At 73.4% G+C, this 48,947-nt stretch carries 40 protein-coding genes and 1 pseudogene; 27 read left to right on the forward strand and 14 right to left on the reverse strand.

The annotated features are described in order from the left end of the window. Positions 1 to 78: 78 nt before the first annotated feature. Both IO40_RS0130370 and IO40_RS0130375 read right to left on the reverse strand, forming a co-directional pair. A complete protein-coding gene (locus tag IO40_RS0130370) occupies positions 79 to 705 on the reverse strand; it encodes a permease prefix domain 1-containing protein (protein WP_016469731.1) in 627 nt (208 codons plus the stop codon). Next, positions 702 to 1,040, reverse strand: a complete 339-nt coding sequence (locus IO40_RS0130375) for a PadR family transcriptional regulator (RefSeq protein ID WP_016469732.1) — start codon at positions 1,038 to 1,040, stop codon at positions 702 to 704. The genes IO40_RS0130370 and IO40_RS0130375 overlap by 4 nt, the downstream gene beginning before the upstream one ends. A gap of 79 nt (positions 1,041 to 1,119) precedes the next feature. Here IO40_RS0130375 and IO40_RS0130380 point away from each other — a divergent pair, with 79 nt between their 5' ends. Together IO40_RS0130380 and IO40_RS0130385 are read left to right on the forward strand one after the other, a co-directional pair. After that, positions 1,120 to 1,698 (forward strand): PT domain-containing protein, encoded by a 579-nt coding sequence (locus IO40_RS0130380; protein WP_016469733.1) that lies wholly within the window; start codon positions 1,120 to 1,122, stop codon positions 1,696 to 1,698. Positions 1,699 to 1,763: 65 nt separating this feature from the next. After that, positions 1,764 to 2,870: a tyrosine-protein phosphatase gene (locus IO40_RS0130385; protein WP_016469734.1), complete on the forward strand. Its 1,107-nt coding sequence runs from the start codon at positions 1,764 to 1,766 to the stop codon at positions 2,868 to 2,870. 22 nt (positions 2,871 to 2,892) lie between these two features. Here the strand turns inward: IO40_RS0130385 and IO40_RS0130390 are convergent, their stop codons facing one another. The 4 genes from IO40_RS0130390 to IO40_RS0130405 form a co-directional block, all read right to left on the reverse strand. Beyond that, positions 2,893 to 3,891 carry an alpha/beta hydrolase gene (locus IO40_RS0130390; protein WP_164439886.1) on the reverse strand — a complete coding sequence of 333 codons (999 nt, stop codon included), beginning with the start codon at positions 3,889 to 3,891 and terminating at the stop codon, positions 2,893 to 2,895. A gap of 251 nt (positions 3,892 to 4,142) precedes the next feature. Then, positions 4,143 to 4,931: a glucose 1-dehydrogenase gene (locus tag IO40_RS0130395; protein ID WP_031176538.1), complete on the reverse strand. Its 789-nt coding sequence runs from the start codon at positions 4,929 to 4,931 to the stop codon at positions 4,143 to 4,145. Between the two features lie 16 nt (positions 4,932 to 4,947). Beyond that, complete coding sequence (locus IO40_RS0130400) at positions 4,948 to 6,069, reverse strand: LLM class flavin-dependent oxidoreductase (protein ID WP_031176539.1); 1,122 nt, start codon at positions 6,067 to 6,069, stop codon at positions 4,948 to 4,950. A gap of 120 nt (positions 6,070 to 6,189) precedes the next feature. Then, on the reverse strand, positions 6,190 to 6,660 hold the full coding sequence (locus tag IO40_RS0130405; RefSeq protein WP_016469738.1) for an RrF2 family transcriptional regulator: 471 nt from the start codon (positions 6,658 to 6,660) through the stop codon (positions 6,190 to 6,192). A gap of 57 nt (positions 6,661 to 6,717) precedes the next feature. On the opposite strand from IO40_RS0130405, the gene IO40_RS34310 reads away from it, so the two are divergent. Together IO40_RS34310 and IO40_RS0130415 are read left to right on the forward strand one after the other, a co-directional pair. Beyond that, entirely contained in the window at positions 6,718 to 8,484 is a 1,767-nt protein-coding gene (locus tag IO40_RS34310; protein ID WP_031176540.1) for an MFS transporter, read from the forward strand. A 145-nt stretch (positions 8,485 to 8,629) separates the two neighbouring features. Further along, a complete protein-coding gene (locus IO40_RS0130415; protein ID WP_016469740.1) occupies positions 8,630 to 9,280 on the forward strand; it encodes a PadR family transcriptional regulator in 651 nt (216 codons plus the stop codon). A gap of 7 nt (positions 9,281 to 9,287) precedes the next feature. Here IO40_RS0130415 and IO40_RS0130420 read toward each other — a convergent pair whose 3' ends face one another. Further along, entirely contained in the window at positions 9,288 to 9,863 is a 576-nt protein-coding gene (locus IO40_RS0130420; protein WP_031031294.1) for a dihydrofolate reductase family protein, read from the reverse strand. 437 nt (positions 9,864 to 10,300) lie between these two features. On the opposite strand from IO40_RS0130420, the gene IO40_RS0130425 reads away from it, so the two are divergent. Together IO40_RS0130425 and IO40_RS0130430 are read left to right on the forward strand one after the other, a co-directional pair. Further along, entirely contained in the window at positions 10,301 to 10,900 is a 600-nt protein-coding gene (locus tag IO40_RS0130425; RefSeq protein ID WP_016469742.1) for a TetR/AcrR family transcriptional regulator, read from the forward strand. A gap of 61 nt (positions 10,901 to 10,961) precedes the next feature. Then, positions 10,962 to 11,387, forward strand: a complete 426-nt coding sequence (locus IO40_RS0130430; protein ID WP_016469743.1) for a hypothetical protein — start codon at positions 10,962 to 10,964, stop codon at positions 11,385 to 11,387. 64 nt (positions 11,388 to 11,451) lie between these two features. On the opposite strand, the gene IO40_RS0130435 is transcribed toward IO40_RS0130430, so the two are convergent. Next, positions 11,452 to 12,024 (reverse strand): flavin reductase family protein, encoded by a 573-nt coding sequence (locus IO40_RS0130435; protein ID WP_234336602.1) that lies wholly within the window; start codon positions 12,022 to 12,024, stop codon positions 11,452 to 11,454. A gap of 143 nt (positions 12,025 to 12,167) precedes the next feature. Between IO40_RS0130435 and IO40_RS0130440 the strand changes: the two genes are divergently transcribed. The 7 genes and pseudogenes from IO40_RS0130440 (at position 12,168) to IO40_RS0130460 (ending at position 18,576) form a co-directional block, all read left to right on the forward strand. Beyond that, a complete protein-coding gene (locus IO40_RS0130440; protein ID WP_063830998.1) occupies positions 12,168 to 14,027 on the forward strand; it encodes an AMP-binding protein in 1,860 nt (619 codons plus the stop codon). Next, positions 14,027 to 15,112 (forward strand): acyl-CoA dehydrogenase family protein, encoded by a 1,086-nt coding sequence (locus IO40_RS0130445; RefSeq protein ID WP_031176543.1) that lies wholly within the window; start codon positions 14,027 to 14,029, stop codon positions 15,110 to 15,112. The genes IO40_RS0130440 and IO40_RS0130445 overlap by 1 nt, the downstream gene beginning before the upstream one ends. Before the next feature lie 102 nt (positions 15,113 to 15,214). Then, positions 15,215 to 16,159 carry a VOC family protein gene (locus IO40_RS0130450; RefSeq protein WP_234336603.1) on the forward strand — a complete coding sequence of 315 codons (945 nt, stop codon included), beginning with the start codon at positions 15,215 to 15,217 and terminating at the stop codon, positions 16,157 to 16,159. Between the two features lie 10 nt (positions 16,160 to 16,169). Beyond that, a pseudogene (locus IO40_RS34315) lies at positions 16,170 to 17,270 on the forward strand (FAD-binding protein); the annotation flags it as partial. A 97-nt stretch (positions 17,271 to 17,367) separates the two neighbouring features. Further along, positions 17,368 to 17,553 carry a hypothetical protein gene (locus IO40_RS39225; protein ID WP_234315602.1) on the forward strand — a complete coding sequence of 62 codons (186 nt, stop codon included), beginning with the start codon at positions 17,368 to 17,370 and terminating at the stop codon, positions 17,551 to 17,553. Between the two features lie 57 nt (positions 17,554 to 17,610). Beyond that, entirely contained in the window at positions 17,611 to 17,850 is a 240-nt protein-coding gene (locus IO40_RS38325) for an FAD-binding protein (RefSeq protein ID WP_234315606.1), read from the forward strand. A gap of 180 nt (positions 17,851 to 18,030) precedes the next feature. Beyond that, a complete protein-coding gene (locus IO40_RS0130460; RefSeq protein ID WP_016469749.1) occupies positions 18,031 to 18,576 on the forward strand; it encodes a GNAT family N-acetyltransferase in 546 nt (181 codons plus the stop codon). A gap of 308 nt (positions 18,577 to 18,884) precedes the next feature. Here the strand turns inward: IO40_RS0130460 and IO40_RS0130465 are convergent, their stop codons facing one another. Beyond that, positions 18,885 to 20,090, reverse strand: coding sequence for a sensor histidine kinase (locus tag IO40_RS0130465; RefSeq protein ID WP_016469750.1), 1,206 nt, complete (start codon positions 20,088 to 20,090; stop codon positions 18,885 to 18,887). A 158-nt stretch (positions 20,091 to 20,248) separates the two neighbouring features. On the opposite strand from IO40_RS0130465, the gene IO40_RS0130470 reads away from it, so the two are divergent. The 10 genes from IO40_RS0130470 (at position 20,249) to fxsT (ending at position 35,438) form a co-directional block, all read left to right on the forward strand. Continuing rightward, positions 20,249 to 20,464 (forward strand): hypothetical protein, encoded by a 216-nt coding sequence (locus IO40_RS0130470; protein ID WP_016469751.1) that lies wholly within the window; start codon positions 20,249 to 20,251, stop codon positions 20,462 to 20,464. A 114-nt stretch (positions 20,465 to 20,578) separates the two neighbouring features. Further along, complete coding sequence (locus tag IO40_RS0130475; RefSeq protein WP_016469752.1) at positions 20,579 to 20,761, forward strand: DUF6104 family protein; 183 nt, start codon at positions 20,579 to 20,581, stop codon at positions 20,759 to 20,761. 155 nt (positions 20,762 to 20,916) lie between these two features. After that, on the forward strand, positions 20,917 to 21,888 hold the full coding sequence (locus IO40_RS0130480) for a DUF4097 family beta strand repeat-containing protein (RefSeq protein WP_016469753.1): 972 nt from the start codon (positions 20,917 to 20,919) through the stop codon (positions 21,886 to 21,888). 1 nt (position 21,889) lies between these two features. Next, positions 21,890 to 23,005 carry a PadR family transcriptional regulator gene (locus tag IO40_RS0130485; protein WP_031176546.1) on the forward strand — a complete coding sequence of 372 codons (1,116 nt, stop codon included), beginning with the start codon at positions 21,890 to 21,892 and terminating at the stop codon, positions 23,003 to 23,005. A gap of 124 nt (positions 23,006 to 23,129) precedes the next feature. After that, complete coding sequence (locus IO40_RS34320) at positions 23,130 to 23,573, forward strand: CU044_2847 family protein (protein ID WP_016469755.1); 444 nt, start codon at positions 23,130 to 23,132, stop codon at positions 23,571 to 23,573. Between the two features lie 429 nt (positions 23,574 to 24,002). Then, positions 24,003 to 26,297: a VMAP-C domain-containing protein gene (locus IO40_RS0130495; RefSeq protein WP_234315603.1), complete on the forward strand. Its 2,295-nt coding sequence runs from the start codon at positions 24,003 to 24,005 to the stop codon at positions 26,295 to 26,297. Beyond that, entirely contained in the window at positions 26,294 to 27,349 is a 1,056-nt protein-coding gene (locus IO40_RS0130500) for an AAA family ATPase (protein ID WP_016469757.1), read from the forward strand. The genes IO40_RS0130495 and IO40_RS0130500 overlap by 4 nt, the downstream gene beginning before the upstream one ends. Before the next feature lie 7 nt (positions 27,350 to 27,356). Next, positions 27,357 to 30,521, forward strand: coding sequence for a tetratricopeptide repeat protein (locus IO40_RS0130505; protein ID WP_016469758.1), 3,165 nt, complete (start codon positions 27,357 to 27,359; stop codon positions 30,519 to 30,521). 498 nt (positions 30,522 to 31,019) lie between these two features. Further along, positions 31,020 to 32,354, forward strand: coding sequence for an aKG-HExxH-type peptide beta-hydroxylase (locus tag IO40_RS0130510; RefSeq protein ID WP_016469760.1), 1,335 nt, complete (start codon positions 31,020 to 31,022; stop codon positions 32,352 to 32,354). 63 nt (positions 32,355 to 32,417) lie between these two features. Next, positions 32,418 to 35,438: an FxSxx-COOH system tetratricopeptide repeat protein gene (fxsT, locus tag IO40_RS0130515; protein WP_030407838.1), complete on the forward strand. Its 3,021-nt coding sequence runs from the start codon at positions 32,418 to 32,420 to the stop codon at positions 35,436 to 35,438. Positions 35,439 to 35,658: 220 nt separating this feature from the next. On the opposite strand, the gene IO40_RS0130520 is transcribed toward fxsT, so the two are convergent. The 4 genes from IO40_RS0130520 to IO40_RS0130535 form a co-directional block, all read right to left on the reverse strand. Further along, positions 35,659 to 39,540 carry a multifunctional oxoglutarate decarboxylase/oxoglutarate dehydrogenase thiamine pyrophosphate-binding subunit/dihydrolipoyllysine-residue succinyltransferase subunit gene (locus IO40_RS0130520; protein ID WP_030407839.1) on the reverse strand — a complete coding sequence of 1,294 codons (3,882 nt, stop codon included), beginning with the start codon at positions 39,538 to 39,540 and terminating at the stop codon, positions 35,659 to 35,661. Between the two features lie 224 nt (positions 39,541 to 39,764). Further along, positions 39,765 to 40,910 (reverse strand): sensor histidine kinase, encoded by a 1,146-nt coding sequence (locus tag IO40_RS0130525; protein ID WP_078565868.1) that lies wholly within the window; start codon positions 40,908 to 40,910, stop codon positions 39,765 to 39,767. Between the two features lie 76 nt (positions 40,911 to 40,986). Beyond that, entirely contained in the window at positions 40,987 to 41,781 is a 795-nt protein-coding gene (locus tag IO40_RS0130530; RefSeq protein ID WP_030407840.1) for a response regulator transcription factor, read from the reverse strand. A gap of 69 nt (positions 41,782 to 41,850) precedes the next feature. After that, the gene (locus tag IO40_RS0130535) at positions 41,851 to 42,564 is read right to left on the reverse strand and encodes a spermidine synthase family protein (protein WP_016469765.1); all 714 of its coding nucleotides are present in this window, start codon (positions 42,562 to 42,564) and stop codon (positions 41,851 to 41,853) included. 109 nt (positions 42,565 to 42,673) lie between these two features. Here IO40_RS0130535 and IO40_RS34325 point away from each other — a divergent pair, with 109 nt between their 5' ends. From IO40_RS34325 to lon, 3 genes are all read left to right on the forward strand, one after another. Beyond that, complete coding sequence (locus IO40_RS34325; protein ID WP_037653774.1) at positions 42,674 to 43,318, forward strand: hypothetical protein; 645 nt, start codon at positions 42,674 to 42,676, stop codon at positions 43,316 to 43,318. 120 nt (positions 43,319 to 43,438) lie between these two features. Continuing rightward, positions 43,439 to 44,065, forward strand: coding sequence for an HAD family hydrolase (locus IO40_RS0130545; RefSeq protein ID WP_016469767.1), 627 nt, complete (start codon positions 43,439 to 43,441; stop codon positions 44,063 to 44,065). A gap of 341 nt (positions 44,066 to 44,406) precedes the next feature. Continuing rightward, the gene (lon, locus tag IO40_RS0130550; protein WP_030407844.1) at positions 44,407 to 46,827 is read left to right on the forward strand and encodes an endopeptidase La; all 2,421 of its coding nucleotides are present in this window, start codon (positions 44,407 to 44,409) and stop codon (positions 46,825 to 46,827) included. A 100-nt stretch (positions 46,828 to 46,927) separates the two neighbouring features. Here lon and IO40_RS0130555 read toward each other — a convergent pair whose 3' ends face one another. Beyond that, the gene (locus tag IO40_RS0130555) at positions 46,928 to 47,872 is read right to left on the reverse strand and encodes a lysozyme (RefSeq protein ID WP_030407845.1); all 945 of its coding nucleotides are present in this window, start codon (positions 47,870 to 47,872) and stop codon (positions 46,928 to 46,930) included. A 508-nt stretch (positions 47,873 to 48,380) separates the two neighbouring features. Between IO40_RS0130555 and IO40_RS0130560 the strand changes: the two genes are divergently transcribed. Then, positions 48,381 to 48,845 carry a MarR family winged helix-turn-helix transcriptional regulator gene (locus IO40_RS0130560; RefSeq protein ID WP_033230041.1) on the forward strand — a complete coding sequence of 155 codons (465 nt, stop codon included), beginning with the start codon at positions 48,381 to 48,383 and terminating at the stop codon, positions 48,843 to 48,845. The last annotated feature ends 102 nt before the right edge of the window (positions 48,846 to 48,947 follow it).

Consider the following 48,947-nt stretch of genomic DNA (forward strand, 5'->3'; position numbering starts at 1 on the left):
AAAACCCCCCCCCCCCCCCCCCCCCCCGCCCCACTGATACCGGCCCCGCACCACCACACACCCCCGCCGCAACACCGCTCAGCGCACCACCAGACACCGCCGGCTGCCACGGGCGGCGCCGCCCATCACCACATGGGAGGCGGCGGCCAGCGCAAGAGCCGGCACGGTCAGCGCCCATTCCCCCGTGAGGCAGACCGCGACGCCCAGCCCCAGGACGGCTGCCCCCATGCCGGTGCCGACAGCCGTGCTGGCCCAGGCCACCAGACGGGGCAGGGCCCGGGGAGCCGGCAGCCGCCGGGCCAGCGGCCCCGTGGTGAGGGCGGGCACCACGGCGGCCAGCAGCAGGGCGAGCACGGCCAGGAGTGCCACCGGCGCGGCAGCACCGCCGACCGCGCCGCGGGCCAGGAACCAGCACGCCAGCAGAAGGGGCACCGAGACGGCGGCGGCCCGGGCCGTCTCCCGTGCCTGCGCGAGGGTCAGTTCGCGCTGGCACACGGCGGCCAGTTCCCGCACCGGACCGAAATCGCGCACCGCGCGGTCGGCCGCCTCGTGACGGGACAGGCCCTCGGCCAGGTAGGCGTCGGTGGTGTCGGTCAGCCCCTCGCGGATGTCCGTGACGAGCCGGTCGGTGGCCCGGCGCGGGCCACGCAGTGTCTTCTCCAGTGCGGCGACGTAGGCCGTCACGGGGTCGTGGCGGGTGCTCATGACGCGGGACGGGGCCGGGGAGCACCGAGCACCGCACCGATCGCCGCGGTGAACTCCGCCCAGGAGGTGCGCTCCTGGGCGAGGGCGCGGTGTCCGGCGTCGGTGAGTGCGTAGCAGCGGCGGTGCCGTTCGCCGACCGACTGCCGGTGGCTCTCCAGCAGGCCGAGCCGCTCCAGCCGGTTGAGCGCCGGATAGATGGTGCCGGTGCGCAGTTCCAGTGCGCCGCCGCTGCGTTCCTGGACGGCGTTGATGATGGCGTACCCGTGCAGCGGCCCGGGTTCCAGCACGGCCAGCAGCAGTCCGTCGAGGTGTCCTCGTACCGCATCCGTCCTCATGGGTAGGCAGCCTACGCAAAAAATATCTTGGTGTGCTACCTATTGGCAGCCAACATATGCTCAAGGACCGGGGGTCCCCGTGACCAAGCTGCTGCTGTCTCTCCATGTGCTCGCCGCGATCCTCGCGGTGGGCCCCGTGGCGGTCGCCGCGTCGATGTTCCCGCCGTTCGCCAGAAAGCTCTTCGCAAACACCGGCGAGTCGGCCGGACAGAACACGGCACAAAGCACCGGACAGAACACCGCACAGAACACCGGACAAGGCACCGGCGAGCCGGAAGCACAACCGAGCGGCGGCCCGACCGCCGCACTGCTGCTGCACCGCATCTGCCGCGTGTACGCCGTCCTGGGCGTGGCGGTCCCCGTCTTCGGCCTGGCGACCGGCTCCCAGCTGGGCGTCCTGGGCGACGCCTGGCTGGTGACCTCCATGGTGCTGACCGTGCTCGCCGCGGCCCTCCTGGGAGCGGTGATACTCCCGCGCCAGGCCCGGCTGCTGGGGGCCGCCGGTATCGGCCTGGACGAGGGCGAGAGCGCGCCGCGGGTCCCCGACCCGCGGGCCGCAGCCGCCCGGCTCGCCATGGCCACCGGCGCCTTCAACCTGCTGTGGGCCGTGGTCGTCGTCCTGATGATCGTGCGGCCCGGGTCGACGACCGGGGCCTGACAGCGCCGTCCCGGTCAGCGGGCGCCGCGCTGGGCGGGGATCCGGCCCCTCCCTACGTTCACGGCATGCGACTGATGCTGCGGGCCGCCGAAGGCCGCCGGAGCGCACGGTTCGGTGTCACCCTCTCGGCCATGGCCCTGCTGATGACGGGCTGCGGGAACGAACGGGTGGCGGACGACGGCCCGGCACCCGATGTCATCCCGTTCGTCTCCGCCCGGGTCACCGACAACCCGGGCGGCACCTCGACGGTGCGGTGGTCGGCGCCCGGCGTCGCCACCGTACGGATCTACGCGGAAGGCAGGGGCGAGCCCGTCGCGGAGGGCGGGCCGCGCGGTACGGCCACGGTGCGGGGGGTGGCCGCACACGGGCGGCGCTGGTTCCGGCTGGTGCCGGACCGGGGCCGCGCGCTGCGGCTGGCCGACCGTTCCCTCGGCCTGGCCTCCGTGCCCAACTTCCGCGACGCGGGCGGCTACCGCACAGCCGACGGACGGTGGGTGGCCATGGGCAAGGTCTACCGTTCGGCCGGGCTGGAGCGGATCTCCGCCGCCGACCGGCGCACCCTCCGCGAGCTGGGCATCGGCTCCGTCTACGACCTGCGCACCGTGGACGAGGCCCGGGCCCAGCCGGACGCGCTGCGCGGCGCCGACCCGCGTCCGCGGCTGCTCGACGTGCTGGGGCCCGGCAGGAGCATCGCCAACACCCCGCCCGCCTCCGCCCATCACGCCCGCACGCTGATGCGTGACTCCTACGGCGACTTCGTCGCGAAGAAGACCGGCCGCAGGGCCTACCGCACCCTGTTCACCGCGGTCGCCGGCGCCGACAAGGCCGTGCTCTACCACTGCACGGCGGGCAAGGACCGGACGGGCTGGGCGTCCGCAGCGCTGCTGACCGCGCTCGGTGTGCCCCACGGGACCGTGGTCCGCGACTATCTCGCCTCCAACCCCGCACTGGCCGGCTACAACCGGCAGGCCCGCGAGCACTTGCCCGACGCGCGGGAAGCCGCCTACGAGCCGATGCTCGGTGTGCGGGAGAACTATCTGCACGCCGCGTTCGGCCGGGTGTCGGACGACTACGGCTCCTTCGACCGGTATCTGAAGGGCGGGCTCCGCCTGGCGGACCGGCAGCTCGTCGCGCTGCGCGACGCGCTGCTGGTGGGGGAGCCCGCCTCCTGAAGCCACCTGACGCCACACAGGGTCAGCGCCGGGCGGCCAGCCGGTCCCGCAGCCACACCGCCGCGTCGTCCAGGGCCTCGCGGGCCTGCGGCAGCTGCGGGAAGAAGTCGAGGAAGCCGTGGAAGACGCCCGGCGCGGTGCGGTGCCGGACGGTCGTAAGCCGCGCGGCGAAGGCGTCACCTTCGTCGCGCAGCGGATCGCACTCGGCGGTCAGCACGTACGCCGGCGGCATGAGGCGCAGCGCCTCGTCGGACGCCAGGCAGGGCGCGGTATGCGGGGTGGGCGCGGCGCCCGCCAGATAGTGACCCCAGTACCAGCGCATATGGGCGGCGGTCAGGAAGAAGCGGCCGTCCCCGTAGGTGCGCATGGACTCGGTCGCCAGCCGGGCGTCGAGCACGGGGTAGGCGAGGAACTGCGCGACGGGGAGCGGGCAGCCGCGTTCCGCGGCCAGCAGACAGACGGCGGCGGCCAGGTTGCCGCCCGCGCTGTCGCCCGCGACGGCGATTCGGCGCGGATCGCCGCCCTCCTCCTCGCGCAGGTGCGAGGTGGCCCAGCGCAGCGCGGCGTAGGCGTCCTCGACGGCGGCGGGGGCGGGGTGCTCGGGTGCGAGCCGGTAGTCGACCGAGACGACGAGCGCACCGGTCAGATGGGTCAGTTCGCGGCAGAGGCCGTCGTGCGTGTCGAGGGAGCACAGCACCCAGCCGCCGCCGTGGAAGAACAGAAGGGCGGGCGCGTCGGTGGCGGGCGTGCCGGCGGACCGGTAGACGCGGACGCGGAGCCGGCTGCCCGGGGCCGGGCCGGGAATCGTCCGGTCGGTCACGGAGGCCGGCCGGCGGCGTGGGTCCGGCGGCCGGGAGGTGCGGCGGCGCTGCGCGGCGATGTCGGTGTTGGGGCCGAGGTCACCGAAGGCCGCGGCGATGCTGTCGGCCAGAGCCCGTGCGGCTGGCGTCAACGGGTCACTTGAGCAGCCCGCAGGGCCGCTCACGAAATCGCCCGCCGGGTCGTTCGCCGGGCTGCTCACGGGATCACCCGCCGGGTCGTTCGCCGAGTCAACCTCCGGGCCACTCACCGGGCTGCTCGCCGGGGCACTCGCCGGGTGGTGCACCGGGCAGCCACCTGCCGGGCTGCCCACCGTGCCACCCTCCGTGCGGCGCACCGGATCGTTTGCCGTGGGGCTGACCGGTGCGCCTCCCGGATCGTTCACCGGGCCGTCCACCGGCCCATCCGCCGTGCCGCTCGCCGGATCGTCCGCCGGCCCACCCACCGGCCCGCTCACCGTGCCGCCAGTCCGCCGTCGACGGCGAACTCCGCGCCGGTCACGTACGAGGAGGCGTCGGAGGCGAGGAAGAGCACCAGGTGGGCCACGTCCTGCGGCGTGCCGATCCGGCGGAGGGGGACGCCGGGGTACTCCCGATCCCGTACACCGTCGCCGCCGCCGGTGACCCCGGCGATCATCGGGGTGTCGATCATGCCGGGGTGGACGGAGTTGACGCGGATGCCGTCGGCGGCCACGTCCAGCGCCGCCGACCGGGTCAGCCCGCGCAGCCCGAACTTGGTGGCGCCGTAGGCGGCGTGGCCCGGTATGCCGGTCAGCCCGGCGGTGGAGGAGATGTTGACGACGGAGCCCCCGCCCGCGGCCCGCATCGCGGGCAGTACGGCGCGGATGCCCAGGAACGGGCCGACGAGGTTGACGGAGACGAGGCTGCGGAACCCTTGCTCGGTCTCCTCGCCGACGGGCGCGGTGTGCCACAGGGCGGCGTTGTTGACGAGGACGTCGAGTCGGCCGTACCGCCGCACGGTGGTGGCCACCACGCGTTCCCAGTCGTCGGCCGAGGCCACGTCGTGCCGCAGGAAGAGCGCGGCGTCGGGGCGGCCGGCCGCGGCTGCCGCCGCGTCGGCCGGGCTCTCGCCGTCCGGTTCGTGGATGTCGGTCAGTACGACACGGGCGCCGGCCGCGGCGAGCGTGAGGGCGTGTGCGGCGCCCTGGCCCCGGGCGGCGCCGGTGACGACGGCCACCCGGCCGGTGAGGTCGAAGGGCGCGGGCGGGACGGATGCGGTCATGCGGATCGCCCTTTCGTCATGCGCCCGGTGCGCGGAACTGCGGGATCACGTGCTCGCCCCACTGCCGGATGGTCTCCATGCACGCCTCCTGCGGCACGGTGCCCATCTGGATGAGGCACATCACCTCGTCGACGCCGATCTCCGCGAGCTGCCGCACGTAGTCGACGGCCCGGGCGGCGTCGCCGTAGGCGTGTTCGGCGTTGAAGGTGCCGGTGTCCACCGGGCGGGCCGGGATGTTCGACTCGTGCAGTCTGGCGACCAGTTCGTCGCGGTCCTTCTTCATGGCCGCCACGTGGTCCTCGTCCTCCGCGTAGGCGGTGGGCGCGGGCGCGTTGCCGTACCAGTGGGCGATCGACTCGGCGAAGAACCGCTGGCCGCGGGTGCCGAGGCGGAGCGCGAGTTCCGCGTCGTCCAGGACGACGGTCGGGCACAGCGCCGCCAGGTGGTCGTTGGGGCGGTCGGAGACGAAGCGCTCACCGGTGGGGGCCGCGCGGGCGTCGTCGTACACCTTGCGCATCGTGCGGACGTCGTCGGCGCCGGCGAACCCCATCACCAGTGCGCCGATGCCCAGTTCGGCGGCCAGTTGCAGGGTGTCGTGCTTGCTGCACGCCATGAACAGCGGCGGGTGGGGCTCCTGGACCGGGCGGGGCAGTACCGCGCCGGGGCCGATGTCGAGGGTGCCGTGCCACTCGAACCGCTCCTCGCGCCAGGCGGCGGAGAAGATCCGCAGGGCCTCCTCCATCTGCGGGTAGGTGTCCTCGGGCCGCACCCCGAACATGGACATCTCCTGCGCGGTGGCCCCCCGTCCGGCGCCGATGTCCACCCGGCCGCCGCTGAGGACGTCGAGCATCGCGGCGCGTTCGGCGACGCGTACCGGGTGCTGGTAGCCGAACGGCATGGTGACCACGCCGTGTCCGATGCGGATGCGCAGGGTGCGGGCGGCGACCCAGGTCAGGAAGATCTCCGAGGCCGACATGTGGGCGTACTGGGTGAGTGAGTGGTGTTCGACGGCCCAGACCCGGTCGAAGCCCATCTCCTCGGCGTGGACGGCCTGTTCGACGCAGTCGTGCAGAACCTGGCGTTCCTGGGCGGGTGAGGGGTCCGCCATCTGCGCTTCAAAGATCATCGAGAACTTCATACGGGTATTCCTAACCGGAATACCTTGTCCGCAGGGCGAGACGTGCCACTGAGTGGGACAGCGTCTTACGGGGCCCGGGGGAGCGCACGCGCGGGCCGCGCGAGCACCGGCCGGCCGGGGTCAGGGGTGGGGCAGTTCGCGCCGGATGTGGGCGCGGGTGGCCGGGGTGAGGCGGGCGGCCATGTCGGCGACCGTCACGGCGCGGAGGGAGGCGCGCCAGGCTTCGTCGGCGTCGTCCATCATCGCGTGGATCGCGCAGGGCCGGGTGCACTTCTCGGCGGGGAGGGCGCCGACGCCGCGCTGCCGGATCTCCTGGCAGACGAACGGGCGGGCCCGGCCCTCCACCGCTTCGAGCACGTCCAGCATGGTGATCTCCTGTGCGGGACGTGCCAGCCGGTAGCCGCCCTGGGGGCCGGGGGTGGCCTGGAGGACGCCGGAGCGGGCGAGCGCCTGGAGGTGCTTGGCCAGATTCGTCTCGGACAGTCCGTAGTGCCGGGCGAGCGCGTCGCGGGGCACCGGGGCCCTGTCGTCGGCCACGGCGAGCAGCACCGCGCAGTGCATGCCCCACTCGACCCCCTGCGACAACTTCATGGCTGAAGTCTAGACCCGGTTATCCCGGATATTTTTTATCCGCGATAGCGTGCGGCCATGAACGAGCGCTCCGCCCCGGACGCCGGCCGCGCCTGCCCGGACGGCACCCCGCCGGCCTCCCCGCCTCCGGTGACGACGGCCCCTCAGTCCGCCCCGCGCCACACGGCCCCGGCCGGCTCCGGCACCCCGGATGCCCCGTCCGGCTCCGGCAGACAGGCCGAACCGGCCGACCTCGCTGCTCCTGCCGCTCCAGCCGATCCCGCTGGGGAAGCCACCGCCGGGCAACCCGCCGCAGGGGAAGCCAATGCCGGGCAACCCGCCGCCGGGAAACCCGCCACCGGGGAAGCCGACGGGACGGTCACCGGAAAAGCCACCGGACAAGCCGGCGGAAAATCCGCCACCGGTCGCACCGGTCGCACCGGACCGCTGCTGCTCGTGCTGCTGTCCGCCGTCTTCATGGCGCAGTTCGACTTCTTCGTCGTCAACGTCGCCGCCCCGTCCCTGGGAAGGGAGCTGCGGGCCGGACCGGTGGCGCTCGAAATGATCGTCGGGGGCTACGCGTTCACCTACGCCAGCGGCATGATCACCGGCGGCCGGCTGGGCGACCTGCACGGATACCGGCGCATCTTCCTGGCGGGCACGGCCGGCTTCACCGTCGCCTCACTGCTGTGCGGGCTGGCCGTCACCCCCGGCCAGCTGATCGCCGCCCGGCTCCTCCAGGGCCTGGGCGCGGCCGTCATGGTGCCGCAGGTGCTGGCGTCCTTCACGGCGGTGCTGCCGGCCGGGGCGCGCTCGCGGGCGTTCGGCTGGTACGGCGCCGCCGGGGGCCTGGGCTCCATCGCCGGGCAGGTGCTGGGCGGCGCACTGGTGCAGGCGGACTTCCTGGGCCTGGGCTGGCGGACGGTCTTCCTGGTCAACGTGCCCGTGGGGGTGGGCACCCTGCTGGCCGCCCACCGGGTGCTGCCCCGGACGGGGCACCGTGCGGGCGCGGCCCGGCTCGATCTGCGGGGCGCGGTGGGTGTCGCCGTCGCGCTGGCGCTGCTGCTGGTGCCGCTCGCCCTGGGCCGTACCGAGGGCTGGCCCGCGTGGACGTGGGTCTCCATGGCGCTGGCGGTGGCCGTGGGGGCGGTGACCGTACGGTGGCAGCGGGTGCTGCGGAGGCGCGGTGGCGCACCCGTCCTGGAACTCTCCCTGCTGCGGGAGCCCGGCTACCGCTCGGGCATCGCCGCGGCAGCCGTGTTCATGGCGTACTTCGCCAGTTTCATGTTCACCCTCACCCTGCTGCTCCAGGACGGGCTGGGGCTTAACGCGCAGGCGGCGGGCCTGGTCTTCACCGCGCCCGGTGTCGCCTTCGCCTGTTCGTCGCTGGCGGGCCGCCATCTGGTGGGCCGCTGGGGGCTGCGGGCCGTGCAGGCGGGTGCGGCGCTCACCCTGCTGGGACTGCTCGCGCTGGCCGTCCTGGTCTCCGCCACGCGGGGGCAGGCGGTGCCGGGCGGGCTGCCCGCGCTGATGGCGGTGCTGGGGGTGGCCAGTCTCGGCAACGGGCTGGTGCTGCCGCAGTTGCTGGGCGCCTCGCTGAGGCGGGTGGACGGTGAACGGGCGGGCATCGGCTCCGCGATGCTGACGACCGCGCAGCAGTTCGGCGGTGCGGCCGGGGTGACGGTGGTCGGCGGCGTCTTCTTCGCGCTGGCGCCGCAGGGTGCCGCGGCGGCCATGGCGGGGGCGACGTGGCTGAACGCGGGCCTGGTGGCGGGGGTCGCGCTCCTGGTCACGGTCATCCGCAGGCAGGCGCGCCGCTCCTATGACGAGCGCGCTGCGCGCTGAGGCGGGCGGGGACGTACCGGGGGTGCGGTTTCCCGCCGGACGGTCGCGGCGACTGCGGGACGCGGGCGGCGGCGTAGAGTCGGCGCGTGGTACGTAAGGGTGGAAGGCGCGGCGGCGCGGGGCGTACGAAGGGCGTACAGGCGGGATGACGACGGACGCGGGCGCGGACGCGGAGGCCGCGGGGACGGGCGAGGGGCGGGACACCGGCCGGCGTCCCCTGCCGCCGACCAGCTGGGCGGTGCTCGGCCTGCTCTCCTTCGAGCAGGAACTGTCCGGCTACGACCTGAAGAAGTGGGCCGACTGGTCGCTGAGCTTCTTCTACTGGTCGCCGTCGTTCAGCCAGATCTACGGGGAGCTCAAACGGCTGGAGGGCGCGGGCTATGTGACCGCACGGAGCGTCCCCCAGGCGACCGGCAACCGCGACAAGCGGGTGTACTCGATCACGGACGCGGGCCGGGCCGCCGTACGGGAGTGGGCGCGCGGGGCGCCGGTCGAACCGCCCGTGCTCAAGCACGGGGTGATGCTCCGCCTCTGGCTGGGGCACCTGCTGGAGCCCGAGCAGGCGCGCGACATCCTGCGAGAGCACCAGGCGTACGCCGAGAAGATGGGCCACCGTGCCCAACTGGACGCGGAGGGCGCGGAAGGAGAGCCCTCGTGGGCGTATCCGCGGCTGGTGCTGCGGTGGGCGGAGCGCTACTACGAGGCGGAGCGCAAGCTCGCCGAGGACATGCTGGCCGACCTCGACGAGCTGGCGCGGGAGCGGCGGGGCGGGGACGGCACGGAGCCCGGCCCGTAGCGGCGGCTCACCGCTCGCGCACGTACGTGGTCCGGGTGATGCCGGAGGCGAACTCCTTGGTGGCGACCGGGACGAACGCGGTGGGGGTGAACTCCCCGTCGAAAAGCGGTATCCCCGCGCACGCCACGCGGGGGCTGCGTTTGACGATGAGTTCGTCGATCTCGTCGAGCAGCGCGGCGGCCAGTTTTCCGCCGCCGACCAGCCAGATGTCCGCACCGTCCTGCTGTTTGAGCTCGCGTACCACCTCGGCCGGTGGCCGGTCGCCGATGATCTGCACGGCCGGGTCCTCGCCGGCGAGGGTCCGGGAGAAGACGATCTGGCGCAGATGGGCGTAGGGGCTGGTGACCCCTTCGCGCAGGGCGGGTTCGTAGGTGCCGCGGCCCATCAGTGCCGTGTCGAAGCGCTGGTTGGGGCGGTCCGGCAGACCAAGTGCCGCACGGACGTGGGTGGGGACGGTTTCGGGCAGCACCTCCAGGGTGTCCGCGGTGATGTCCTCGGGGACCGGGAGGAAGTCGAACTCCCCGCCGGGACCCGCGATGAAGCCGTCGAGGGTGGCGGCGACGTAGTAGACGAGTGCGCGCAAGAGGCTCTCCTTCTGTCGGGGGTACGGCTCGGCTGCGGCCGGCCGGCAGTGTGGGTGCGGCAGGCCGGTGGTGCGGGCGCGGTCCCGGGTGCGGTCGGGTTTCGGATTCGGTCGGTCCCACAGCGGTCGTCCCAGCGGCCGGACGCCGGCCCGGTCGGAACGGGTGTGGGACCGGGGCCGGGGCGGGACCGGATCAGCGGCGGGTGCCGGGTCCGGGCAGCGGACGGTGGCGTGGCACATGACGTGGCTTGACGGGGCGGCGCCAGGGTTCGTGACGGGGCTGACGGCCTGCGGTGGGGCGTGGGAACGGACCTCGCATACTGACTCCCTCGAAGCACTTCGCTCGTACTACTCTGGTTGAAGTGATTTGAACGTAGTACTTCACTTGCAGTGGTGTCAACGGGGAATCAGCGGAATCCCGAGGAGGCAGAACCGTCATGCGGCAGAACACCGAACGGCGCACCGCGCTGCTCGACGCGGCCATCGAAGTCCTGGCCCGGGAGGGCTCACGGGGCCTGACCCTGCGCGCGGTCGACAAGGAGGCCGGCGTGCCCACCGGCACCGCCTCCAACTACTTCGCCAACCGCGACGACATGCTCACCCAGATCATGCGGCGCACCCGGGAGCGGCTGACCCCCGACGAGGCGGCCCACGCCGACCTGCTGAAGGCCCCGCGCGACCTCGCTCTGGAGCGGGAGTTCATGCGCGATCTGGTGGCCCGCATGCGCGCCGACCGCAGCGGTTACCTGGCCATGCTGGAACTCCGCCTGGAGGCCACCCGGCGCCCCGGCCTCCGCGACGAGCTGACGGGTTTCCTGCGCGACGAACTCCAGGGCGTCATCGCCTTCCACCGGGACATCGGCATGCCGGGCGACGATGCGGGTGTCGCCCTGCTCTACCTGGCGATGTCGGGCCTGCTGCTGGACGAGATGACCCTCCCCGGCGTCCTCGCCGCCGCTCCCCACGACGTGGACGGCCTCGTCCGCGCGGCCGTCTCCCGGGTGTTCGGCGACAGCGTTCCGCCGGACGCCCGGTGATCTTGTCGGTAGGGTGACCCCGCCGGGCACGAACAGGAGTGCGGGCGAAGGGGGTGCGTCGGTGAGCCGTTGGGTGAGACGGGCGGCGGCAGGGGCCGCCGTGCCGCTGGCGCTGGTGGTCGCGGCCTGCGCGGGAGGCACGTCCCTCAAGGATGCCGCTCTGGGCACCTGGGACTGCACGGTCACCGACGGTGCCAGGTCGCTCAGTTCCACCGTGACGGTGGGCGACGGCATCTACGAGGTGAGCCGCGGTGGTGACGGCGTGCCGCACAGCGGAACGTGGGAACTGGACGGCGGCACCCTGCGCGTCGAGGGCGACGACGGCCCCTACACCGCCGACGGACTGCCGTCGGACGTCGCGGAGTCGATGGGGCTGAAGTTCGGCGAGGGGGAGAAGCCCGAACTCTCCCCCTGGAGCGTGCGCTGGAAGGACGGCACCGTGCGCTTCCCCTACCACGGACTCACGGTGAAGTGCCGGAAGGTGTGACGCCGGCGGGGGCGCCGGGGTGGCCGGGGGGCCCGGACGGGGCGGCGGTCCCGGGAGGGCGCCCTCACGCCGCGTGGGCGCCGTAGACCCCGTAGGTGCGGCGGAAGTACAGCAGCGGGCCGGCCTCGCGGGGCCGGTGCAGCGCGGTGACGCGACCCACGGCGATGGTGTGGTCACCGCCCGGCAGTTCGGACTCGACGGCGCATTCCACGGTGGCCAGCGCCCCGTCGAGCAGCGGTGCGCCGTTGCCGCCGGGCTGCCAGGCGACCCCCGCGAACTTGTCGCCGCCGCTGACCGCGAACGAACGGGACAGCGCCGTCTGGTCCTCCGCCAGGATGTTGACGGCGAAGCGGCCGGCCGCGCGGATGCGGGGCCAGCTCGTCGAGGTGCGGGCGGGGGCGAAGCAGACCAGGGGCGGGTCGAGGGAGAGGGACGCGAAGGACTGCACGGCCATGCCGGCCGGTTCGCCGTCGTCGCCGGTCGCGGTGACGACGGCGACGCCCGTGCAGAAGCTGCCCATCACCTGCCGCATCAGGGCGGGATCGACGGCAGGGCCGTCGGCGGGGCCGACGGCGGGTCCGGGGGAGGTGGCGGGGCCGGGGGCGGTTGTCGGCGGTCGTCGCAGGGGGTGTCGCACTCATCGGGACGCTCGCTTCCGTGAAGACCATGTGCCTGCTAGGTGTATTCCTAATCGGAATACCTCGGGGTTACCGGATTGAAAGCCCGCCCTCACCGCCGCGTCAACCCCCCTGTCCCGCACGGTGCTTCGGAGGCTCAGCCATGACCGCCAGCCCCCTTCCTCCCACCCCTCGCAGCGTTCCTCCCGGCTGTCACGCCAGCCCGGCCCCACCCGGCCCACCCGGCCCGGCCGCCGGGTCCCCGGTGGAGCGCCCGCCCTCGGCGGAGCCCCCGTCCCCGGCCACCCTCGCCGAGCTGACGGCGTACGCAGCGTGGGCGTACCCGGGCCGTGAAGCGCTGGTCGAGGGCGGTCACCGCTGGAGCTTCGCGACGCTGCACGCCCGCACCGTCCGCAGCGCCAAGGCCGCCCTCGCGCACGGACTCCGCAAGGGCGACCGGGTGGCCGTCTGGGCGCCCAACTCCCGCCACTGGATCACCGCGGCGCTCGGTGCCGTCTGCGCGGGCGGCGTGCTGGTACCGCTGAACACCCGCTACAAACCGGCCGAGGCGGCCGACATCCTGCGCCGCTCCCGGGCCCGCTTCCTGTTCACCGTCGGTCCCTTCCTCGGCACCGACTACGCCCGCTCCCTCGCCGGGTCCGGGGAGGAACTGCCCGACCTGGAGCTGACGGTCACCCTGCCGACGGCCGGTGAGGCGGAAGAGGCGGGTGATGCGGTAGAGGCTGGCGGGGCAGCAGAGGTCGACGAGGCGAAAGAGGCAGAAGAATCAGAAGAGGCCGGTGAGACAGACAAGCCGGCCGAGGGCGCCGGGGCCATACAGCACGAGCCGGGCGGCGGCGGACACGGCGAGAGCTACGCGCGCTATCTCGACAGCGCAGCCCGCGTCACCGACGGGCAGTACGCGGCCCGCGCCGAGGACGTGCTCCCGGACGACCTGTCCGACATCCTGTACACCTCCGGCACGACCGGGCGTCCCAAGGGTGTCGAGGTGACCCACCGGCAGACGCTGGGCGCGTTCACGGCGTGGGCGCGCGCGGTGGGGCTGCGCGAAGGGGACCGCTACCTCCTCACCAACCCGTTCTTTCACACTTTCGGCTACAAAGCGGGTGTCCTGGCGTGCCTGCTGACCGGGGTCACGATGCTGCCGGAGGCCGTCTACGATGCCGGCCGCGCCCTGCGCCGCATCGCCGAGGAGCGCGTCAGCGTCCTGATGGGCCCGCCGACCGTCTTCCACACCCTCGTGCGGCACCCCGGCCGGTCCGCGGCCGACCTGTCCGCACTGCGGCTGGCCGGCACCGGGGCGGCCGGGGTGCCCGTGCGGCTGGTGGCCGAGATCCGCGAGCAGCTGGGCGTGGCGGACGTGTTCACGGCCTACGGGCTCAGCGAGTCCTGCGGCGTCGCCACCGTCTGCCCCGCCTCCGCCGACGCCGCCACCGTCGCGCACACCGTCGGCCCGCCGCTGCCCGGCGTCGAACTGCGCGTCGTCACCGGCGACGGCACCCGCGCGGCCCCGGGCGAGCAGGGCGAGGTCCTGCTGCGCGGCCCCTACGTGATGCGCGGCTACAGCGACGATCCGCAGGCCACGGCCGCCGCCGTCGACGCGGACGGCTGGCTGCACACCGGCGATGTCGGCAGCGTGGACGAACGCGGCTACCTCACCCTCACCGACCGCCTCAAGGACATGTACATCGTCGGCGGCTTCAACACCTACCCCGCCGAGATCGAGCAGGCCCTGCGCGCTCACCCCGACGTGGCCGACGTGGCCGTCATCGGCGTACCCGACGAACGGCTCGGCGAGGTCGGCGCCGCCTACGTCGTACCCCGCCCGGGCGCCGACCCGGCCGCCCTGCCGGACGCCCTCTCGGCCTGGGCCCGCACCCGGCTCGCCAACTACAAACTGCCGCGCACCGTGACCACCGTGCCGGACCTGCCCCGCAACGCCTCCGGCAAGGTCCTCAAGAACGTCCTGCGCGCCCGACACCGCACCGGAACGGCACAGTGATGACCGACACCCTCGCCCCCGCCCTCCACCTCACCCCCGAACAGACCGAACTGCGCGCCCTCGTCCGCAAGGCGCTCGGCGACGGTGACGCCGAACTCTCCCGCGTCACACAGCTGCTCGCCACCGCCATCGGCGCCTGGGGGCTCGCCCTGCCCGAGCGGTACGGGGGAGCGGACTGCACCCTCGCCGAGGTCGCCGTGGTGGCCGGCGAACTGGGCCGCGCCCTCAGCCCCGTGCCCTACCTCGCCGGACAGCTGGCGGCCCGCGCCGTGCTGCACACCGGGGACACCGACGCCCACGCCCGGCTGCTGCCCGGCCTGGCGCAGGGGCGGACGGCGGCTCTCGCCTGGGCCGAGGCGGGCAGCTGGGAGCCGGAGGCGGTCGCTCTTGAGGCGGTGCCCGGCCCGGACGGCTCGGACTGGCTGCTGACCGGCGGCAAGGAACATGTGCTCGGTGCCGACGGTGAGCTGCTGCTCGCCTTCGCCCGTACCGGGGCCGGGCTCGCGCTCTTCGAACTGCTGGAAGCGCCGCACATCGAGCTGCCGCCCGCGCTCGACCCCTCACGGCCGCTGGGCCGCTGCACCTTCGCGGCCACCCGCGCCCGGCTGCTGGGCACCCCTGGCGCGCCGGCCGCACGCGTGCTGGCCCGTACCCGGGACGAGGCGTGCGCACTGCTGGCGGCCGAACAGGTGGGCGGGGCGGAGCGGTGCGTGGAGCTGACCGTCGAGTACGCGCGCACCCGCGTCCAGTTCGGCCGCCCGATCGGCTCCTTCCAGGCGGTCAAGCACCGGCTGGCCGACATGTACGCGCGGCTGGAGTCGGCCCGCTCGGCGGCCCGCGCCGCCGCCGTCCACCCCGAGCGGTACGGCGCCCTGGCCAAGTCGGTGTGCGGGGAGGCGTACGAGTGGATCGCGGGCGAGACGATCCAGTTGCACGGCGGTATCGGCTTCACCTGGGAGCACCCCGCGCACCGCTACTTCAAACGCGCCCACTCCACCGGTCAGTTGTTCGGGCCGCCCGCACGGCACCGCGCCCGGCTGCTCGCCGACCGCCTCGCCGCCCTGGACACCCCCGGCCTCCGGTGAGAGCGGCTCCGCGGCGCCGTTCCCGCGGGCCCCGGTGGGTGGCCTCCCACCCACCGGGAAGAGGGCTCAGGAGGCGGCCCGGAGCGTGCGTAACGTCCCCGCATGAGCCCTATGAGCAGCAGCAACCCCGCGCCCGTCGGCCACGTGCCGTCCGACGTCCACTCCCTCGGATACGTCCGCGTCCGGGTCACCGACCCGGACGCCTGGCGCCGCTTCGCCTTCGACGTCGTCGGCTTCGCCGAGGGGCCCGGCGCGCGGGACGGTGCGCTGCGGCTGCGCATGGACGAGCGCCCCTACCGGCTGGAGCTGGTGCCGGGCGACACGGACCAGGTGCTGGCCACCGGCTGGGAGGTCCGCGACCACCTGGCGCTGGACCGCGTCCGCACGGCGCTGGAGAAGCACGGCACACCCGTCGAGGAGCTGGACGAGACCGCCTGCGCGGCCCGCGGCGTCCAGGCGGCGCTCGCCGCCACCGACCCCGGCGGCACCCCGCTGGAGTTCTTCTGCGGGCCCGCGCTCGACCACTCCCCGGTGGTGACACCGTTCGCCGCCCGGTTCGTCACCGGGGGCCTGGGCCTGGGCCACGTCGTCGTCCCCGTGCACGACGCGGACACCGTCCACGCGTTCTACACCGAGGTGCTCGGTTTCGCCCCGCGCGGCCGGATGGGCGTGCCGCTCCCGCCCGAGGCGGGCGGTCCGCTGTGGGTGCGTTTCCTGTCCACCAGCCGCCGCCACCACACCCTCGCGGTGATGGGCGTCCCGGCGACCGAACCGCCCGGACTCGTCCACATCATGGTCGAGATGGCCGCCCTGGACGACGTGGGCCGCACCCTCGACCGCGTCGCCGCACACGGCGTCCCGCTCTCCTCCACCCTGGGCCGGCACACCAACGACAAAATGGTCTCCTTCTATGTGCGCACCCCCGGCGGCTGGGACCTGGAGGTCGGCTGCGACGGACTGCTCGTGGACGAGGCCGAGTACGTCGCCGAGGAGATCACCGCCGACAGCTACTGGGGCCACGACTGGTCCGTCGGACAGCGGGGCTGAAGGGCGCACCATGGGAACACTCGACAACCCCGGCGGCGCGCACACCTTCGACGTCGTCGTCATCGGCTCCGGAGCGGGCGGCCTCGCCGCCGGACTCACCGCACGGCTGCGCGGCCTGTCCTCCGTCGTACTGGAGAAGACCGCCCTGTACGGGGGAACCACCGCACTGTCCGGCGGGGCCGTCTGGATGCCCGCGAGCTTCCACCTCGCCGCCTCCGGGCTCGACGACAGCCACGCCGCCGGCCGCGCCTATCTGGACGCCACCGTCGGCGACCGGGTGCCGGCCGCCCGGAAGGAGGCGTATCTGACGCAAGGGCCCCGCATGCTGCGGGAGTTCCACGACCGAACGGAGGTCAGATTCGTCCACACCGACGGATACAGCGACTACTACCCCGAACGGCCCGGCGGGCTGGTGCGCGGGCGTTCGGTCGAGCCGCAGGTCTTCGACCTCAACCGGCTTCCCGCCCACGAGCGCGCCCTGCTGCGGCGCGCCGCGCTGCCCACCCACGGACTCACCCTCACCTCCTACGACTTCCGATACCTCAACATGGCCACCCGCACCTGGGCGGGCAAACGAGCCTGTGCCCGCGTCGGGCTGCGCGCCGCCAAGGCCCTGGCCACCGGCAGCCGACCGCTGTCCCTGGGCGAAGCGCTCGTCGCCCGGCTGCGCTACTCCCTCGGCGTGCACGGCGGCCACCTGTGGCTCGGCGCGCCCATGACACGGCTGCTGACGGACGAGACCGGGCGCGTCACGGGGGTACGCGCCCGCCACGACGGCCGCGAGGTCACCTTCCACGCCCGCCGCGGCGTCGTCCTGGCCTCCGGCAGCTTCGCGCGCAACCAGCGGCTGCGCGAGCAGCACCTGCCGGCGCCCACCCGCGCCGACTGGAGCTCCGCGCCCGAGGGCAACGACGGCGACGGCCTCCTCGAAGGGCTGCGGCTGGGTGCGGTGGCCGACCTCATGGACAAGGTGTGGGGCGCCCCCTCCGTCGTCGTCCCCGGCAACCCCGCCCCCTTCTTCCTGGTCGCCGACCGGGGCATCCCCGGCATGATCGTCGTCGACCAGCAGGGCGACCGGTACGTCAACGAGGCCGCCCCGTACCACGAGTTCGTCGACGCCATGTACGCGCACCGGAAGAAGACCGGCGCCGAGACGGCCCCCCTCCTGGCTGGTCCTGGACGCCCGCTCCCGGGCCCGCTACGTGTTCATGGGGCTCCTCCCGCGCCAGCCCTTCCCCCGCGAACTGACCGGCAGCGGCTTCGTGAAGAAAGCCCGCACCCTGACGGAGCTGGCCGCCCTCATGGGCGTCCCCGCCGAACGGTTCACCCGCACAGTGGACCGTTTCAACGGCTTCGCCCGGCAGGCGCACGACGCCGACTTCCAGCGCGGCTAGAGCGCCTACGACCGCTACTACGGCGACCCCACCCTGCCCAACCCCAACCTCGCCGAGCTGTCCCGGCCGCCCTACTACGCCGTCCCCGTCGTCCCCGGCGACCTGGGCACCAAGGGCGGCCTGCGCACCGACGAACGCGCCCGTGTCCTGCGTGCGGACGGCACCGCGATCGACGGCCTCTACGCCACCGGCAACGCCTCCGCCGCCGTCATGGGCGAGACCTACCCCGGGCCCGGCGCCACGATCGGCCCCGCCATGACGTTCGCCTACGCGGCGGTCGACGACATGGCGGGCTGACCCGCCCGCGCGCATGCCGGCCGGCCACCCTCCGCCGGGAGCCGGCCGAGGCACGTTGTGGACTCGGGTGCCAAGTCCCCGCCGGTGGAGGCAACCGGCGGGAAACCTCACGGAAACAGAGCGCTCCTACGCTGACGGGACCGGCCGCCGGGCCGGCCCCGAGCAGCACTGTGAGGCCGATTGACCCCCATCGCCCCCGCCCTCCTGCGGCCGGCCACGCCCGCCGACCTCGGCGCCTGCGCGCGGATATACGCCCACTACGTGGCCGAGACGGTGATCACCTTCGACGAGGAGCCTCCGCCCCTCGCACACTGGGCGGACCGGCTCGCCCGCCTGACCGCCTGCGGACTGCCGTTCCTCGTCGCCGAGACCGCGGCCGGCGAGGTCGCCGGTTACGCCTACGCCGGGCCGTGGCGCCCCAGGGCGGCCTACCGGCACACGGTCGAGGACACCTGCTACCTCGCGCCCGGTCACACCGGTCGCGGACTGGGCGGCCTCCTGCTGGGGGAGCTGCTGACCCGCTCCGCCGCGGCGGGGGCACGCCAGATGATCGCCGTCATCTCCGACGCCGGGACGGACGCCTCCGTCGCCCTCCACCACAAGCACGGCTTCCGTACCACGGGCCGCCTGAGCGCCGTCGGCCGCAAACACGGACGCTGGATCGACACCGTGCTGATGCAGCGCGCACTGGGCGACGGAGACGACACCCGTGCCGCCACCCGCTGACCCCGCCGGCTGCCGCGCCCCGCACCGCTCACGGCGCCTGTCCGCCGGGCGGCTGTCCGCCGGGTGCCTGCACATGTGCGGCGTCCGGCAGCCGGGCGGCTGTCCGTACGCCGTCCGTACGCCGAGCCTGCCCGCCGGGCGGCTGCCGGTGTGCCGCCGGTCAGGCCACCGGGTGCCTGCCCGTATGTCGCGTCAGCCCGGCGGCCGTGCGGTCCTCTGTGTTACGTGCGGTCCTCCGCGTGTCCCGTGCGGTTCTCCGTGTCCCTGCGGTCCTCCGGTGTATCGCGTCGGCGTCGTCAGGTGTGTCGTCAGTGTGTCGTGTCCGGTGCCGGTGCGGCCTGCGGGGCGGCGGCCGGGGCGGTGCCGGGCCAGGGCAGTGCGGCCCGGAGCCGGAAATCGCCGTCCACCCGGCCGTGTTCGAGGGTGCCGCCCGCCAGCAGGGCCCGTTCGGCGAGTCCGATCAGTCCCTGCCCGGCGCCGGGCACCCGGGCGGAGCTGCCCGCCCCCGGGGACGGTGCCGGATTGCGGACCTCGACGGTCAGGCCCCGGCCCGCGCCGCCGCGCACGGTGACGGTGACCGGTGCGCCGGAGTCCGAGCCGTGCTTGCGCGCGTTGGTCAGTCCCTCCTGGACGATGCGGTACGCGGTACGGCCCGCGACGGCAGGGGCCGCCTCCAGGCCGCCGTCCACCTCAAGGTCGAGCCGGACATCGGCGCCGGCCTTGCGTGACTCGTCCGCCAGCCGTTCCAGGTCCGCGAGCACCGGTTGCGGCCGGTCTCCCGTCTCCGGGGCGCGCAGCACGCCGATGATCTCCCGCAGGTCCTGGAGCGCCTGGTGGGCGCTCTCCCGGATCACGCTCGCCGCCCGTGCCACCTGGTCGCGCCCGGCGTCCGGGTTGAACTCCAGCGCACCGGCGTGGACGCTCAGCAGCGACAGCCGGTGGGCCAGTACGTCGTGCATCTCCCGGGCCACGTCCTCGCGGGCTTCTCGGCGGGCGTCGGCCGCGGCCTGGTCGGCCCGTTCGCGCAGCGAGGCGATCAACTGGCGCCGCGACCGTACGTACAGGCCCCAGCCGACGGTGGCGGCCAGCAGCACGAAGTAGGTGAGGGCGGAGCCGGTGCGCGGATCGTCCAGGTCCGGCCGGTGGGCGAGCACGAACGGCAGCGGCGCGAAGGCCAGGATCGCCACGTACCCCGTCACCCGGGGCGGTCGCCGCACCGCGACGGTGAACAGCGCGACCATGATCGGTCCCGCCATGAAGTGCGAGAACGGTTCCAGGAGCAGCAGCACGACGGCCAGCTCGACCGGCCGGCGGCGCCGGAGGAAGAGCGCGGCGCACGCCAGTCCGCCGCGCAGTTGGTCGAGCGCCAGCGCCGTCCCGGAGGTACCCGGTTCGATCACCACCTGATCGGTGCTGAGCACCAGGAAGCACGCGGCGAACAGGAACGCGCCGATGTCGACAGCCCACTCCCTGGCGTTGCGCCGCTCCGCCCCGCGGTTGTCTCCGGAACCCATGCCGCGAATCTACGGCCTGCGCCGACTCCGGTGCCCGTCCCGCCGGCGCCCGGCTACTTCGGTAGGACAACGCGAGGGCACATCGTCGACTTTCGTCGCTCCGTCCGACGCCGACGCCCGATATCCCGCCCGTGGCGGCCCGGTGAGGCTCAAGGCCCATGAAGAAGCTCCTCAACATCATCGCCTTCGTACTGATCGCCCAGGGCGCCGGCGGTATCGCGTACGCGCTCACCGGCTGGTTCGACAAGTGGGCGCTGGTCCACCGCATCGGCTTCCTCGACGGCTACGAGATCTATGTCTGCGTCGTGCTCATCGCGCTGGGCATCGCCGTGGGCGCGGCCTCGGACGCCGTCGCCGCCCGGGGCCGGGACTGAGGCCGGGACTGAAACCGGGAGCGGACGGGACGGCGGCGGGGTCGGCATACCCTGGGGCGGAGGCGTCCGGCCGCGCCCGTTCCCGTAGGTACGTATCCGACCAGGAGCAGAACCGTGTACTTCACCGACCGTGGCATCGAAGAGCTGGAGAAGCGGCGCGGCGAGGAAGAGATCAGCTTCGCGTGGCTGTCCGAGCAGCTGCGCACCTTCGTCGACCTGAACCCGGACTTCGAGGTTCCGGTGGAGCGGCTGGCCACCTGGCTGGCCCGCCTGGACGACGAGGACGACGAGGACTGAGACCGGCAGGCCACCCGCGGGGAGGCTTGCGCATATCGCGACACACGACATATCGTGTCTTCCCAGAGACGCGATATGTCGTTGCTGCGGTATGTCGCGGGCCCGCGCCCGGCGGTGCCCGCCCGCAGGCAGCGCCCGAGCCTGGGGAGGCCGCCGTGCCCGTACTCGACGACCGCTCGTGGCAGATCACCGAGCCGCGGCGGATCGACTTCGACGACCCGGTGACCGAACTGGACGTCCGGGTGGTCAGCGGGACCGTCAACGTCGTCGGCACCGACGAGCCCGTCACCCGGCTCGAGATCGGCAAGGTCGAGGGGCCGCCGCTGCATGTGCGACGGGAGGGCGGCAGACTCGTCGTCGCCTACGACGACCTGCCCTGGCGCGGCTTCCTCAACTGGCTGGACCGCACCCGCCGGCGCCGCGAGGCCGAGGTCTCGGTGCGCGTCCCCGCCGACGTCACCCTCTCCGTCGGCGTTGTGACGGCCGGCGCGGTGGTGACGGGCATGCGGGGCACCACGACGGTGGCGGGCGTCTCCGGCACCACCACGCTCGTCGGTCTCTCGGGCCCGGTGCAGGCCGAGACGGTCTCGGGCGACGTCGAGACCAGACTGCTGTCCGGCCCGCTGCGCTTCTCCACCGTCTCCGGCGATCTGACGTGCATCGACGGCACCGGCGGTGAGATCAAGGCCGACTCGGTCAGCGGCGCCATGATCCTCGACCTGGGCGCCCCGCGCGCGGGGGAGGCCGCCGACATCCGGCTGAGCAGCGTCTCGGGAGAGGTGGCCGTCCGCCTCCCCGACGACGCGGACCTGACGGTCGAGGCCCGCACCACGGGCGGCGCCGTCTCCAGCGCCTTCGACGAACTGACGACCGGCGGCGGCTGGGGCGACCACTGGGTCGCCGGCACCCTGGGCGCCGGCCGCGGCACCCTGCGCGCCGACAACGTCACCGGCGGTCTCGCCCTGCTGCGCCGCCCGCTCCGCGACGGCACGGACCCGGACCCGCACCCGGACGGCACCGCCACGGTCGCCGCCCACGCCGCGGACCCCGCACCGGGCGCCGGACCGTCGAGCGGCCCGCACCCACCCGAGACCCCCGGCAACCCCGACCCGGCGAAGGGCCTGTGACATGCCCCCTGTCTTCGCACACGGCCGACTGCGCCTGTACCTGCTGATGCTGCTGGCCGAGGCACCCCGCCACGGCTACGAGGTGATCCGCCTCCTCGAAGAGCGCTTCCAGGGCCTGTACGCGCCCTCCGCCGGCACCGTCTACCCCCGGCTGGCCAAGCTGGAGGCCGAGGGGCTGGTCAGCCACACCACCGAGGGCGGCCGGAAGGTCTACGCGATCACCGAGGCGGGCCGCACCGAACTGGCCGGCAGACAGGCCGAACTGGCCGAGCTGGAGGTCGAGATCCGCGACTCCCTCGCCGCGCTGGCCGCGGACATCCGCGAGGACGTCAGCGGCACCGCCAGCGAACTGCGGCGTGAGATGCGCGAGGAGGCGCGCAACGCCCGAGGCCGGGCCAAGGGCGGCCGGGGCCGCTCCCGTACGGGCACCGCCACCGGCCCCGGCCCCCAGGAGCCGTCCGGCTGGGAGGACGGCTGGGAGACCGGATGGGACGGCGTCTGGCATGACAAGGAAGCCTGGCGCCGCGCCAAGGAGGAGATGCGCCGCGCCAAGGACGAATGGAAGGAACAGGCCCGCAAGGCCAAGGAGGAGGCGCAGCGCGCCCGCCGCCAGGCGAAGAAGGAACGCGAGGCCCACACCGAGGCGCTGGCCGAGGTGCAGCGCATAGCGCGCCAGGTGCAGGACCAGGTGCAGACCCGGATGCGCGCGGGCGACTGGCCCGGTGCCGTCCGGGACGGCATGTCCGAACTGGCCCGCGAAATGGGCAACCTCGGCCGCGTCACCGGCCAGACCACCGCCTGGCCGCCCTATGTGCGACCGCACCCGGCCGGTACCGACCCGGACGCGGAGGCCGAGGCACCGCTGCCCGACTCCACCGGTGACCCGGTGCGCGACCTGGAACGCCTCCTGGACCGCTTCCGGGACGAGGTGCGGGACGCCGCCCGCGACCACGGAGTCACCGAAGCCCAGTTGCGCGAGGTCTGCCGCCATCTGTCCACCGCCTCCGCCCACATCGGCGTCCTCCTGCGCGCGGCCGGCGAGTCGGCGAACGGCTCCCCGGCACGGGGCGCGGAACCGGACGGCCGGAAGGAGGACACCGGCCCGGACGCCGGCTGACGACACGCTTCCGCTCCGGCTGCGGCGGTGACCCGGATCCATGGTCGCGCCGAGCGGGGCCGGAGAGGTTCAATGGGCCTTGCGGCAACCGGCGTTCGGGCGCCGACGGGCAGGAGGGGGACGTATGGAGCGGGAGATCCGGGAGATCACACTGCCGGGCGGGGAGACGGTGCTCGCCCGGGTGCGGGTGCTGGACGAGGAAGAGGTCCCGCCGAACGCCGACGAGTTCCAGTACGACGACGTCGGTATGCACGACCAGCTCATCGCCCGCGCCCAGCAGCTCAACGAGGTGATCAGCGGCGTCGGTTCGGCCGTGCTCGGTGCGGCCCGCGCGGCGAGACCGGACGAGGTGAGCGCCACCTTCGGCGTCGAGCTGGCCGTCAAATCCGGCAAGGCGCTCGCTGCCGTCCTCGCCGACGGTGAGGCCAAGGCATCGGTCTCCGTCACCCTCACCTGGCGCCGCGACCCGGCGACGGACGACCAGGGGCGGGACGGCACCGACCCGGGCGACGCGACGACGGGGGACGGCCCGCCCGGCGCGGCGGGCACCACCACCCAGGCCGGCTGACGGTGGGGGAGGGCCCCTGCCGCGGGGCCCTGCCCGCCGCCGCCGCACCAGCGCCGCCGCCGCACCAGCGTCGGCACCGTACCGGCGTCTGCGGCGGCACCAATCCACCGCCCCCGACACCAGCCTTGCGCCCCGCACCACTGCCCACGCTCACAGCAGCCGCCCAACCCCCGCAGCACTGCTCGCCCCCGCGAGGCACCAGCACCAGTCGAGGCATCCCCGTAGGGGATCAACACTCGTTCGTGTGACGATGGTTGAGGGAGGCCCCTCCCGTCTGTCGGACCCGGCGACTAGCCTGCTGCCTCATACACCTCACAGGCAGAAGTGACGGGGGAACGGGGCGTAAAGGGGGAGTGCTGTGACCGGAGTGCGAGCCGCGCGGTGCGGAAGGCCACGATTCGGCGTGCTGCTGTGCGCGCCCTGTGCCGCGTGAACGCCCCCACGGGCCTCGCCGACTCCGTTCGCGCTTCCGTCGTGCGCATCGGGGCGCCGCCCGAGGGGTACGACGGAAGCAGCGACAGCGGTGACGGCCTCGGCCGGGACCGCGGTCGCCGCGACTGGAGCAGCGGGGGCGCCGGAGCCGGAGGGCGGCGGCGGGCCTTCTGGGGGAGCGGTTTCTTCGTCGCACCCGGATGGGTCCTCACGTGCGCCCATGTCGTCGGCAAGGGCGCCGCACCCATATGGAGGGGGGAGCGCGCCATCGGCATCACGGTCGGGGACGGCGCCCAGAGCGCGGTGCTCCAGGGGGAGCTCGCGTTCGGTCTGCCGTTGCCCGAGGATCCGCAGGCGCCCCCGTCCCCGTGGCCGTTCCCGGACCTGGCGCTGGTGCGGGTGCCGGACGCAGGCGACGTGGACTGCCTGTGGCTGAGCGACCGTTCGGTGCTCACGCCGGCAGCCATCGGGCTCTACGGGTGGGCGCCCGCCGTGGAGCGCGGCGAGCAGATGTTCTTCACCGGTCTGGGCAAGGCGACCGGTGTGCTGGGCCGTCCGCTGATGCTCAGCGGTGACGAGCTGACCGAGGGCTGTTCCGGGGGACCGGTGCTGGACCAGCGGCGGGGCACGGTGCTGGGCGTCAGCAAGGGCACGGGCCGCCGGCCGGGCACGGGGCTGGCGACGCCCATAACGGCGCTGCGCAAGTTGTGCGACGCGGGCCCGCGCGGGGCGCGGGTGCTGCACGAGGTGCTGTCGGCGCACGACCGGCACCATCTGGCGCGCTACTACGGGTTCGGCCACAGCTGGTACCGGCAGCACGCCCGGCTGGGCCCGTCCGGCGGGGAGCCGGCCTACGGCTTCACCGTGGACCGCAGGGCGGAGCTGTACGCGCTGTTCGCCGATGTGGAGCCGCCCACCGGCGCGGGACAGGTGCTGCAACTGGCCAACGAGGCCCGCAACATGGTGCTGCGGCTGCCCTACACGCTCCGCGACCACGACCCCCGCTCCTGGCGGGAGGGCGCCGGGCTGCTGTACGACCCGCGGGACGCGGAGACCGGGGAGCAGGAGCCCTCGCCCGATCTGGCACTGGAGGCGGTGGTGCTGTACGCCGCGAAGGTGACGGCGGCGCTCACCCGGGCGGGTACGGCGCGTACGGCCAGGTCAGTGCGCGCGCTGGCCGAGCTGCGCGCGTGGGTGGAGCGGACGGCGCGGACGCTCCTCAACGACGTCATCCGGGCGCAGGTGCCCTCCGTCCTGGAGGGGCACCGTCCGGCGTCGGCGGCGCGCGCCGATGTGCTCGTGGAGATCGAGCCGGACATCTACGGCTCGGGGCGGCACGCCTGGCGGGTCGCGCTGGTGCGGTCGGCGGACAAGAACGAGCTGCGATCCGGCGACGACGGCGAGGACGGTGACGCGGAGGGAGCCGAGCGCGAGGAGTTCACCGTCGACCAGAGCCGGGAGGAGGTGCCGCGCTCCCAGCTGGAGGAGGCCGTGCGCTCGGCGCTCTCGCAGGCGCTGGACCTGTGTGATGTGGACGACCATCTGGCGGCCGTCGAGTTCCTGCTGCCGCGCGCGCTGTTCGACGAGCCGGTGGACGCCTGGCGGGCCCGGCCCTACGACCCGGCCGACCCGTTCAATCCGCACACCCTGCCGCTGGGGCAGCGCCGGCTCGTGGTGGTGCGTGACCGCTCCCGCAGGGACCACGGTTTCACGCCCGAGTACCGCACCCGGGCGGCGGCCGTTCTGGGCGGCCCCATGGAGGCGGTGCCGCTGCGCCGTGAGGTGCCGGTGGCCGGGCACGACGCCCCGGCGCCGGAGGGCGGCCAGGCCACCTACGGCCGGCTCATGGCGGCGCCGCCCGGCGCGGTGCCCGTCTACTGTGCGCGGGCCGGCAGCGGCCCGGGCGCCCGCGCCATGGCCGCCGCGCTGGGGGCGGGGCACGCGGTGGCGCTGTGGCGGCACTCCTTCGACGGCGGCCACGACCACGACGACTGCGCGGAGTTCCACGAGCAGGCCGCGGCGCTGCTGAGCGAGGTCCGTTCGGCCCGGCAGCTGCCGTCGCACATCAGGGCACTCCGCAACCGCAACGCCGACCTGACCGACGACACCGGCGACACCGAGGGCGCCGACGGGGCAACCGGCCCGGACAGCACGGCAATTGACCCCTCGGCGGCCTGGGCACGGCATATCGTCCTGCTTTACGATCCGCCACACAGGAGCTCGGGGGACGGACCGTTGCGCGAACCACCGCTCATGCCCAGGCCGCCGACAGCGTTGAGGAGCACATCGTGAGCGATTGGCGCATCTACCGGGGCGCGGGCGTGCCGCACGAGGGAGTGCGCGAGCTGCCCGAGCCACCGCCCTGGCGCGACTTCACCGGCGCCGGCACCGGCCCCGACTCACCGGGCGGGGACGACGCGGAGGGGGCCGACACGGCCCGGCGGCTGGGCGCACGGCGGCGTCTGGTGGAGAGTCTGCATCCCAGGCCGGAGGAGGTCGAGGCGGTCAACGCGGCGCTGTATCTGCGCCGCCCGCTGCTGGTGACCGGCAACCCGGGCACCGGTAAATCGACACTCGCGCACGCGGTGGCGCACGAGCTGGGGCTGGGCCGGGTGCTGCGCTGGCCGATCGTCAGCCGGACGACGCTCAAGGACGGGCTGTACCACTACGACGCCATCGGCCGGCTCCAGGACGTCCAGCTGGACCGTGCCGTGGCCGGGGACGGCAGCTCCGTGCCGGCCCGTCCCCCGATCGGGTCGTATCTGCGGCTGGGGCCGCTGGGGACGGCGCTGCTGCCGGCGCGGCCCGCCGAGCCGGGCGGGGTGCCGCTGCCCCGGGTGCTGCTCGTCGACGAGCTGGACAAGAGCGACATCGACCTGCCCAGCGACCTGCTGAACGTTCTGGAGGACGGCGAGTTCACCATTCCGGAGCTGGAGCGGATCGCCGACCGGGAGCCGGTCACCGAGGTGCTGACCGCGGACGGGGACAAGGTGCCCATCGAGGGCGGGCGGGTGCGCTGCACGGCGTTCCCGTTCATCGTGCTGACCTCCAACGGGGAGCGGGACTTCCCGGCGGCCCTGCTGCGCCGCTGCATCCAGCTGGACCTCAAACCGCCGGGTGACAAACAGCTCGCGGCGATGGTCTCGGCCCACCTGGGGGAAGAGGCACTGGAGGAGGGAGCCGAACTGGTCCAGCGGTTCCTGCGCCGGGAGCCGGGGCAGGTCATCGCCACCGACCAGCTGCTCAACGCCCTGTTCCTGACGCAGCGCGCCTCGGGTGTCGAGCGGGTCACCCGTGACCGGCTCGCCGAGATGCTGCTGCGCCCTCTCGACCGCCCGAGGTGACGGATTCATGAGTCCGGCGCCGTCCCAGCCGTCGCCCGAGGGCCGTGCGCGGCCCGCGGCGGGTGAGCAGCCGTCCGCCCGGTCCGTCAAGGAAGTGACGGAGCTGGTGGCGCGGCTGCGTGCCGCGGGCTGGGACCCCTCGTCCGAGGAGGTCGCCGAGGCGTTGTGGCTGGCCCGTTTCACCGGCGCCCGGGACGCGGGCGGGCTCGACGCGGACTCCACCGCGCCGCGCTACGCCGAAGGCCCGACGCGGCAGCCGGAGCCGCCCATGCCGTTACCCGGTCACCACGAGACCCCCGAACCGTACGAGCCGCCCCGCCCGCAGGCGGAGCGCACGGCACCCGTTTCCCTCTTCGCGCCCCGCCGGCACGGCGGGGCGCCGCCGGCGGGCTTCCCGGTGCGTGCCCCGGCGGCCGGGTCGCTGTCGGGCCTGCTGGAGCTCCAGCACGCGCTGCGTCCGCTGCACGGCTACCGTCCGCCGCTGCCGCCGGTGGCCGGGGACCTGGACGAGGACGCCACCGCCGACCTGAGCGCGCGCTCCACGGCCGTGCTGCCGGTCTTCGGCACCACGGCCCGCCGCTACAGCGAGATCCAGCTGATCATGGACGCCTCTCCCACCGCGTCCGTGTGGCAGCCCACCCTGGAACGGCTGCGCCAGACGTTCGAACAACTGGGTGCCTTCCGTGATGTGCAGGTCCGCTATCTGCACCGCGCGAGGGACGGTGCGCCCCTCATCGGCAGCGGCCCGGCGGACGGCACCACCCGGCTGCGGCCCGCCGACGAGTACCGCGACACCACCGGCCGCCGCCTCACCCTGGTGGTCAGCGACTGCGTGGGCGCGCTGTGGCAGGACGGGCGGGCCCAGCGGCTGCTGCACCACTGGTCGGGCCGCTCCCCGCTCGCCGTCGTCCAGCCGCTGCCGCCCCGGCTGTGGCCGCGCACCGCGCTGCCGGCCGAGCCGGGGACGCTGCTGCGGGACCGGGGCGTCGGCGGACGGATCACCTTCGAGCCGGACGGCTACGGGCCGCTGCCGCCGGCCGACGCGGTGCCGGTGCCGGTGCTGCTGCCCACCCCGCAGGCCCTGGGCGGCTGGGCCCGGCTGCTGGGTTCGGACGGCGAGCGGTCGGTGCCGGGCGCCGCCGCCTGGGTGCTGCCCCGGCATCCGGCGATGCCGCCGCCGCGCACGGCGCCCGGGGCCGTGCCGCCGCGCACCCTGCTGCGGGAGTTCCGCAACACCGCCTCGCCGGGCGCCCTCGACCTGGCCGTCCATCTGGCCGTCGTCCCGCTGCTGCTGCCGGTCATCCATCTGGTGCAGGAGGCGATGCTGCCGGACACCGGGCCGATGGAGCTGGCGGAGGTGCTGCTGTCCGGGCTGCTGACGCGGCTGCCGGAGAGCGAGGGCGAGCAGGAGGGCGGCCCGGATCTGTACGGGCCCCGCTACGCGTTCGCGCCCGGCGTGCGCGAGCTGCTGCTCCAGTCGCTGGACCAGTCCGCGGCGGTGCTCATCCTCAAGCATCTGTCGGGGTACGTGGCGCAGCGCTTCGGCAAGGGCACCCGCAACTTCGCCGCCATGGCCGTGGCCCAGCTGACCGGCCGCGGTGAGACGGCGGCGGACGCTCCCGGCACACCCGAGGCGGGCACCCCCGGCGGTGATCTGGGCGAGGACGGCGAGGAGACGGGCGGCGACGAGCTGTTCGCCACCATCCCCGCCGAGGTGGTCCGCTTCTACCTGCCCGAGCAGCCCGCGGCCGACCAGGTGGCCGAGACGGAGCGGCTGCTGGGCCGGTGGCGGGCCCAGGGCGACATCCAGTTGCTGCACCGGGCCCGTTCGGTGGGCGAGGTGGCCCGTGCGGCGGACCGGGACAGTCCGCGGGCCAGGCTGGCGCTGGGCCGGGTGCTGCACGCCCTGGCCGGTACGGCGGCGGTCAGGCGCAGCCCGCAGGGCGCCGAGCCGCTGCTGCGGGACGCGGCCGAACTGCTGACGGACAGCGGCCCGGCGACGCTGCTGGAGCGGGGCGGTGTCGAGTACGACCTGTGGCAGGCGAACGGCGGCGTGCGGCATCTGCTGCGCGCGGAGCGGCTGCTGCGTTCACCGGCGGACGGTTTTGGGGACACGGACGAGGGACAGGCGCTGCCGGACGCCGCCCTCACCCGTAAACTCCGGCTGGGCCGGGTGCTGCTGGCACTGGCCCACGCCGCACCCGAACACCGTCACCGGGCGGCCGTTGAGGCCGTCGGTGCACTCCGCGAAGCGAGCGAGATGCTGGCAGACCGTGCGCCCGGCCCCTCCGAACCGTCCGGCGCCTCCGCCGACGGCCCGTCCCCGGCCGGGCAGGCGGCCCCGCCGCGCCCCCAGGACGACACCGGCGCGCAGCTCAGCGGCGCTCTGCTGGACCTGGCCGCCGCGCTGCGGCTGAGCGGGGCCTCGGCGCCGGAGCGGCTCCAGGTGCTGGCGCAGGCCCGGCAGGCGGCGGGGGAGCGGCCCGCACTGCGGCTGCGCTGCGCCCGGGAGCGGGCGCGCGTACTGCGGGAGATGCGGGACTGGGAGGCGGCTGCGGACGCGTACACGGAAGCCGAACGCGTCACGTCGCGCGACAGCGCGCAGCGCGGCGAACTGCTCACCGAATGGGGCGAGATGCTGCTGACCGAGGCGGGCGATCTGACGCGCGCGGAAGGAATCCTGCGTGAGGCGCTCACGCGTGCGCCGTCCGGCAGCCCGGCCGTCGCCAAGGCCGCGCTGCTGCTGGGCAGGGTGCTGCTGCTGCGGTACGACCGGGAAGGTTTCCGTCCCGATCTGTACGAGGGCTGCCATCTGCTGGAGCAGGCGGCGCGGCAGGGGGCGGACGCGGAGAGCCGGGCGCAGGCGTGGCTGCGGCTGGGCCGGGCGCGTGCCCTCTTCCCCGCGGGGTCGCCGCAGTCGCAGCAGGCGGGTGCGGAGCTCACCAGTGCGCTGGAGGAGGTGGCCGGCGCGCACGAGCAGGGTTCGCTCACCGTGGCGCGTGCGCTGCATGCCCGTGGCGACTTCCACCGGGCGCAGGGCCGCAGTCAGGAGGCGCTGGCCGACTACCGTGCGGCGGAGGCCGAATGGCAGTTGCTGGCCGGGCACGCGGTGGACGTGCCGTGGGACGAGGTGCGCCGGACGAGGGACCGGGTGGCCGAATCGGCGCGGTGATCCGGCGCGCGCCGGTGTCCGGCCGAATGCGTCGGCCCCTTGCTCCGAACGTGTTTCCGGTTACCTGCCCCGGGAAAGAGAAATCATCCGTGGTAACCGCCCCCGGGCGGGGTTCTTAGGGAGGAGAACAGGGTGCCGAAGCGGACCGTTGGCACGTCCCGCAGCCCGGGCCGTCAGCCCCAAGCGGCGCCGCCGCCCCTGCCCGATCTGACGGGCGTGTCCCTGCGCACGCTCAGGACCTGCGACGATCCGGCCGTCACGGCAGCGGTGGAGAGCACGTTGCGCACTTCCCGGGAACTGTCCAGGATGTGGCGGTCGGACGGCACCAACGGCGGCGGCGGAGTGCTGCCTTCCGGTCCGGGCCGGGCCGAGGGGCGGCGGGCGTGCGGAAAACAGTATGCGTTCCGGTCATTTTCCGGCCCCGGCGGCGCAGTCGGCCCCTCACCCGTTCCCGGACTGGGCGCCGCGGACCCTCCTGAGCCGGTGTGACCGTCCGCCATGAAATCCACCGGTTCCTTCTCCCCCTTCGAGATATCGGACCGCCGACTGCGCAGCCTGGGCGGGACCCGCCCCGGCCCGGGCGAGGCGGCGGCCCTGGACGACTGGCTGCACTCCCGGCGCCTCGTGCTGCTCAAAACCCTGCTCACCCGCGCCGAACGGGCGCGGCTGCCCGAGGCGGCAGCGCGCAAGCTGGATGCGCACTGGGCGCTGCTTGAGCACGCCGAGCGGCGCGACCCGGCCGCCATGCGCGCCGTACTGGGCTACCCGGCCGTCGGCAACTGGCTCGCCCGCGCACTGGAAGCCCGCACCGGCGACGACTTCGCGGCGGCGCTTGCCGGTTCGGGTACGCTCGCCGCCACCGTGGCCACCGTCGCGGGCTGCGACTTCCGGGTGGAACTGCCCGTCACCGGCGGACACCTCGTCCTGCCCGGCCTCGGCGCCTACGCGGCGACCACCCCCGCCGTCCGTCTCGAAGCCGCGGGCGACACCCTCACCTTCACCCCGGACGGCGGCACACCGGCGTCGCTGCCCCGCACCGCGGTGCTGGCCCGCCGGCGGTACGGAACGGTCCCCTGGCACCCCCTGAGCGCCCTGCCCGGCGGCGCCGCCGTCCTGGACGACCGCGACCCGCACCTCGGCGCCGGAACCGGTCCGCAGGACCCCGCCGGGCTGCGGCCCGCCACGGTCGCCGGGTCCGCCGAGGAACGCCGCTGGCGGGAACTGTGGAGCGGCGCCCTTGCGTTGCTGCGCGAGGTGGACGCGGAGCGCGCCGCCGAGACGGCCGGCCTGGTGCGCGCCGTGGTCCCCGTCCGGTCCCGCCCCGAGGGCAGCGTCAGCGCCACCCGGCTCGCCGCGCCCTGGGCGGTCCTGACCACCCGGCCGCGCACCGGCGAGGAGATGGCGGAGGTCCTCGTGCACGAGGTGCAGCACAGCAAGCTCGCGGTGCTGGAGGGCGTCGCCCCGCTCAGCCACGCCCCGGCCGACGGCGAGAGGGCCCCGCTGTACCGCGTCGCCTGGCGCAGCGACCCCAGGCCGCTGGGCGCCGTCGTCCAGGGCACGTACGCGCATCTCGCGCTCGCCGACCTGTGGGACCGGCTGGCCCGCCGGGACGGGGCGGGCCCGGCCGCACGCGAGGCCGCCCGGCGGCGCAGCGCGGACTTCGCCACCCAGGTCGACCACGCTCTTTTCCTCCTTCTGGGCTCTGGCCAACTGACCCGTGAGGGCACAGAGTTCGTGGAGGGGATGCGCCGCCGGCACGCGCGGCTGACCGCCCCAGGCGGCCGGGACGCCCGGGGCGCCACCCACAACCTCACAAACCGTCACTTTGGGTAATCTCGCCGTACAGGTCGCTCCCCGGTGGGCGACGACGGCTGCTGGACGAGGGAGAACGCAGGCATGGTCGCTCAGCGGGAACCGGCTCGGGGCTCCGCGCCCGGAGGCGAGTCCGAGCACTTCGTGGTGGTCTTTCCCGGCTACCACCGCGCCTGGGGCAACTGGATCGCACACCGGCTGGAGAGCCACGGACACCGCACCACGCTCCAGCGGTGGGACCCGGACCGCGAGCAGCCCCTGGAGGAGGCGCTGGGCGACCTCCAGCTCGCCAGCGGGCGGGTCCTGCTGGTGCTCAGCGATGTGTTCCTCCAGCTCGGCCCGCGCACCGAGGCCGACTGGAACGCGGTGCTGCGCGGCTACGTCGCCGAACACGCGGACCGGTTCGCCGCCGTCAACCTCACCAACCGCGAGCTGCTGCCGGCCACGGCCGTGCTGGAGCCGGTCGCGCTGTGGGGCATCGGTGAGGAGGAGGCCGAGCGCAGACTCCTCAACCGGCTGGGTCTGCGTCCGCGCCGGGTGCCGGTGCCGCAGCCGGGCTACACCAGCCGCTACCCCAACGACCCGCCGGACGTCTGGGGCGAGGTCCCGCGCCGCAACGCCCGCTTCACCGGCCGCGATCTGATCCTCAACGAACTCCAGGAACGGCTCATGGACGCCGAGCACGGCGCCGCCGTGTGCACCCTGGTGGGCACGGCGGGCATCGGCAAGACGCAGATCGCCGCCGAGTACGCGCACCGGTTCGGCCCCGACTACGACGTGGTGTGGTGGGTCAACTGCGACCAGCGCAACACCCAGCGGGACACCTTCGGCCAGCTCGCCGTCGAACTCGGCCTCGACCGTGCCGGGGAGGTCGGCGAGCGGGTCCGCGCCGTACGCGAGGCGCTGCGCCGCAACGAGCCGTCGGGACGCTGGCTGCTGATCTTCGACGGCTGGGAGGAGCCGGAGGACGCCGCCACCTATCTGCCGCACGGCGGAAGCGGCCACGTACTGATCACCTCCCGCAACAAGAGCTGGCGCACCACCACCGAGATCAAGCAGATCAGCGCCTTCAAGCGGGCGGAGTCGACCGGCTATCTGATGCGCCGGGCCCCGCACATCACCGCCGAGCAGGCCGACCAGGTGGCCGGTGAGTTCCAGGACCTGCCGCTCCAGCTGGCCCAGGCCGCCGCGTGGCTGGGCGAGGAGGGCATGGAGGTGCCCGAGTACCTGCGCATGGTGCGCGGGGTGGGCCTGACCCGGCTGGAGTCGGGCACCATGCCGGACGACTACCCGTACTCGTCCCTGACGTCCTGGTCGATGCTGCTCAACAAGCTCCGCAAGTCCGAGCCGCGCACCGTCGACCTGCTCTCCCTGTGCGCCGTCTTCGCGCCCGGACGCATCCCCCTCGGACTGGTGCGCGGCATCCCGTCCTCGGAGCTGCCCGAGAACCTGCGCTGGCTGGTCACCGACCGCTCAGGCTGGGCCCGCGCCCTCGACTCGCTGGTCAACTACTCGGTCCTCACCCGCGAGGCCCGCAACCCCTCGGCCGGCGACACCGAGCAGAGCGACTCGGTGCACATGCACCAGGTCGTCCACAGCGTCATCAGCGAACTCACCCAGGGCCGCAACAGCGACACCTTCCGCGAAGTGGTGCACCGGCTGCTGGTCGAGGCCGACCCGGGCACCCCCAGGGACAGCCGCCAGTGGGGGCTGTACGCGGAGCTGATGCCGCACCTGCTGGCCTCGGGGGCACCCGCCAGCAAGGAGCGCAGGGTGCAGGAGATGCTGCTCAACTGCCTGCGCTACTGCTACGCCTCCGGCGAGTACTCGCTGGGCGCCGAGATGGCCGACGCCATCCGCGCCGACTGGGAGACGTTCATGGGCGGTGAGGACCAGCAGATGCTCGTCCTCACCAGCCTCCAGGGCAACCTGCTGCGCGCCGGCGGCCACTTCCGCAACGCGCAGGCCCTCGACAGCGCCCGGCTGGAGCGGCTGCGCGCGGTGCCGCAGCCCGGCGGCGTCCACGAGGAGGCCGTCATGGACGCCACCAGCTGCCTGGCCGCCGACCTGCGGCTGCTGGGCCAGTACGACGAAGCGCTCCAGCTCCAGGAACAGGTGGTGGAGGTCTCCCGGCGGCTGTACGGGCCCGAGGAGTGGACGAGCCTGCTGGCCCAGCACAATCTCGCCGTCGGCCTGCGGCTGCTGGGACGGTACGACGAGGCGTACGAGACCGACCTGGACACGCTGCGCAAGCGGGAGCAGGTGCTGCGCGCCCGCCACCCCGACACCCTCGCCTCCGGCAACGCCTGCGCCCGCGACCTGCGGCTGATGGGCCGCTACCAGGAGGCGCTGGCCCGCCAGGAGCTGAGCATCCGGCTGCACGTCCAGGTACTGGGCGCCCAGCATCCGCAGACCCTGCTGGCCCGGCACAATCTGATGCTGTGCCAGCGCAGGGCCGGCACTCCGCGGCAGGACATCGCCACCGCCATGGCCCTGCTCTTCGACCAGCAGGAGCAGGTGCACAACCGCACCCACTTCACGACGCTGTCGCTGATGACCGACTACGGCAACTTCCTGCGGGAGCACGGCGATCTGACGCTGGCCCGGGAGCTGCTGACGGAGGCCGAGGACGGCTTCCGGGCGCTGCTGGGCCCGGCGCACCCGGTGCCCACCGCGATGCAGTCCAACATGGGGCTCATCCTGGCCGCGGAGGGCGAACGCGACGGCGCGCTCAACATGTTCGAGCAGGCGCTGGCCGGCCTCACCTCGCTGCTGGGGCCGGACCATCCGGCGACGCTCGGCTGCGCCCTGAACACCAGTGGCGGCCGGCACCTGGGGGAGGCCCTGGAGGACGCCTACGAGCTGAGCACGGACACCCTCAAGCGCTGCCGGCGGGTGCTGGGCGAGGACCATCCCCTCACCCTCTCCTGCATGGTCGCCAACGCCATCGACCTGCGGGCGCTGCGGCGGCGCGACGAGGCCCGGGCGGTGGAGAGCGAGGCACTGGAGCGGCTCACCCGCTCGCTGGGCGCCCAGCACCAGCAGACCCTCTCCGCGCGCCAGCGCACCCGCCCCTACTGGGACTACGAGCCGTATCTGGGCTGACGGCACGGCCGCGCGGGCCCGCACGGCGTGCACCTTCCGGGGAGCGCCGTACGGGCCCGCGCGTGTGTGCCGGCCCTGCGCACACGGTGCCGGCCCCGCGCGCGTGTGCCGGCTTGCACATGCGTGCCGGCCCTGCGCGTGTGCCGTCCCGGAGAACGGCCGAGGGCCCCCGCCGCGGTGACGCGGCGAGGGCCCTCGGACCGTGAACGGGCCGGACGCCTCAGATCTCGAAGACGTCCTGGACCAGCTTGGCCTGCTCCTCGGCGTGCCGCTTGCCCGAGCCCACGGCGGGCGAGGACGAGGACGGCCGGGAGACCCGGCGCAGCCGGTCCGCGTTCGGGACGGGCTCGGAACCGATGATCAGGTCGAGGTGGTCGACCAGGTTCAGCGCGATGAACGGCCACGCACCCTGGTTGGCCGGCTCCTCCTGCGCCCACACGTACTTCTGGGCGTTGGTGAAGCGCGCCATCTCGGTCTGGATCTCCTGGCCCGGCAGCGGGTAGAGCCGCTCCAGCCGGATGATCGCGGTGTCCTTGACGCCCCGCTTGGTCCGTTCGGCGTCCAGGTCGTAGTAGACCTTGCCGGAGCAGAAGACGACCTTGCGGACCTCGGCCGGGTCCACCTGGCCGCTGTCCACGAGGGTGTCACCGATCACCGGGCGGAAGCCGCCGGAGGTGAACTCCTCCGTCTTGGAGGCCGCCGCCTTCATCCGCAGCATCGACTTCGGGGTGAAGACGACCAGCGGCTTGTGGTGCGGGTTGTGGACCTGCCAGCGCAGCAGGTGGAAGTAGTTCGACGGCAGCGACGGCATCGCCACGGTCATGCTGTTCTGCGCGCACAGCTGGAGGAACCGCTCGATGCGGGCCGAGGAGTGGTCCGGACCCTGGCCCTCGTAGCCGTGCGGCAGGAGCAGGGTGACACCGGAGGTCTGGTTCCACTTCTGCTCGGCCGAGGAGATGAACTCGTCGATGACCGTCTGCGCGCCGTTGGCGAAGTCGCCGAACTGCGCCTCCCACATCACCAGCGCCTCGGGGCGGGCCAGCGAGTAGCCGTACTCGAAGCCCATCGCCGCGTACTCGCTCAGCAGCGAGTCGTAGACGTTGAAGCGGGCCTGGTCCTCCGAGAGGTACAGCAGCGGGGTGTAGTCCTCGCCGGTGTTCTGGTCCAGCAGCACCGCGTGCCGCTGGCCGAACGTGCCGCGCCGCGAGTCCTGGCCGGACAGCCGCACCGGCGTGCCCTCCATCAGCAGCGAGCCGATGGCCAGGGTCTCGCCCATCGCCCAGTCGATCGTGTCGTCCTCGACCATCTGCGCTCGCCGCTGGAGCTGCGGCAGCAGACGCGGGTGGACGGTGATCCGCTCGGGGATGTTGACCTGCGACTCGGCGATCCGCTTGACGACCTCCTGGGAGATCGCGGTGTCCAGCGAGACGGGGAACTCCGCCTGCGGGGCCGGCACCTCGGTGGCGGCGGGCTGCGCCGTCGCGTCGCGGACCTCGGTGAAGACCTTCTCCAGCTGGCCCTGGAAGTCCTGGAGCGCCTGCTCCGCCTCCTCCAGGGTGATGTCGCCGCGACCGATCAGCGACTCGGTGTAGAGCTTGCGCACCGAGCGCTTCTTGTCGATCAGGTGGTACATCAGCGGCTGGGTGAACGAGGGGTTGTCCGTCTCGTTGTGCCCGCGCCGGCGGTAGCAGATCAGGTCGATGACGACGTCCTTGTTGAACGCCTGCCGGTACTCGAAGGCCAGCCGGCCCGCGCGCACCACGGCCTCCGGGTCGTCGCCGTTGACGTGCAGGATCGGAGCCTCGATCATCCGCGCGACGTCCGTGGAGTACATCGAGGAGCGCGCCGACTCGGGCGGCGCGGTGTAGCCGACCTGGTTGTTGATGACGATGTGGATCGTGCCGCCGGTGCGGTAGCCGCGCAGCTGCGACATGTTCAGCGTCTCGGCCACCACGCCCTGGCCCGCGAAGGCCGCGTCACCGTGCAGGGCGATCGGCAGGACCGTGAAGTCCGTGCCGCCCTTGCCGATGATGTCCTGCTTGGCGCGTGCCACACCCTCCACGACCGGGTCGACGGCCTCCAGATGCGAGGGGTTGGCGGTCAGCGAGACCTTGATCTGCTCGCCGTCCAGGCCGGTGAAGACGCCCTCGGCACCCAGGTGGTACTTCACGTCGCCGGAGCCGTGCATCGACTTCGGGTCGAGGTTGCCCTCGAACTCCCGGAAGATCTGCGCGTACGGCTTGCCCACGATGTTCGCCAGCACGTTGAGCCGGCCGCGGTGGGCCATGCCGATGACGGCCTCGTCCAGCCGCGACTCGGCCGCCGCGTCGATGACCGCGTCCAGCAGCGGGATGACGGACTCGCCGCCCTCCAGCGAGAAACGCTTCTGCCCGACGTACTTGGTCTGCAGGAACGTCTCGAACGCCTCGGCCGCGTTGAGGCGGCGCAGGATGCGCAGCTGCTCGTCGCGCTCCGGCTTGGAGTGCGGGCGCTCCACCCGGTCCTGGATCCACTTGCGCTGCTTGGGGTCCTGGATGTGCATGTACTCGATGCCGGTGGTGCGGCAGTACGAGTCACGCAGCACGCCCAGGATGTCGCGCAGCTTCATCATGGACTTGCCGGCGAAACCGCCGACCGCGAACTCCCGCTCCAGGTCCCACAGGGTGAGGCCGTGCTCGGTGATGTCCAGGTCGGGGTGCTTGCGCTGCTTGTACTCCAGCGGGTCGGTGTCGGCCATGATGTGGCCGCGCACCCGGTAGGAGTGGATCAGGTCGAAGACCCGGGCCGCCTTGGTGACGTCGTCGTCGTGCGAGGCGTCGATGTCCTGCATCCAGCGCACCGGCTCGTACGGGATGCGCAGCGCACGGAAGATCTCGTCGTAGAAGTTGTCCTCGCCCAGCAGCAGCTGGGAGACCTTGCGCAGGAACTCGCCGGAGGCCGCACCCTGGATGACCCGGTGGTCGTAGGTGCTGGTGAGCGTCATCACCTTGGAGACGCCGAGCCGGTTGAGGGTGTCCTGCGAGGTGCCCTGGAACTCCGCCGGGTACTCCATCGCGCCGACGCCCATGATCAGACCCTGGCCGGGCATCAGACGCGGCACCGAGTGGACGGTGCCGATGCCGCCGGGGTTGGTCAGCGAGCAGGTGACGCCGGTGAAGTCCTCCATCGTCAGCTTGTTGTTCCGGGCCCGGCGGACGATGTCCTCGTACGCCTGCCAGAACTCGAAGAAGGTCAGCGTCTCGGCCTTCTTGATGCCGGCGACGACCAGCTGGCGCTCACCGTTCGGCTTCACCAGGTCGATGGCCAGACCCAGGTTCACGTGGTCCGGCTTGACCAGGGTGGGCTTGCCGTCCTTCTCCGTGAAGGAGTAGTTCATCGACGGCATCGCCTTGAGCGCCTGCACCATCGCGTAGCCGATGAGGTGGGTGAAGGAGACCTTCCCGCCCCGGGCGCGCTTGAGGTGGTTGTTGATGACGATGCGGTTGTCGAACAGGAGCTTCACCGGGACCGCGCGCACGGACGTGGCCGTGGGCAGCTCCAGCGAGGCGTTCATGTTCTTGGCGACGGCCGCGGACGGGCCGCGCAGCTGCACGTACTCGGGGCCCGCCGGCGCCTCGGCCGGCTCGGCGGCCTTGCCGCCGCCCGCCTTCGCGCCGCCCGCCGGGGCGGGCTGCTGCGCGGCCGGCTTGGCGGCCGGCTTCGGTGCGGCCTTGGGCTGCGCCTGCGGTGCGGCGGGCGCGGCCTGCGGCTGAGCCGGTGCGGGAGCCTGCGCGGGGGCGCCGGCCTGTGCGGGGGCGCTCGCCCCGGCCGCGGCCTGGGGCGCGGCGGCCCGGGCCGGTGCGGCCTTCGCGGGGGCCGGGGACGTGTCCCGCGGTGTGCCCGCGCCGTCCGGCGCCGAGGCCCCGTCGGAGGACTCCGGCTGATAGTCAGCGAAGAAGTCCCACCAGGCTCGGTCTACCGAGTTCGGGTCCTGGAGGTACTGCTGGTAGATCTCGTCGACGAGCCACTCGTTCGGCCCGAACGCGGGACCAGGGTCTTTGCCCTGTCCGTCCTTCCGTTCCGGCGAGGTGCTCGGTGAGCTGTTGGGGGACTGTGACGACACGGCGGCAACCGCCCTCTTCCGCTTCCTTAGGTGGTGGACAGCGGGAATAAAGGCTACGCCTCTCCCCGCGCGAGGTGGAGTCCGGGCCGCCCCTTGGTCACGTACGTCACATCGGGGCGCCGGTTTCGGGACAGGATTTGGCGGGAATCACTCACGGTTTTGCCCTGGGAGTGGAACCGCACGGCCCTCTTCCGCGTCCACGTGGGCTCACCTGCGAGGGTACGTCAAGACGGCTGACCTTTCGTCCCCGGAAGAGTGAGCTGTATCCGGCAACCGCGCGGCGATTCGGCCACCCGGATCCGTCCGCCGTGCAACTCCACCGCCCAGCGGGCGATGGCCAGCCCCAGCCCGGTGCCGCCGCCCGGACTGACACCCTTGCCGCCCTTCGCCGGCTCGGTGCTGTGCGTTCCGCTGAACCGGTCGAAGACCCGCTGCCGCTCCGACTCGGGTATCCCCGGCCCCTCGTCCAGCACCTCTACCTCCAGACTGCCCTCGCCGGTGGCCACCGGACCGCTGCCCGGCCGTGCCCGCACGGTCACCCGGCCGTGCTGCGGGCTGTGCTTGACGGCGTTGTCGATGAGGTTCGCCACCACCTGGTGCAGCCGTTCGGGGTCCGCGTAGGCCGTCAGTTCCGGAGGTGACACATCCAGGTGCAGATGGACGTCCTTGCGGGCGCGCCCCGAGCGCTTGCTCATGTTGGCCTCCTTGAGCACGCCCGCCAGGTACGGCCACACCTCGAAGCGCCGCGAGTGCAGCGGCACGACCCCGTTGTCCAGCCGCGAGAGGTCCAGCAGGTGGTCCACCAGCCGGCCCAGCCGCTCGGTCTGCGACAGCGCGGTGCGCATCGTCTCGGGATCGGCCTCCGAGACGCCGTCCACGACGTTCTCCAGCACCGCGCGCAGCGCCGCGATGGGGGTGCGCAGCTCGTGCGAGACGTTGGCGACCAGCTCCTTGCGGTGCTGGTCGACGGCCTGGAGGTCGGCGGCCATCCGGTTGAAGTTCTCGGCCAGCTCACCGAACTCGTCGCGCCGTCCGCCGCGCACCCGGCGGGAGTAGTCCCCGCCCGCCATCGCCTTGGCCGCGTCGGTCATCTCGTCCAGCGGCGCCGTCAGCGACTGCGCCACGAACTGCGTGATCAGCAGCGACGCCACGATCGAGATGATCGTGATGACCCGCAGCTCGGTCGCGGACTGGACCGCGAACAGCGCCAGCAGTGTGGTGATCACCACGGAGACGATCACCAGCGCGCCCAGCGCAGCCTTGACCGAACGGTAGGGGTCCAGGGGCCGCAGCCCCTCCCACAGGCGCTGCCAGCCCTGGGCGCAGGCGCTGGTGGCGGCCCGCCACCAGCGGCTCGGCCACCGCACCACGGGCGTGGGGGAACCGGACGGGCCGGAAGACGGATCGGTCACCGCGGCGGACACCTCGTACCGTCCCCTCCGGCCGTCAGGAGCTCTCCGCCGCGGCGCCCGTCACCGGGGCCGGGGCGCCGTCCGGACCGGGGGTCTCCAGCGCGTAGCCGACCCCGTGCACCGTGCGGATACGCTCCGCGCCGATCTTCCGGCGCAGCGCCTTGATGTGGCTGTCGACGGTGCGGGTGCCGGAGGCGTCCGCCCAGTCCCACACCTCGGCCAGCAGCTGCTCGCGGGAGAGCACCGCCCGCGGGGAGTGCGCCAGGCAGACCAGCAGATCGAACTCGGTCGGCGTCAGGTGCACGTCCTCGCCGGAGACCCGGACCCGCCGCTGCGCGTGGTCGATCTCCAGTTCACCGAGCCGGAGTATGCCGCTGCGCGGCGTGTTCGCGGCCTGCGCGGCCCGCTCCACCCGGCGCAGCAGCACATGCACCCGGGCGGCGACCTCGCGCATCGAGAACGGCTTGGTCATGTAGTCGTCGGCGCCGACCCCGAGACCCACCAGCATGTCCGTCTCGTCGTCACGCGCGGTGAGCATCAGCACCGGCACCGGGCGCTGTGCCTGCACCCGCCGGCAGACCTCCAGCCCGTCGAATCCGGGCAGCATCACATCCAGGACCAGCAGGTCCGGCTGCCACGCCTCGGCCGTGTCCACGGCGGCGGGCCCGTCACCCGCCGTCTGCACCTGGAAGCCCTCCGCGCGCAGCCGCCGTGCGATGGCGTCGACGATGGTGGGGTCGTCCTCGACGACGAGGATGCGCCGCTGGGCGCCAGGGGTGGTCGCGGCGACGGCTCCGCCAGCTGTCTGAGTGGTGTTCTTCTGGTCCATTCGACCCCGCCCCTGTGGCTCTTCCGGCTTTCTTGGGACAGCAGCGTAAGCGCCTGCCCAGGGCCTCGGCTACGCCGGTCGGGCTGCGAAGTGGACCACGTCGGGGACGCCTCGGGCGACCGGGATCTCATCCGTCCGAACACGGCAGAATCCCGCCTTTGCTAGCGATTTCTCGAATGCGGAGGACGGCCGGGCCGACCAGACGGCGAGAATCCCGCCCGGCGTGAGCGCCGCCCGGCAGGCCGCCAGCCCGGCGGGGGAGTAGAGGGAGGAGTTGTCGTCGGTGACGGTCCAGTCGGGGCCGTTGTCGATGTCGAGGCAGAGCGCGTCGTAGCGCGGCCCGTCGTGCGCGGCCTGCCGCAGATGGGCCACCAGATCGGCCTCGACGAGTTCCGTACGGGGGTCGGCCAGCGCCGCGCCGGACAGGGCGGACAGCGGCCCTTCGCGGTGCCAGTCGAGAACGGCCGGCTCGCGCTCGACCACCGTGATACGGCCCCAGCCCGGCTCGGCGGCGGCCTCCGCCAGCGAGAAACCGACCCCCAGGCCGCCGATCAGCAGGCCGGGCCGGTCCCGTTCGCCGAGCTCGGCGAACGCGGCCCGCACCAGCAGCCGCTCGGAGCGGCCGTCGGAGGTGTCCATGAGGAAACAACCGTTGGCGATGATCTCGTAGTGCGCCCCGCGCTGCCGCAGTACGACCTCCCCGTAGGGACCCGTGCGCCGGTCGAGCGTGACCGGCGCGTCGTCGGCGGTGGGCACCAGAGGCGGAACGGCGGAGTTCGGCATGCGGGCAGGGTAGGCCGCGCGGCGTGTCCCCGCTCAACGTATTGAGCCCCCGGCCCGCCGGTATCCGTGTCATGATCACGGCCGTCACATCAGCCAACGGGGAGGCAGTATGCGGTTCCGGCGGGCACTCACCATCGGTGCCGCTCTGGTCGCACTCGGCGCGCTGAGCGCGTGCCAGGGGGACGAGAGCACGGGCGAGGGCAGGGACAACGGGAAGGACACGGGCAAGGCGGCGGAGAGCACGCAGAAGGCCGACAAGGGGGCCGGGGGCGCCCGCGAGGAGGGCGGCGGGGGCTCCCGGGCGGCGTTCGACGGTCTGCCGGAGGGCCCCGACATGGCCTCGATCGAGTACTACCTGAACAAGTACACCGAATGCCTCGACCTGACCATGGGCGAGGACTACGGAGCGGACGGGAGCGGCCGGACCGCCTGGGGCGAGGAGGAGGCCGCCGATCCGTCCTGGGGCATCAAGCAGCGTGCCGTCTGCCGGGCCAACAGCGGCAACCCCCTCGCCCTGCTGACCGTCCGGGACATGGACGCCTTCCAGGCCGCGGCCAAGAAGAGCGGCGACTCCTTCCTGGTCGGCCGGGACTTCGCCGTCGTCCCGGTCAGCGACGACGCCATCCGGCAGCTGGAGCCCTCCGACCTGATGTACCTCTCCTGCGAGTCCGGCTTCACCGTGCCGAGCGGTTACGAGAAGCGGACCGGCACCGTGCCCGGCTGCGTACTGACGGACTACCTGCCCGCTGACTGACCCGGGTGCGCGCGCCCGCCCCTTGACGCGGGTTCGGGGGGCGGGCGGACAGTGTGCGTGGACCGAAGCGGGGTGCGGCCGTGCCGGTGGTTCCGGCCGTACGGGGGACGAGGGGGGACTGTGGCGGACTCGCGATGCGTGATCCTCGACATCGGCGGTGTGCTGGAGATCACACCGACTACGGGGTGGGTCGCACGCTGGGAGCAGCGGCTCGGACTGGCGGCGGGAACCGTGGAGCGGCGGCTGGGGGAGGTGTGGCGGGCGGGCGCTGTCGGGGCGGTCGGCGAGCGCGAGGTGCGCGAGCAGGTGGCCGGCCGTCTCGGCCTCGACGCCGCCCGGGTGGAGGCCTTCATGGCGGATCTGTGGGCCGAGTACCTGGGAACGCCGAACGACGAGCTGATCGCGTACGTGCGGGGCCTGCGCCCGCGCTGCCGGCTGGGAATCCTGAGCAACAGCTTCGTCGGCGCCCGCGAACGGGAGACGGCCGCGTACGGCTTCGACGCACTCGTGGAGGAGATCGTCTACTCCCACGAGATCGGCGTCTGCAAGCCTGATCCGCGCGCGTTCGAGGTGGTCTGCGCCCGGCTGGGGGTGCGCCCGCGGGACTGTCTGTTCGTCGACGACGTCGTGGTCAACGTCGAGGCCGCCCAGGAGGCCGGTATGCAGGCGCATCTGTTCGAGGGCAACGCGGGAACCATCGCACGCATCGCGGCCCACCTGGACGGAACGGCTCCGGCCACCGGCTGACACCGCCCGCCCGGGAGCACGCCGGGTGTCCGCCCCGCGCGGGCGCCCACCGCGGCGAGCGGCCGTCCTGGTCGCGTACGCGGCCTCGGTGTCTCCGCCACGGCCTGGTCCGCTGGGGCCCTGGCTCGCCACGACCTCGGCCCGCTGCGTGCCGGCGCCGCGCGGAGAGCTTCGCCGGCCCTGCGTTTGCAGGGCGGCGGCGCGATGAGAACAACACCGGAGTCGACACGCAGGACAGCCGATCGCTCACAGCGAACAGCATCTCCCCGCCCCGGGGGAACACCAGGGGCATCAAAAGCATTGAGTGGGTACTACTCAACTTGCCTGCCGAGGGAGAGATCATGGCTGCTGAGTCCAAGGAGTCCACACCGCTCGCCCTGCCCGTGCTGCCCATCGACGCCGAGGACGGCGTCGTCCTGCCGGGCATGGTGGTCCCGCTGGACCTCTCCGACGGTGACGTGCGCGCGGCCGTGGACGCCGCGAAGTCCGCCGCTCGGGAGGGCGAGAAGCCCCGGGTCCTGCTGGTCCCGCGTGTGGACGGCACCTACGCCGGGATCGGCGTGGAGGGCCGCGTCGAGCAGACCGGCCGCCTCGCCGACGGCGACCCCGGCGCCCTCATCCGCGGTCTCCACCGGGTCCGGGTGGGCATCGGCACGACCGGCCCCGGCGCCGCCCTGTGGGTGGAGGGCACTCCCGTCCAGGAGCAGGTGCCCGACCCCGTTCCCGGCCAGGTCGTCGAACAGATGAAGGAGTACAAGGCCCTCATCACCGACTGGCTGCGCAAGCGCGGAGCCTGGCAGGTGGTCGACCGGGTGCAGCAGATCGACGACCCGGGCCAGCTCGCCGACAACGCGGGCTACTCCCCGTTCCTGAGCACCGAGCAGAAGCTCAAGCTGCTGGAGACCACCGACCCGGTCGAGCGCCTGAAGTTCGCCACCACCGCGCTCCGCGACCACCTCGCCGAGCAGGACGTGGCAGAGGCCATCGCCAAGGACGTCCAGGAGGGCGTGGACAAGCAGCAGCGCGAGTTCCTGCTCCGCCGCCAGCTGGAGGCCGTCCGCAAGGAGCTGGCCGAGCTCAACGGAGATCCGGAGGACGAGAGCGAGGACTACCGCGCCCGCGTCGAGGCGGCCGACCTGCCCGAGGACGTCAAGAAGGCCGCCCTCAAGGAGGTCGACAAGCTGGAGCGCGCCAGCGACCAGTCGCCGGAGGGCAGCTGGATCCGCACCTGGCTGGACACGGTGCTGGAGATGCCGTGGAACGTCCGTACGGAGGACGAGTACGACATCTCCGGGGCGCGTGCCGTCCTCGACGCCGACCACGCGGGGCTGGAGGACGTCAAGGAGCGCATCACCGAGTACCTGGCCGTGCGCAAGCGGCGCGCCGAGCGCGGCCTGGGGGTGGTCGGCGGACGGCGCGGGGGAGCGGTGCTGGCCCTGACGGGCCCGCCCGGTGTCGGCAAGACCTCGCTGGGCGAGTCCGTGGCCCGCGCGATGGGCCGGAAGTTCGTCCGTGTCGCCCTCGGCGGCGTCCGGGACGAGGCCGAGATCCGCGGCCACCGGCGTACCTACGTCGGGGCCCAGCCGGGCCGCATCGTCCGCGCCGTCAAGGAGGCCGGCTCGATGAACCCCGTCGTGCTGCTGGACGAGGTCGACAAGGTCGGCTCCGACTTCCGCGGCGATCCGGCGGCGGCCCTGCTGGAGGTGCTGGACCCGGCGCAGAACCACACGTTCCGGGACCACTACCTGGAGGTGGAGCTGGACCTGTCCGACGTCGTCTTCCTGGCCACCGCGAACGTCCTGGAGGCCATCCCGCAGCCCCTGCTGGACCGGATGGAGGTCGTCGAACTCGACGGCTACACCGAGGACGAGAAGGTCACCATCGCCCGCGACCACCTGCTGCCCCGTCAGCTGGAGCGCGCCGGGCTGGAGAGCGGCGAAGTCGTCTTCGAGGAGCTGGCGCTGCGCAAGCTCGCCGCCGAGTACACCCGTGAGGCGGGCGTGCGTTCCCTGGAGCGGTCCGTCCAGCGGGTGCTGCGCAAGGTGGCGGCCAAGCAGCAGCTGGGGGAGACCGAGCTGCCGTTCACGGTCGGCGTGGACCAGCTGCGCGAGCTGATCGGCCGGCCCCGGCACACACCGGAGGCCGCCCAGGACCCGGCCGAGCGCCGCACGGCCGTTCCCGGCGTCGCCACCGGGCTGGCGGTCACCGGAGCGGGCGGCGACGTGCTCTTCGTCGAGGCGTCGCTGGCCGACCCCGAGACGGGCGCCTCCGGGCTCACCCTGACCGGCCAGCTGGGCGACGTGATGAAGGAGTCCGCGCACATCGCCCTGTCCTACCTGCGCTCGCGCGGCGCCGAACTGGAACTGCCCGTGGGCGACCTCAAGGAACGCGGCATCCACCTGCACGTGCCCGCCGGTGCCGTCCCCAAGGACGGTCCCAGCGCCGGCATCACCATGACGACGGCCCTCGCCTCGCTGCTGAGCGGACGCCAGGTGCGGCCGGAGGTGGCCATGACGGGCGAGGTCTCGCTGACCGGGCGGGTGCTGCCCATCGGCGGCGTCAAGCAGAAGCTCCTGGCGGCCCACCGTGCGGGGGTGACCACCGTGATCATCCCCAAGCGCAACGAGCCGGACCTGGACGACGTGCCCGAGGAGGTGCTGGACGGCCTCGACGTCCACCCCGTCTCGGACGTCCGCCAGGTCCTGGAGCTGGCCCTGACGCCGGCGCAGACCCCCGCCCACGAGGCGCCGGTCGCGGCGTGACGGACGCGTCCGGCAGCACGGTGGCCCCCGCCCGCAGGCGGGGGCCACTGCCCGTTTCGGGGAGACGGACCCGCGGCCGGGAAGGGCGGCCGGGCCCGGGTCAGCCGTTGTTGGCGAGCACCTTCAGCCGGTCCATGGAACCGTTGAAGTAGTTGTGGTCACCCACGGTCGGGCCGCTCGAGGTGTACTGCCAGAAGGTGTAGAAGCCCCAGCCGGCCGGCAGGGTGCCCGGCGACGAGGCGTACCGCGCGATCCACAGCGGGTTGGTGTTGCCGAAGGCACTGCTGTTGCCGGTGCACTGGGTCCACCAGTTGGTCGTGGTGTAGATCACCGCGTCGCGCCCGGTCTTGGCCTTGTAGGTGCTGGTGAAGTCCTTGATCCAGTTCACCATCGCGCTCTGGCTCAGCCCGTAGCAGGTCGCGCCGTAGGGGTTGTACTCGATGTCGAGCACGCCCGGCAGCGTCTTGCCGTCCTTGCTCCAGCCGCCGCCGTTGGAGGCGAAGTAGTTCGCCTGGGTGGCGCCGCTGGAGGTGTTGGGCGTCGCGAAGTGGTAGGCGCCCCGGATCATCCCGACGTTGTAGGAACCGTTGTACTGCTGTGTGAAGTACGGGTTCTTGTAGTTGGTCGACTCGGTGGCCTTCACGTAGGCGAACCGCACCCCGCTGTTCCACAGGGTGGACCAGGCGACGTTCCCCTGGTGGCTGCTGACGTCCACGCCGTGGACCGTGGCGGCCAGGCCGGCCCGTTCCCTGTCGGGCGCTGCGCCGTCCGTCGAGTCCGCCTCGTGCATCTGGACGCCCGCACCCATCCAGGCCTCACCACGCTTGCCTGGTGCCTTGGGGTTGGCGCGCAGTCCCTCGGTGTCCTTCGCGCTGTGGTTGCCGCTCGCGGACGTGGTGGGTGTGTTGCTCGCCTCCTTGTCGTCGGGGGCCGCCGTCGCCGCGCCAGGGAGCGCGAGGACGAGCGCGAGCAGGGAGACGAACATCCCGACGACAGCCGCGAGTCCGCGTCTGTGCCGGGCCGTACCGGATCTGAAGCTGGGCATCGCTGCCTCCGGAGCCTCGGTGGTGGGGGTCTGGTACGTGCGTAGTATTTACCTATGTGGGGGTTTTTGCGCTGCGACGCGCGGAGTGGGGACCATGCCGCTGGTGTGGGCATGTCATGTTTGAAAGTACGCGCGTAGACCGGTCAGGCGGAAGATGCTCCGCCGTCTTCCGTTGGTCTAATCCTGCGAAATACTGGCGGAGCTGGGACTATCGCGCTCGCGGGAGACAATTTTCTTCATGGAAAACGCCGGAGACGCCAACAACACCGGTGGCCCGCGCCGGGCCACCGGGAACGCCGGGGCTGCCGCGAACGTCGCGTCCGCCCCGCGCGACACCGCAGCCGCGCCCGCCGCACACGCCGCCGGCCGGCACGGCGAGACGGCCGGAAGGAACGCGACCGACCCCCGGCCCCGCGCGGGTACGGCCGGCGCCCCCGCAGAGGCGACAGGCGCCTCCGCGGGAGCGGCCGGAGCGGCCGGTCCCTTGGCTGGAGCGGCCGGTGCCTCGGTGGGAGCGGCCGGGCCCGTCGAACAGTTCGGGCCCGAGTGCCTCGACGTCGAGCGGGAACTGGCGGTCTTCCTGCGCCGCGCCCGCGCCTCCTCCGGGGAAATGGCACGCCAGGTCCACCCCGACCTGGAACCCGCCGCCTACGGCCTCCTCGTCCGGCTGGAGGACGCCGGCGAACAGCGCGCCACCGAACTCGCCGCCTACTTCGGGGTCGGCAAGGCGACGATAAGCCGCCAGCTGCACGCCCTCGAACAGTTGGGCCTCGTCGACCGGCGGCCCGACCCGGGAGACCGCCGGGCCTCGCTGGTACGGCTCACGGACGAGGGCCGCGAACGCTTCACCCGCGTACGGGACGCCCGCCGGCTCTCCTACGCCCGCAAACTGGCCGCCTGGGACCGCCGGGAGATCGCCGAACTGGCCCGCCTCCTCCACCGCCTCAACTCCCTGGGTGAACAGGAGGAATGAGACCGCCGCCCGATGCCCTGGGGGTCGGCCGCCGGGGCAGGTCGGGGCGGGGTGGGTCAGTTCGGGGCGGGACGGGGCGGGACGCGGTGGGGCGGGGCGGGG

Origin of the sequence: Streptomyces albus subsp. albus, from assembly GCF_000725885.1 — a bacterium.
GTDB classification, from domain to species: Bacteria; Actinomycetota; Actinomycetes; order Streptomycetales; family Streptomycetaceae; genus Streptomyces; species Streptomyces albus.

What these genes read in the sequence shown, in the direction of transcription:
- IO40_RS0130370 (WP_016469731.1), bottom strand. Translation starts at nt 705, where the DNA reads ATGAGCACCCGCCACGACCCCGTGACGGCCTACGTCGCCGCACTGGAG.
- IO40_RS0130375 (WP_016469732.1), bottom strand. Translation starts at nt 1,040, where the DNA reads ATGAGGACGGATGCGGTACGAGGACACCTCGACGGACTGCTGCTGGCC.
- IO40_RS0130385 (WP_016469734.1), top strand. Translation starts at nt 1,764, where the DNA reads ATGCGACTGATGCTGCGGGCCGCCGAAGGCCGCCGGAGCGCACGGTTC.
- IO40_RS0130395 (WP_031176538.1), bottom strand. Translation starts at nt 4,931, where the DNA reads ATGACCGCATCCGTCCCGCCCGCGCCCTTCGACCTCACCGGCCGGGTG.
- IO40_RS0130400 (WP_031176539.1), bottom strand. Translation starts at nt 6,069, where the DNA reads ATGAAGTTCTCGATGATCTTTGAAGCGCAGATGGCGGACCCCTCACCC.
- IO40_RS0130405 (WP_016469738.1), bottom strand. Translation starts at nt 6,660, where the DNA reads ATGAAGTTGTCGCAGGGGGTCGAGTGGGGCATGCACTGCGCGGTGCTG.
- IO40_RS34310 (WP_031176540.1), top strand. Translation starts at nt 6,718, where the DNA reads ATGAACGAGCGCTCCGCCCCGGACGCCGGCCGCGCCTGCCCGGACGGC.
- IO40_RS0130415 (WP_016469740.1), top strand. Translation starts at nt 8,630, where the DNA reads ATGACGACGGACGCGGGCGCGGACGCGGAGGCCGCGGGGACGGGCGAG.
- IO40_RS0130425 (WP_016469742.1), top strand. Translation starts at nt 10,301, where the DNA reads ATGCGGCAGAACACCGAACGGCGCACCGCGCTGCTCGACGCGGCCATC.
- IO40_RS0130440 (WP_063830998.1), top strand. Translation starts at nt 12,168, where the DNA reads ATGACCGCCAGCCCCCTTCCTCCCACCCCTCGCAGCGTTCCTCCCGGC.
- IO40_RS0130445 (WP_031176543.1), top strand. Translation starts at nt 14,027, where the DNA reads ATGACCGACACCCTCGCCCCCGCCCTCCACCTCACCCCCGAACAGACC.
- IO40_RS0130450 (WP_234336603.1), top strand. Translation starts at nt 15,215, where the DNA reads ATGAGCCCTATGAGCAGCAGCAACCCCGCGCCCGTCGGCCACGTGCCG.
- IO40_RS39225 (WP_234315602.1), top strand. Translation starts at nt 17,368, where the DNA reads ATGGGGCTCCTCCCGCGCCAGCCCTTCCCCCGCGAACTGACCGGCAGC.
- IO40_RS0130465 (WP_016469750.1), bottom strand. Translation starts at nt 20,090, where the DNA reads ATGGGTTCCGGAGACAACCGCGGGGCGGAGCGGCGCAACGCCAGGGAG.
- IO40_RS0130470 (WP_016469751.1), top strand. Translation starts at nt 20,249, where the DNA reads ATGAAGAAGCTCCTCAACATCATCGCCTTCGTACTGATCGCCCAGGGC.
- IO40_RS0130485 (WP_031176546.1), top strand. Translation starts at nt 21,890, where the DNA reads ATGCCCCCTGTCTTCGCACACGGCCGACTGCGCCTGTACCTGCTGATG.
- IO40_RS34320 (WP_016469755.1), top strand. Translation starts at nt 23,130, where the DNA reads ATGGAGCGGGAGATCCGGGAGATCACACTGCCGGGCGGGGAGACGGTG.
- IO40_RS0130505 (WP_016469758.1), top strand. Translation starts at nt 27,357, where the DNA reads ATGAGTCCGGCGCCGTCCCAGCCGTCGCCCGAGGGCCGTGCGCGGCCC.
- IO40_RS0130510 (WP_016469760.1), top strand. Translation starts at nt 31,020, where the DNA reads ATGAAATCCACCGGTTCCTTCTCCCCCTTCGAGATATCGGACCGCCGA.
- fxsT (WP_030407838.1), top strand. Translation starts at nt 32,418, where the DNA reads ATGGTCGCTCAGCGGGAACCGGCTCGGGGCTCCGCGCCCGGAGGCGAG.
- IO40_RS0130530 (WP_030407840.1), bottom strand. Translation starts at nt 41,781, where the DNA reads ATGGACCAGAAGAACACCACTCAGACAGCTGGCGGAGCCGTCGCCGCG.
- IO40_RS0130535 (WP_016469765.1), bottom strand. Translation starts at nt 42,564, where the DNA reads ATGCCGAACTCCGCCGTTCCGCCTCTGGTGCCCACCGCCGACGACGCG.
- IO40_RS34325 (WP_037653774.1), top strand. Translation starts at nt 42,674, where the DNA reads ATGCGGTTCCGGCGGGCACTCACCATCGGTGCCGCTCTGGTCGCACTC.
- lon (WP_030407844.1), top strand. Translation starts at nt 44,407, where the DNA reads ATGGCTGCTGAGTCCAAGGAGTCCACACCGCTCGCCCTGCCCGTGCTG.
- IO40_RS0130555 (WP_030407845.1), bottom strand. Translation starts at nt 47,872, where the DNA reads ATGCCCAGCTTCAGATCCGGTACGGCCCGGCACAGACGCGGACTCGCG.